The organism is Kitasatospora purpeofusca, assembly GCF_042691725.1.
Taxonomy (GTDB): domain Bacteria; phylum Actinomycetota; class Actinomycetes; order Streptomycetales; family Streptomycetaceae; genus Kitasatospora; species Kitasatospora purpeofusca_B.
Window position 1 is genome coordinate 6,960,045 of the sequence record NZ_CP170483.1, and the last position, 55,888, is coordinate 7,015,932.

The following is a 55,888-nucleotide window of genomic DNA, read 5'->3' on the forward strand; positions in this document are numbered from 1 at the left end:
CCGAGGTCTTCGGCGCCCCGGCGGCGTACGGCGCCATCGGCCAGGCCTACCCGCAGCTCGGCGGCGCCGGCCTCCAGCAGGCGGTCTCCGAGGCCTACCGCACCGGCCGCGCCACCGTCCTCAACGACGTGCGCGTCCCGTCCCTGCGCCCCGACGCCCAGCGCGGCCAGCAGATCTTCAGCTTCACCTGCAGCCCGCTGCGCACCGCCCGCACCGGCCAGGTCAGCGGCGTGCTCACGGTCGGCATGGACGTCACCGCGCAGTCCCGCACCGAGGAGGAGCTCGGTACCCTGGCCGCGCTCCTGGTCGACCGCCTCCAGCAGAGCGGCGGCGCCTCCGTCAACCGTGCCGGCCTCGTCGGTGGCGGTGAGGCCGGGATCGTCCTGCCGGCCTGAGCGCCGGCCGCTCCTTGGCCTGTCCCTTCCCTGTCCTCCCCGTCCCGTTTCTCCCCTTCGATCCTCCTTCTCCGATCCTCCCCGCCCGCCCGCACCGCCGCGTCCGCCACCGCGGCGGGGCGCCTCTCACCCCCGAGGAGAGGCCCCCCGCCCCGGTGCTGTCCGGGCGGATGCCGCGCGAGCGGCCGCCGTGCGAGCCGAGGCAGTGCGAGCCGGGGCCGTCCGGGTGAACGCCGTCCGGGTGAACCGCCGGGCGCCGTCCCGCCGCGCACGCCCGCGCGCCGACCGCCGGTGGTAGGCATGGGCCGCATGCAGTGGTTCGCCGCCCCCGAGTACTGGCTCAGCAGACTGCTCGTGCAACGGCTGCTGGCCGCCCTCTACCTCACCGGCTTCCTCGCCGCGGCCCTCCAGTTCCGCGCCCTGATCGGCAGCCGCGGCATGCTCCCCGTCCCCCGCTTCACCGCCCGGATCCCGTTCCGGCACGCGCCCGGCCTCTTCCACCTCCACTACAGCGACCGCTTCTTCGCCACCGTCTCCTGGAGCGGCGCCGCGCTCTCCGCCGCCCTCGTCGCCGGCCTCGGCGACGCCGTCCCGCTGTGGACGTCGATGCTCTGCTGGACGGCGCTGTGGGCCCTCTACCTGTCGATCGTCAACGTCGGCCAGACCTGGTACTCGTTCGGATGGGAGTCGCTGCTGCTGGAGGCGGGCTTCCTGGCCGTCTTCCTCGGCAACGCCGACACCGCCCCGCCCGTCCCCGTGCTGTGGCTGCTGCGCTGGCTGGTCTTCCGGGTCGAGTTCGGCGCCGGACTGATCAAACTGCGCGGCGACAGCTGCTGGCGCGACCTGACCTGCCTGCGCTTCCACCACGAGACCCAGCCCATGCCCGGACCGCTCAGCTGGTTCTTCCACCACCTGCCCGACCCGCTGCACCGCGTCGAGGCGGCGGCCAACCACGTCACCCAACTCGTCGTCCCGGTCGGCCTCCTCCTCCCGCAGCCCGTCGCCACCTACGCCGCCTGCGTCGTCGTCGCCACCCAGCTCTGGCTGGTCGCCTCCGGCAACTTCGCCTGGCTCAACTGGCTCACCATCGCCCTCGCCCTCGCCGCCGTCGACCCCGCCCGCCTCGGCCTGCCCGTCCACCCGCGCGACTACGGCCCGGCACCCGTCTGGTTCGAGGCACTGGCGCTCGCCCTCACCGCCGCCGTCCTCGTCCTCAGCTACTGGCCGGTCCGCAACATGGTCTCCCGCCGCCAGGTGATGAACCGCTCCTTCAACCGCCTCCACCTGGTCAACACCTACGGGGCGTTCGGCAGCGTCAACCGGATCCGCCAGGAGGTCGTCGTCGAGGGCACCGACGAGGCGGTGCTCACCCGGCACACCGTGTGGAAGGAGTACGGGTTCAAGGGCAAGCCCGGCGACGTGCGCCGCGTCCCGCGCCAGTACGCCCCCTACCACCTGCGGCTCGACTGGCTGATGTGGTTCGCCGGCATCTCGCCCGGCTACGCCCGGCCGTGGTTCCTGCCGTTCGCCGCCCGCCTGCTGGTCAACGACCCGGACACGCTGCGCCTGCTGCGCCACAACCCCTTCCCGGACGGCCCGCCGACCCACGTCCGGGCGACCCTCCACCTCTACCGGTTCACCGATTGGCGGGAACTGCGGCAAACCGGCGCGTGGTGGCACCGCACGGCGCTCTACGAGTACCTCGCGCCGGTCGACCTCGCCACCCTGGCCCGCGCCGGCCACCGCCCGCCGCCCGCGCGGTAGGCGGCAGGCGGGCGGCACCGACCTGCGGACGAGCGACGCGGGCACGGGGACGACCACCCGACCGGCCCTCCCGGGTGGCGCCCGGGCGGGCGGTATGGCACGCCACACCACCCCGAGGGGCGGTGGGTGCGTGCATGGCTCGAACGGGCACCCGTATTCTTGGCCTCCGACCGGCAGCCCGACCGCGCCCCCGGCCCCTCGCTCCGAGGCCCGCCGCGCACCCGGACCGCCGCCCCCTCGCCGCCCGTCCACGCCCCCGCCGCAGCCGCCCAGAACCGGACCTCACATGACAGTGCTTCACTCCCGCAACGCCGACGCGGCCGACGCAGCCGGCTCCGCAGACGTCAAGGACACCACGGACACGAAGGCCGCCACGGACACCGCCGAAACCATGGACGCACCGGAGACGACGGACACAACGGCCGCACCGGAGACGGACGTCGCGGACACCGCGGCCCCGGCCGACACCGACCTCCGCGAGGACCTCGGCCGCTACGCCGAACTCGGCGCGTTCACGCTCACCGCCGACACCCACCCCTGGTACGCGGCCCTCGACACCGTCGCCACCCCCGAGGAGGCCCGCGCCGCGTCCACCGTCCTCGCCGAGCTGCGCGGCCACGACCTCCAGCAGGTCTGGGAGGACGTCACCGCGCTCGCCGCCGACGTCAAGCTCGACGCGCCGGACACCGTCGGCAAGACCGCGGTGCTCGTCGAGATGCTCCAGCTGGTCCGCCGCACCTCGACCGTCCTCGCCCCCACCGCGTACGACGCCGACCTCGAAGGCCTGATCGCCGCCACCGCCGACCGGGCCTGGCGGCGCGAGCGCGGCGTCAAGCTCTCCTGGCTGCGCGGCCGCTCGCTGCGCAAGCAGGCCAATGCCCTCGCCGCCACCACCGGCCGGCCCCGGACGCAGGACCTCCACGAGGCGCTCGCCTCCGCCGAGGTCGAGCGCCGGGCCTGGGCCGCCCTGGCCCCCGCCGGCACCCTGCCCACCGCCCCGTCCGACGCCGCCACGGCCCACCGCACGGCGCAGACCTTCGAGGCCATCAACACCGGCGTGCGCGAACTCGCCCGCCTGCTGCCCGGCCAGGACCTCGACACGCTGTCCTTCCCGGACCTCGTCGACCTGGTCGAGCGCCTCGCCGCGGACGAGGGCACCCTCTACCGCCTCCCCACCCTCCGCAGCCTGCGGGCCACCCTGGACGACGCCGGCCTCGCCGACCTCCTCACCGAACTCGCCGCCGCCCGCGCCGACCGCCGCGCCGCCGAGGCCGCCTACGCCGCCCGCCAGGCCCTGGCGGGCGGGCAGCGCGACGGCCTGGCGCCGGGGGCGGGGGAGAAGGAGAAGGAAGAGGAGAAGGAGGAGGCACCGGAGGCGGCCGCCACCGAGCCGTCTGCCGAGCTGTCCGCCGAGGCGTCGGCCGATGGGGCGGTCGAGACCGAGACCGAGGCGACGGACGCGGAGGCGACGGCCGACGAGCAGCCGCTCACCGTCAGCCTGCCCGCCCCTTCGCCGGCCGCCGACGACCTGGTCGGCGTCACCGCCGCCCCGCCGGCCCAGCCCGTGGCCCCCGAGGCCGAGACCATCGGCTCCGCCGACACCGAGGCGGAGGCGGAGACCGCCGCGCCCGCCGCCGAGGCCGAGCAGACCCCCGAGCCGGCCGTCGCCGTGCTCACCACCTTCGTCGCCGTCGACGACACCGAGTCGGCGGTGGTGGAGGAGACCCTGGCCGAGGAGCCGGCCGTGGAGGCGTCGGTCGAGATCGCGACCGAGCCGACGGCCGCCGTGGCCGACACGGAGCCGGAGCCCGTTGCGGACGCCCCGGTGGAGCCCGAGTCGGTTGCCGCTGAGGTCGTTGAGCCGGTTGCCGAGGTCGAGGTCGGGGCGACGTCCGAGCCGGTTGTGGAGCCGGTGGCGGAGGTTGTGGTCGCGACCGAGGCTGTTGAGGAGGCACTGGCCGAGCCGACCGTCGAGGCGCCGGTTGCGGTTGAGTCGGCCGTTGAGGTTCCGGCCGACGAGGTGGTCGAGCCGGTCGCCGAGGCGCCGGTCGCGGTCGAGGCAGAGCCCGTCGCCGAGCCGGTTGCCGAGGTTGCCGCTGAGGTCGTTGAGCCGGTTGCCGGGGTTGAGGTCGGGGCGACGTCCGAGTCGGCTGTGGAGCCGGTGGCGGAGGTTGCGGTCGAGGCCGAGGCTGTTGAGGAGGCGGTGGCCGAGCCGACCGTCGAGGCCCCGGTGGAGCCCGAGTCGGTTGCCGTCGAGGTCGTTGAGCCGGTTGCCGGGGTTGAGGTCGGGGCGACGTCCGAGTCGGCTGTGGAGCCGGTGGCGGAGGTTGTGGTCGCGACCGAGGCTGTTGAGGAGGCGGTGGCCGAGCCGACCGTCGAGGCCCCGGTGGAGCCCGAGTCGGTTGCCGTCGAGGTCGTTGAGCCGGTTGCCGGGGTTGAGGTTGGGGCGACGTCCGAGCTGGCTGTGGAGCCGGTGGCGGAGGTTGTGGTCGCGACCGAGGTTGTTGAGGAGGTAGCGGCCGAGCCGGTCGCCGAGGCGCCGGTCGCCGTCGAGGCAGAGCCCGTCGCCGAGCCGGTTGCCGAGGTTGCCGTCGAGGTCGTCGAGGAGCCTGCTGTCGAGACCCCGGCCGCCGAGGAGGAGGCCGAGCCGGTGGCGGAGGCCGCGGAGGAGCCCGTCGCCGAGGACGCCCCCGAGGCCGGTGGGCGGCCGGAGAAGCCGGACTTCACGCCGGGGCGGCCGGTGACCGCGTACTCGGCGGAGGAACTGCTCGCGATCGTGCGCTGGATCGACGGCGACGGGGCCGAGCGGAGTGACGAGGAACTGCTGCGGGCGGCGATGAAGGAGCTCGGCTTCGCCCGCCTCGGGCCGCGGATCAAGGAGGCGCTGGGCGCCGCCGTCACCGCCGCGCGCGGCTGACGGATACCGGGAAGGCCCCGGGACACGGTCACCGACCGCGTCCCGGGGCCTTCCCGCGTGTCCACCCACCGAAATCCGATTGCCGGACGGGCGTCGGCTGTTGAGACTCGGCGACGGTCGGACGGACCGATCACCGTCGATCATCGCCAACAGAGCGGAGCCTCACCGTGCCCGACGTCCTGCGCCCGCGTGCCCTCGCCCCGGGCGATCTCGTCGCCGTCGCGGCGCCCGCCGGACCGCTGGAGGCCGACGCCGTGCCGCTGCTGGAGCGGGGTGTCGCCACGCTCACGGCCATGGGCTTCCGGGTGCGCCGCACGCCGCTGGCCGATCCGGGGCGCCGCCGCTGGTGGGCGGCGGCCGGGCCCGAGGCGCAGGCCGAGGAGTTCAACCGGCTGCTGCGCGATCCGGAGGTCCGGGCGGTCGTCGCGCACACCGGCGGGCAGGCCGTCGCCGGGTGGCTGGACCGGCTGGACGTCGACGCCGTCCGCGCCGACCCCAAGCCGGTGCTCGGGTGCAGCGACGTCTCGCTGCTCCTGCTCGCGCTGCACGCCCGCACCGGCCTGGTCGGTCTCCACGGCGACATGGCGACGTACGGACTGGGCGGTTCCTGGCACGCCGCGGCGGACGGCGGCGACCCCGCCACGACGCTCACCGGCCTCTACCGCCGCGCCCTCACCGACCCGGCGGTGCCGCTCGGACCGCTGCCGGGACTGCGCGCCTGCGGCGGCTGGGAGTGCTGGCGGCCCGGCCGGGCCTCCGGCCCGCTGCTCGGCGGCCTGCTCGGGCGGCTGGTCGCGCTCCAGGCGACGCCCTTCGCGCTGGCGGCCGAGCGCTTCGACGGGGCGGTGCTCTTCTGGGAGGAGGTGGAACGGCCGCTGTCCGCCCTCTGGCAGGACCTGCACCTGCTGCGGATGTCCGGCGTGTTCGACCGGATCGCCGGACTGGTCGTCGGGGTGCCGCACCGGGTCACCGCGGCCGGCTGCGCGGACGACGCGCCGGCGCCGTCGCTGCGCGAGGTCGTGCTCGACGTGCTGGGGGACCGGCCGCTGCCGGTGCTCGGCCAGGTGGACCTCGGCCACGCCGGCCCCAACCTGCCCCTGCCGCTCGGCGTCCGCGCCACCGTCGACGCCACCGTCCGCACCCTGAGCCTGGACGAACCGGCCGTCGCCCCGCGCTGAGCGGGGCCGCCGCGTACGCCGCAGCCCGGGCGCCTCGCACCGGCAGCCGTCACGGCCGCGGGCGCCCCGGTCGAGCCGAGGCGGGCGGCTGGACCGTCCGGGCCAGCTGCTTGGCCAGGACGGCCGGGGCCTCCACCAGGGACGGCCCGTACCAGGTGAGGTGGCGGCCGCTCACCAGGGTCGCCGGAACGCCCGGGAAGGCCTCCGGGCCGTCGTCGGAGGTGAAGCGGTAGGGCTCGTCGGGCAGCACGACCAGATCGGGGCGGGCGGCGAGCAGCTCGGGGAGCGGGACGGCGGGGTAGCGCTCGGGCCGGTCCGGGTCCTCGGCGTGCGGGAGGCGCAGGCCGAGGCGGTGCAACAGGTCTCCGGCGAAGGTGTCGTGGCCGAGCACCATCCAGGGGCGGCGCCAGATCGGCACCACCGCCCGGCGGGCCGCTCCGGGCAGCGGGCGGACCCGGGCCCAGGCGGCCTCGGCGGCGTCGAGCCAGGGCGGGCGGGGCAGCCCGCAGCCGACGGTGAGCAGCCGGTCCAGCGAGTGGACCGCCTGGTCGAGGGTGCGGATGTCGGTGACCCAGACGGGCAGGCCGGCCGCCCGCAGGGCGTCCAGGTCGGGGCGGCGGTTCTCCTCGGCGTTGGCGATCACGAGGTCCGGGGCGAGCGCCACGATCCGGGCCACGTCCGGGTTCTTGGTGCCGCCGATCCGGGGAACGGCCAGGTCGGCCGGGTGGCTGCACCAGTCGGTGGCGCCGGCCAGCAGCCCGTCCGCGGTCGCGGCGAGCGCCTCGGTGAGCGAGGGCACCAGCGACACCACCCGTCGCACCGGCGCCGCGCCGAGCGGCACCGCCGACCCGAGGTCGTCGACCACCGGAGCACCGGGAACGGGAAGGGACGTCATCCCGCCACCCTAGCCACCCGGGCCGTCACCCGGGCCGTCTCCGGGGCCCGTTGCCCCGGCCGCCGCCCGGACGGGCAAACTCACGGGAACCGGCCGGGCACAGTGGCCGACTACTGGTCCGGGTTCACAGGACGAACCCGAGCACAACCATTGACCAGGAGAGTTACTGATGCGCCCTCGCGTCTTCTGCGGTATCGCGGCCGCCGTCGCCCTGTTCGCCACGGCATGCTCCGGCGGTGGTGACGGAGGCGGGGACGCCGCGGGGGGCGGTGCGAGTGCCCAGGCGGGGGCCGGCGGGGCGTTCCCGGTCAAGGTGGCCGACTGCGCGGGACGGGAGACCGATGTCAAGCAGGCGCCCAGGCGGATCGTCACCAGCGACGCGGCCGGGCTGGAGATGCTGCTCCAGCTCGGGGCCGGTGACCGGGTCATCGGCACCGGGTTCCCGCCCGGGAAGGGCAGCCTGCCGGCGGCCGTCGCCGACCAGGGCGCGAAGGTGCCGGTGCTGGGCGACACGCTGATCCCCAAGGAGAAGCTGCTCGGCTCCGGCGCCGACCTCTATGTGGACACCTTCGGGCCGATGCCGGGGATGGGGGCGGCGGGCGCCGGGCCGAGCGAGGAGGAGCTGAAGGCGGCCGGCATCCAGCACGTGCTGCTGCTCTCCACGGCCTGCGCCACCGGCCCCAAGGCCGCGCAGGGCCCGCGCACCGACCTCGCCGCGGTCGAGGAGGACGTCCGCCGCCTCGGAGCGGTCACCGGGACGGCCGCCCGGGCCGAGGAACTGGTCGGTGCGATGGAGAAGCAGATCACGGACGTCAAGAACGCCACCGCGGGCGTACCGGAGGCGCAGCGTCCCGGGTACTTCCTCTTCGACTTCGACGCCGGTACAAAGCAACCGATGGCCGTCTGCGGAAAGCAGGTCGCCAACGCCGTGATCACCCTGGCCGGCGCGCGCAACGTGTTCGGCGACTGCGACGCCGACTTCCGGCCCGTCTCCTGGGAGGACGTGGTGGCGAAGAACCCGGACTGGATCCAGCTCGCGGTGCGCAACCGCGGCAGCGAGGAGGCGAACCGCAAGGCCTTCGACGAGGCCGAGGCGTTCCTCAAGGGATTCCCGGCCACCGAGGGCCTGAAGGCCGTCCAGGAGGGGCACTTCCTGCGGATCGGCTCCGAGGTCACCACGATCGCCGGGATCCGCACCGCCGACACCGTGCGGCAGATCGCCGCGACGCTCCACCCGGCGCTCGTGCAGAACGGGCAGTAGGCGATGGCCCGGGCCACCGCCGCCGCTGCCGGGACGTCCCCCGGGACCTCCCCCGAGGTGCCCGCCGAGGCGTCCGGCGCGGACGTCACGGGGGCGGGCGGCGACGCCGGCGCACGGCGCAGGCGCGTCCGGTCGCTGCGCGCCGGACCGCTCGCCGCCGTGCTCACCGCCGCCCTGGTCTTCGCGCTGACCGCCGCCGTCTCGCTCGGCGCGGTGGACATCCCGCCCGGCGAGGTGTGGGAGGTGGTCGGCCGCCGCCTCACCGGGCAGCACCCGGCGCCCGGCACCCGGGACCTCATCGTCTGGCAACTGCGCGTGCCGCGCGCCCTGTTGGCGGCCGTGGTCGGGGCCGGGCTCGGCGTGGTCGGCACCGCCGTACAGGCGCTGGTCCGCAATCCGCTCGCCGACCCGTTCCTGCTCGGCATCTCCTCCGGCGCCTCGCTCGGCGCGGTCGGCGTGATCGTGCTCGGTAGCGGCCTCGGCCTGGAGCTGACCATCGGCGGCATCGCCGGGATCACCGTCTCGGTGGCCGCCTTCCTCGGCGCGCTCGCCGCGTTCTCGCTGGTGTGGGTGCTGGCCCGGCGCGGCGGCGGGTTCTCCCCCTTACGCCTGGTGCTGGCCGGCATCGGCATCGGCCAGTTCCTCACCGGCCTCACCAGCTACCTCGTCCTGCAGACCGGCGACGAGCAGCAGACCAGGGGCGTGCTGTTCTGGCTGATGGGCAGCCTGAGCGGCGCCACCTGGGGCCAACTCGCCGTCCCCGCCGTCGCCGTGGTCCTCGGCATGGTCCTGCTCCAGGGCCGCGCCCGGGGGCTGAACGCGATGCTGATGGGCGACGAGACGGCGGCCGGGCTCGGCGTCGACGTCGTCCGGCTGCGTCGCGAGATCTTCGCCGTCACCAGCGTGCTCACCGGGGTGCTGGTCGCGGTCTCCGGGGCGATCGGCTTCGTCGGGCTGATGGTCCCGCACGTGTGCCGGCTGCTGGTCGGCGGCGACCACCGCCGGCTGCTGCCGCTGTCCGCCCTCACCGGCGCGGTGCTGCTGGTGGTCGTCGACCTGCTCGCCCGCACCGCGCTCGACGGCCAGGAGGTGCCGATCGGCGTGGTGACCGCCCTGCTCGGCGCGCCCACCCTGCTCTACCTGCTGGACCGACGACTGGAGCGGAATTGAGAATCGCCGTCGAAGACGTGAGCGTCACCCTGGCCGGGCGGACCGTGGTGGCCGGCGTCCACCTGGTCGCCAAGGAGGGCGAGATCGCCGGCCTGGTCGGTCCCAACGGCAGCGGCAAGTCCAGCCTGCTGCGCACCGTGTACCGGCACCTGCGGCCGAGCGCGGGGCGGGTGCTGCTGGCCGGGCGGGAGCTGTCCGAGCTGAGCCCGGCGCAGTCCGCCCGGCACATCGGGGCGCTGCCCCAGGAGCGCGGCGGGGACTTCGAGTTGACCGTCCGCGAGGTGGTCGCGATGGGCCGCACCCCGTACAAGCGGGCGTTCGCCAAGGACGACGCCGAGGACCACCGGCTGGTCGCCGAGGCGCTGGCCCGGGTCGGCATGGCGCACGCACCGGACCGCCGGTTCGCCCAGCTCTCCGGCGGGGAGCGGCAACGCGTGCTGCTGGCCAGGGCGTTGGCGCAGCAGCCGGACGTCCTGGTGCTGGACGAGCCGACCAACCACCTGGACGTGCGGCACCAGGTGGAGCTGCTCGCGCTGCTGCGCGAGCAGCGGCGCACCACGCTGGTCGCGCTGCACGACCTGAACGCGGCCGCCTCGGTGTGCGACCGGCTGCACGTGCTGCACCGCGGCACGCTGGTCGCCTCGGGGGAGCCGCGCGAGGTGCTGACCGCCGAGCTGCTCGCCGAGGTGTTCGGCGTGCGGGCGGCGGTGGTCGAACACCCGCTGACGGGTGACCCGTTGATCGCGTTCGACCACCGCACGCCGGCCGGTGCGCCCGGCCCGGGGCTGCCGGGACCGGGCGCACCGGGTTCAGCGGCGGCCCCGGGACGGGACGTTCCGGCCGTGGACGTACCCGGCGGGGAGCCGCCGGGCGTGGACGGACCGGACGTGGACGTCCCGGGTGCGGGCGCGCCGCTGTCCGGGGCGGGGCTCCGGGCGTCCTCCGGACACCCGGTGGCCGCCGCCCCGGCGCCCTTCGGGCGTCAGGAGGTCTCGTAGTGGCTCGGGCGGCCGTTGCGCTCGACCAGCCGGCCGGCCTTGGCGGCCTCCTCGCTGCGCAGCAGCTCCCACTCGCCGTCCTGGCGGTGGAGCACCGAGGAGTGCCACGGCGTCATCCACATGTCCGCGTGCTCCAGCAGCCGGATGCCGAACTTCAGCACGCCGACCTTCTGCGGGTGGATGGAGAGCCGGAACGAGCGGGGGTGCTGCTCGGCGATGAGGTCGCCCCAGGCGCGGCTGCGCTGGATGACGCCGTAGGCGCGCTGGCGGCAGTCCTTCTGGAGGGCGGACTTGGTGCCGGTCCAGCCGAAGGTGTCCTCGGTGAGGAAGCGGGTGATGCCGCGATAGAGCTTGGCGGTCTCCTCGTCGGTCAGCACCTGCTCGCGCAGCTCCTCCTTGGTCGGCGCGTACTGGGCGTGCACCCGGGCGCGCTTCTCGTCGAAGGGCAGGTCGCCGAGGACGGCCCGCAGGTCGAAGGTGTCGAGGTTGCTCAGGCCCTCGCGCTCGATCAGCGCGGACAGCTCGTCGGAGTACTGGTCGATGTGGTCGTCGGGCACATGGATGAGGTCGCCGAAGATGTGGCCGTCGGAGCAGATCAGGATCTTGGCGCCGGGCTCGTAGAGCTTGCCGATCTGCTCGGCGAGCCCGTTGAGGAAGGTGAGCGAGAGCCGCTCGCCCTCGTCGGGCAGGTGGCCGAGCACCTTGGCGAGGTTGGGGGACTTGCAGGGGAACCCGGGCAGGGTGAACAGGATCGGGTCCCCGGCCGTGATGAAGTCCGCCAACTGCTCCAGCTGGAGCGGGAAGTCGGCGGGGACGGCGTCGGCGTCCGGGTCGGAGGCGCGGCGGTGCGGGAGCAGCAGGTCGAGGATCTCCGCGGAGAGCCGCGCCACGGTCTGCTGGTCGGGGGCGGTGTACCCGGTGGTGGTCTGCGCGCTGGTCACGTTGCTCTCGTTGCTGTCGGCCTGGGGGTTGCTGGAGTTGCTGGTGACGGTGCCGGCGGGCGGCATGGTGGTCCTCCATGGAACGGTGAACGGGCTTCGGGCAGGCGGAGCCACGCCCCGGCGGTGGTCGCCGGGACGCTGTGGTGGGTGCAGGGAGAAGCGTGGTGGCCCCTTCTCGGGCGCTCAGATCCGCCGGTCGTAGGCGACCGGGAGCCGGTTCACCCCGCGGGCCAGGACGGCGGGCACCCAGGCGAGCGCGTCGATGCGCTCGTCGTCGGCGACGGACGGGCGGAGCCCGGGCAGCCGGGTGAGCAGGGTGCCGATGGCGATCTGGAGCTCGGCGCGGGCCAGGGCGGCGCCGGGACAGAAGTGGATGCCGTGGCCGAAGGCCAGGTGGGCGTTGGGGGAGCGGTCGAAGTCCAGGACGTCGGTGTCCGTGAACTGCTCCTCGTCGCGGTTGGCGGCGCCGAGCGAGACGATCACCGAGTCGCCGGCCGGGACAGTGGTGCCGTGCAGGTCGCTGTCCGCGGCGAAGAAGCGCCAGGTGGTGAGCTCGAACGCGCCGTCGTAGCGCAGCAGTTCCTCGATCGCCCGGGTGAGCAGGCCGGGTTCGGCGGTGGGCGTTTCGGGGTCGAGGCTGGTGCGCAGCCGGTCGAGCTGCTCCGGGTGGCGCAGCAGGGTGATCAGCATGGTGGTGATCTGGTTGGTGACCGGCTCCTGGCCGGCGACCAGCAGCTGGAACACCATCGAGTCGAGCTCCTCGGGGCTCAACTCACCGGCGTCGCAGGCGGCGACGAGCCGGCCGAGCAGGTCCACGTCGGGCCCGGCGGGGTCGTGGGTGGCGCGCTTGTGCGCGACCACCTCGGCGATGTAGGCCTGCAGGCCGTGCAGGCGGCCCTCGTACGCCGGTCGGCCCGGGTCCTGCGGGCCGACCGGTTGCACCACCTTGCCCCAGTCGCGGTCGAACTTGACGGCCAACTCCTGCGGGAGGCCGATCACTTCGGCCAGCACCCGGAAGGGGTAGTGGGCCGCGAAGCCGGCCACCAGGTCGCTGCCGCCGGCCGGGGCGGTCGGCGGCAGCTCGTCGACCAGGGCGTCGGCGAGCTCCTGGATGCGCGGGCGCAGCGACTCCACCCGGCGCGGTGAGAAGGCGTCCAGGACGAGCTTGCGCATGGTGGTGTGCTTCGGCGGGTCCTGGTGCAGCAGGTGCACCTGGAGCTGCGAGTGCTGCGGCTCGGGCATGATCGAGGCGAGCCGGCGCCACCCGTCGTTGCCGAGCGCGTGGTTCTTGCCGAGCCGGGGGTCGTTGAGCGCCTCGTGCGCGGCCTTGTAGCCGGTGACCAGCCAGGCGCCGACGCCGCTGGGGAAGGTCACCCGGTGGACGGGGCCGGCGGCCCGCATCTGCCGGTAGAGGGGGTAGGGGTCGCTCTTGTACTCCGGGCCGAACAGCGGCACGGGGTCGGGGAGTTCGTCGTAACCGAACGGGCAGCGGGCCCCGTCGGGCGCCTCGCCCGCCGCGGTCGGGTCGTGGGCGGTGTCGGTCATTGCGGATGTTCCTCCGGTATGGATCTGCCGTGTGCAGGACGAGTGGTGACGATCCGTCACGCAGGGCTGCCGATCGTCCGGTCGGTCTCGGTGGTGCTGTCGGTGCTGTCGGTGCTCGTGGTGCTCTCGGTGCGGTCGGTGGGCTTGCGGCCCTTGGTGGTGCGGTGGTGCAGGGTCAGCAGGGCCACGGCGAGGGCCGCGGCGGTCGTGGCGAGGGTGAGGCCGGCCCGCACGCCGGCGATCTCGGTGGTGCCGTACAGGGTGGCGGCGGTGCCCAGCGCGGGGCCGAGCGCGAAGCCGAGGCTGCGGGAGAGCTGGACGGCCGAGCCGGCGGTGGCGAGCTGGTCCGGCGGGGCCGAGGTCATCACCAGGGCCTGGACCGGGCCGCCGTTGAGGCCCATGCCGACGCCGGCGACGGCGAGCCGCCAGGCGATGTCGGGTGAGGACCAGTCGGTGTCCACCGGGATGAGGAGCAGCATGCCGAGGGCGGTCACGGCGGCGCCGGTGATCGCCGTCGGGCGGGCGCCCCAGCGGTCCGCGAGCCGTCCGCCGAAGCGGCCGGCCACCACCATGCCGAGCGGGAACGCCAGCATGGTGAGCGCGGTGGCGGTCGCGCTCTCGCCGTCCTCCCGGCGCAGGTACTGGGCGAGCAGGAAGTGGTTGGCGGCGAAGCCGGCCGCGAGCGCCAGCACCGAGCCGTTCACGGCGGCGGTGCCGGAGGCGCGCAGCACGGTGGCGACCGGGCGCCCGCCGGGGCGGCGCAGCCAGAACAGCACCAGCGGCACGGAGGGCAGCGCGAGCAGCAGCCACAGCGGCGCGTCCGGGGCGAGGGTGAGGCCGAGCAGGACGGCGGCGATCGCCGAGCCGATCAGCGCGGCGTCGCCGAGCGAGCCGCGGTCGGGCAGCCGCAGCCGCCCGCCGCCGCGCGGGGCGTCGCGGCGGGCGATCAGCCAGGCGGCCAGGCAGATCGGCAGCTTGACCAGGAAGATAGCCCGCCAGCCGACGTGGTCCAGCAGCAGGCCGCCGATCACCGGGCCGAGGACGGCGCCGAGCGGGCCCAGGGTGGCGGGCACGCTCATCGCCCGTCCGCGCAGCTCCGGGCGGACGGCGGTGGCGGCGAGGACCGGCATGAGGACGAACAGCACGGCGCCGAACGCGCCTTGGGCGAGGCGGGCGGCGATCAGCCAGCTCGCCCAGGGTGCGGCGGCGGCCAGCGCGCTGCAGAGCGCGAAGCAGGCGACGGAGAGCAGCAGGGCGGCGCGCAGGCCGACCTGGTCCAGCCACCGTCCGGCCGGCAGCAGTAGGGCCACCAGCGGGAGTTGGTAGCCGAGGACGGCCCACTGGGCGGTGGTGGGGGAGACGTCGAAGGCGTTCGCGATGTCCGTGAGCGCGAGGTTGACGACGTTCATGTCGAGCATCGCGACGAAGGAGATCAGGCCGGCGGCGAAGACCAGACTCCACCGGTCCGTCGCCCCGGCCCGGCTGTCACCCGGTGTGCTGGTGGCGGGCGACTGCTGCGTTGCCATGGGTCATCCTCCGTTCCCCCGTGCTGTCCGGACGCCACCTCGGCGGCGGCGTCCGATACAGCAGTCGGAGGCACCCCGGTGCGAGTTCCGAACGGGTGGGGGATTTTTGCGGCTTGGCCGGATCATGGCGACGATGGCCGATCTTGCCCGCCCGCCCGGAGCGCCCGCCGCGCGGCCCGTGGCGCCGCCCGGGGGCTGACAAATGACAGCTGACAGATTTCAGATAACAGATGACAGCTGACAGATTCTGAAATCTGTCAGCTGTCATCTGTCAGTGGGCCGGTGTCGTCCTCGCCGTCGCGGGCCCACGGTCCCTCGGCCCGCCGCCTCCTCAGCCGACGGCCGCCAGTTCGGCCGGCGGGACCGGCGCCGGCTCCCCGGCCTCGGCCGCCCGCAGCCGGGCTATCAGCTCCTCACGTGCCCGGGCCACCCGGGAGCGGACGGTGCCGACCGGGCAGCCGGCCACCTCGGCGGCCTCGGCGTAGCTCAGTCCGACGACCTGGGTGAGCACGAAGGCCTCGCGTCGCTGCGCGGGCACCCGGTCCAGCAGGTCGCCGAGCGCGACGCCGTCCTCGAAACCGGCGGCGGGCGCGGTGCCCTGCCGCTCGGCGGCCTCCTGCCAGTCCGGCAGCGCGGCGCAGCGCGGCCGGGCGGCGGCGGTGCGGTAGCGGTCGATGACGGTCCGCCGGGCGATGGACAGCAGCCAGGTGCGGGCGGAGGAGCGCCCGGCGAACCCGGGCAGGCTGCGCAGGGCCCGCAGGAAGGTCTCCTGGGCGAGGTCGTCGGCGGACTGCACGTCGGTGAGGTGGGCGACGAACCGCCACACGTCCCGCTGGGTGGCCCGGACGAAGGCCTCGACGTCGGCGGACCGGCCCTCGCGGGCGGCCAGGGCGAGCGCGGTCAGCTGCTCGTCATCCACGACGGTCCCCCACCCGGTCGGTCCCACCTCGGAGAAGGTGCGGGACGATAGTCATATGAGATGCGCGCAACTCCGTACCGCTCTGTCCGCCCGCCTCGACGGCGAACCGGCCGGTGTGCCGGACCGTCGGCTGGACAGGCACGTCGCGCGGTGCGCGGCCTGCCGGGAGTGGCTGGAGCGGGCGGAGAAACTGCGCGGCCCGCAACTCGCGGACGCGGCCGGCGAGCCGCCGGCGGACTGGACGGCGAAGCTGCTCGAGCGCCTCGGTGCGGAGGCCCCCGGGGCGGTCGGCCCCGGCGGGGTCGAGGACGAAGGAGCCGAAGAGGGCCGTCCCGGGCAGGGGGACGACCGGCGGACGCGGTAGGACGGTGGCGCCGGGCGAAGCCGGTGCGCCGTCGAAGTCAGGCATGAAGAGGTCCTGAGGAGAAGACGGGGTGCGGTGCCGCTGCGGGCGGCACCGTCGGCGTCGGTGGGCGGCCGCGCGACCCGGCCCCGGCCGGCGGAGCGGCGGGGACGGTCGGCGCGCGCGGCCCGGACCCCGGCGGCGGCAGCGGCCTCCGTCGGTACCGGCGGCTCCCCGGCCCCGGCGAGCCGTCCGGCCGCGGCGGACCACGGCCGTCCCGGCGGGAGGCGCGGGCGGCGGTGGAGCGCGGTCGGTCGGCGGTCGTCCGGGACGGGCGGCGGTACCCGGCGGCGCGGCTGCGACGCGGGGCGACCTGCCCACCGCACGGCGGACACCGGCGGTGTCCGGGAACGGCGGCGGGCGCGTCAGCGGGCGAACGCGGCCGGGGGAGGTCCGCGGCGGACCAGGGCGTGCGAGAGCAGCACCGACCGCGGCAGCCGGGCCCGGTGGCCGACGGGTCTGGGCGCGTCGGGCGGAAGGTAGCCGGCCGCCCGGGCGAACAGGACGAGCAGCGGCGCCAGCAGCGCCCCCGCCAGCACCGAGCCCAGTGCGCCGAGCAGTTCGAACAGCCGCACCAGCGCCGTCTCGCCGCGCCACAGCAGCAGCGCGCAGGCCAGCGCGGCGACCACGTGGGCGGTGATCATTCCGGTCGACATGCCGTGCGCGGCCATGTCGTGGCCGCCCATGCCACCCATACCGCCCATGCCGTTCGACCCGCCCGTGCCGGTCATCCCGCTCATGCCGCCGTGCCCGGTCATCCCGGACGCGGCCGCGGAACCGGCGTCCGGCACCGGCGTGCCGACGGCGGAGGAGAGGTCCGGCGCCGCCGCCGCGCCGTGCGCGTGCGTCGGGAGAGTGGCCGGCAAGCCGGACGGCGGGACGTCCGGGTCCAGCCCGGCCATCAGCGCCAGGTCGTCCGAGGACAGCCCGGTGGGCGTCGCGTCCGGATTGCACAGCAGCAGCGACGCCCAGTCCGTCTGCTGCGTGCGGGCGAGGCCGCCGACCCCGAACAGCGAGCCCGCCTGTTCGAACGTCAGGTGCAGCGCCGTCTGCGCCGCCACCATCCAGCAACTGATCACCGCGAGCCCCCGCCGCCGGCCGGCCAGCAGCCAGGTGACGCCGAGGGTGAGACCGAAGGCGCCCACCAGGACCGGGGCCGAGACCCCGGAACCGGCCATGGCGACGTGCGCCGTGGCGGCCAGCGCCACGCAGAGCGCGGCGAAGACCACGGCGCGCAGCGAGCGGATCCGGTCGGTCATCACGATGACACTCATCGTCGCACCCGCCCCCGCCGACCTGTACCGCACCCTCCGGTATTGGCCGGTTCCGCCCCTGTCCGGGCACATCCCGCCACCTCGGAGGCGGCCCGTGCGGGCAAGCCGCTCGGGCACCGACGCCGCCGGCGGCGGGTCGGGGGCGCCGATACGGGCGGTGACGGTGGGGTGGCCGGATCCCGACGGTGCGCGAGGGGCCGCCGCGCCGGGGCCGGCCGAACGGGTAACGAAGGATGCTCTTCATCCCGTCATATCGGTTTGACACCGTCCGTGCTGATCCGTACTGAATGTGACGCCCTGGATGTGACATCGCACACACGGGCGCCGACGGCGACAGATGGAGACAGGAGACCCGGTATGGACACCACCGCACCCGAGGCCGCCACCGGAGCCGACCCCACGCCTGCCTCCACCACCCCTGCCCCTGCCTCCCCGGCGCCCGCCGCCGACCTCGCCGACCTCGCCGACCCGGCGTTCTGGCGGCTGCCCGAACGGGCCCGCGCCGCCGCCTTCGCCGAGCTGCGCCGCCTGCCCGCCCCGGCCCGCTTCGGCGACGCCCCGGGCTTCCACGCCCTCGTCCGGCACGCCGACGTCGTCGAGGCCAGCCGCACCCCCGACGTCTTCCTCAGCGGACCCGGCGTCACCACCCCCGAACCGGCCCGCTGGGTCCGCCTCCTGTTCGGCGACTCGATGGTGAACCTGGACGACCCCCGGCACGCCCAGCTGCGCCGCATCGTCTCCCGCGCCTTCACCCCGCGCCTGATCGCCCGGGTCGAGGACGACATCCGCCTGGTCGCCACCGAGCTGGTGGACCGGATTGAGCGCGAGCGCCCCGCGGACTTCGTCAACGCGGTGGCCGCCGAGCTCCCCTTCCGGGTGATCTGCAACATGATGGGCATCCCGGAGGAGCCCCGCCGCGCCATCCTCGACCAGGTCGACCACGCCTCCGAGCACACCGGCGTCCAACGCCCGCTGCGCCAGCGGATCCGGATGCCCGGCCGCGGGCTGCGGGCACTGGCCCGGATGCAGGGCATGGTCGCCGACCTCGGCCGCGAACGCCGCCGCCGGCCCACCGACGACCTGATCTCCGCGCTGGTCACCGCCGACGTCGACGGGCGCCGCCTCACCGGCCGCGAACTCGGCGCCTTCTTCTCCCTGCTGCTCGTCGCCGGGGTCGAGACCACCCGCAACGCCCTCGCGCACGGCCTCCACCTGCTCACCGCCCACCCCGAACAGCGGGCCCTGCTCCTCGGCGACCTCGACGGGCACCTCGGCGGCGCGGTCGACGAGATCGTCCGCCACTCCACACCGATCATCCAGTTCCGCCGCACCCTGGCCGTCGACCACCGGCTCGGCGGCCCCGACGGCCCGCTGCTGCGGGCGGGCGAGAAGGTGGTGCTCTACTACGGCTCCGCCAATCGCGACGAGACCGTCTTCACCGACCCCGAGGCCTTCGACATCACCCGCAGCCCCAACCCCCACCTCGGCTTCGGCGGGGGCGGGCCGCACTACTGCCTCGGCGCGCACCTCGCCCGGCAGGAGATGAAGGTGCTCTACCGGGAGCTGTTCACCCGGCTCCCCGAGGCCCGTTCGGCCGGCGAGCCGGAGTTCGTCCCGTCCAGCTTCGACCACCGGATCCGCTCGCTCCGGTTCACCTTCTGAGGGCCCCGGGCCTCACAACGGCCCGGCCGGCTCCCAGACCGCGTGGTCGTGCGCGAACAGCACCCGGCGCGGGCCGAACGCCGCCAGCCGGTCCAGCCAGGCCGGGTACCCGGGCAGCGGTGCGCCGACCACCCCCTCCCGGGCCGCCCGGCGCGCCAGCACCGCCGCGCCGTACGCGGACGCCGTGTCGTGGGCCTGCCCGGCCAGCACCGTGCAGCCCTCCGGCCCGGTGACCACCAGCGACTGGTGCCCGGCCGTGTGACCGGGCGTCGGCACCACCCGCACGCCCGGCCACACCTGGGCCTCGCCGTCCAGCTCCCGGTGGCGGACGCCGGGGAAGTCCACCAGCGCGTCGATCGTGTACCCGCCCGCCCGGGCCTGCGCCAGCTCCACCGCCTGCGTCCACACCGGCACCCCGGCCAGCAGCGGGTTGCCGCCGCAGTGGTCGAAGTGCAGATGGCAGTTGACGACCACGTCGAGGTCGCCCGGTGCCACGCCCGCCGCCGCCAGCGCCGCCGTCAGCGGCCGCCGCACCGGGCGGTAGTGCGCGTCCGCCTCCGGATCGCCCTCGCCGAGGCCGGTGTCGAACAGCAGCAGCCCCTCCGGCCGGCGCACCAGGTACGCCAGCACCGGCTCCACCCGCGGCTGCGGGCCGCCCGCCTCCTGGGCCGGGCGGACGAAGTAGCCGAGGTCGAGCCGCCGGACCGAGGGCGTCCGGCCGGGGCGGGTGCTGGCCATACGGGGTCCTCCCAAGGGTTGTGGTGGCCGACGTCACTGCGTCTACCCACGGCCCGGAGCAGAATGCCGACATGACCGACCGTTCGCTCCCCGCACCGTCCGGCCCCGGCCACCGGCCGACCCCCGCCGCCGGCGGGCCCACCACCGACGGGCCGACCGCCGGCGCCTGGCACGCCCTCGGCGGGCCGTCCGCGCTGCTGGAGCGGGTCTCCTTCCACGGCCCCGACGCGGTGCTGCCCTCCCGGCTGCCCGTGCGGCGCCTCGCCCGGGCCACCGTCGCCGCCTGCTCGCTCGCCGCCGCCGAACTCGCCGCGCTGCGCACCGGCGCCCCCGTGCCGCGGGTGCGGATCGACCAGGGCGCGGTCGCCACCGCCTTCGTCAGCGAGCGCCACCTGCGGATCGACGGCCGCGCCCCGGTCTCCTTCGCGCCGCTCTCCGGCTTCTGGCCGACCGCCGACGGCTGGCTGCGCACCCACGCCAACTACCCCCACCACCGCGACCGGCTGCTCACCGCCCTCGGCCTGCCCGAGGGCACCGGGCCGGACCGGCTCGCCGCCGTGCTGCGCGAGCTGCCGGCCGCGGCCGTCCAGGAGCGCGCCTACGCGGCGGGGGCGCTCGCCGTCGCCGTCGCGCCGGTCCGCGACACCACGCTGCCCCTGGTCGAGGTCCGCGCCGCCGACGGGACCGCGCCCCGGCCGCTGGCCGCCGCCCCCGCCGACCGGCCCGCCGCCGGGATCCGCGTCCTCGACCTCACCCGGGTGATCGCCGGCCCGGTCGCCACCCGCACCCTCGCCCTGCTCGGCGCCGACGTGCTGCGCATCGACCCGCCGCGCCTGCCCGAGGCCGAGGACGCCCACGCCGACACCGGCTTCGGCAAGCGCTCCGCCCGTCTCGACCTCGCCGAGGGCGCGGACCGGGCCGCCTTCGAGGAACTGCTCGCCACCGCCGACGTCGTCGTCAGCGGCTACCGCCCCGGCGCGCTGGACGCGTACGGGCTGGCCCCCGACGCCCTGCTCGCCCGCCGGCCGGGCCTGGTCGTCGTCCAGCTGAACGCCTGGGGCTGGACCGGGCCGTGGGCCGGGCGGCGCGGCTTCGACAGCCTGGTCCAGGCGGGCTGCGGCATCGCCGCCACCGAGGCCGGCGCCGACGGCCGCCCCGGTGCCCTGCCCGCCCAGGCCCTCGACCACGGCACCGGCTACCTCGTCGCGGCCGGCGTGCTGCGCGCCCTCACCGAGCAGCGCACCGCCCGGCCCGGCGGGCGCCACCTGCGCTACTCCCTGGCCGGCACGGCCTCCTGGCTGCTGCACGGCATCGCCCCCACCGCGGACCCGCACGTGCTGCCCAACGACGAGCCCTACGACCCCGCCCGGTGGCTCACCGGGACCGACGCGCCCCACGGCCGGCTCCGGTACGCGCTGCCGCCGGTCGGGTACGCGGGCGCCCCGGCGGACTGGGAGCGCCCGCCGGGGCGCTGGGGCACGGACGCGCCGGTCTGGCGCTGAACGCGTCGGCCGGCGCCGGCCGGTCGCTGCCGGGCCGACCAGTGCCGGGCCGACCGATGCCGGGCCGACCGGCCGACGCCGGGCCGGCCGACGCGTTCAGACACCCGACGGGATCCGTTTCGCGGTGCTCCGCATCTGGAAGGCCGTCACGATCTCGATCAGCCCCAGGATCAGCAGCCAGACGCCGGCCAGGACGGTCAGCGCGGTGATCGAACCGACCGGCCAGACCATCAGCAGCACACCGGCCAGGGTGTTCGCCACGCCCGCGAACGCCTGCCAGCCGCGCGCGGGCATGGTCGCGTCCGAGATGGCGGCGACGAGCTGGGTGATCCCGCGGAACAGCCAGCCGATGCCGATCCAGATCGCGAGCAGCAGCACCGACCGGGCCGCGCTGCGGAAGCACAGCAGGCCCAGCAGCACGCAGATCGCGCCGCTGACGAACGCCAGCACCCGCATCGCGGTGGTGGCGTGCGTGCCGAACGCGGCGACCAGCTGCACGATGCCGATGACCAGCAGATAGAGGCCGAACAGGACGCCGACCACCAGCAGCGTCTCCTCCGGCCAGACGAACACGACGATCCCGAGCCCGAGCGAGACGAGCCCGGCGACCAGCAGGACCTGCCAGGCGGCCTTGGCGAGCAGCCCGAGCGGGCCCTGGACCGGGGAGCCGTCGGGGGTGATGATCGGGGAAACCACGGTGGCGTCCTCCAGGGGAGTGGGCGCCCCGGCGTGCGAGCGGGCATCCTCGGCGCGCGGACGGGCGGGTGCTCCCCACGATCGCCGCGCGCGCCGTCCTCCGCGCGTCGGATACACCCGTTCGGGCGATCGAAGGGGTTTCCCCCGGGATTGCCGGAACGCCACCTCTGCCTCACCCGGCGTCGATAAGATCCGGCGATATGACTTCTGAAGGGTGGGGGACCCCTCCGGTCGAGCCGATCAGCCAGCACTACATCGTCTGCGGCGGCAACGCGCTCGCCCACCGCCTGGCACTCGAACTCGTCGAGCTCTACGACGTACCGGTCGTCGTCCTCGTCCCGGACCGCACCCGCGACCACGCGCCCCGGATCGAACAGCTGGAGGGCGTCGCCGCCGTCGTCGAGTACAGCAGTGTCACCGACGAGGCGCTGCGCGCCGTCCGGGTCGAGACCGCGCGCGGGATCGCCTTCGTCGACGGCGACGACCAGGGCAACATCCACGCCGCCCTGTCCGCCCAGGGACACAACCCCGGCATCCGCATCGTCCTGCGGATGTTCAACCAGCGGCTCGGCTCCAACATCGAACGCCTGCTCAGGAACGGCACCGCGCTCTCCGGCTCCGCCACCGCCGCCCCCGCCTTCGCCGACGCCGCCCTGTCCCGGCCCAACTCCGTCCAGGTCGGCGACCGCTTCCTGCACATCGCCTACGACGACGACATCCACTCCGACCGGCTCTGCATCGTCGCCGACCGGATCGACCCCCAGGACCTCGGCCGGATCCGGCTGCTGCCCGAGCAGGAGGGCGACTCCGCCTCCTACGTCCGGCTCGCCAGGGAGTTCGGCGACGACGGGCCGATCCGCTCCGGCGCCGCGGCCCGCCTCGCCGCCGGCACGGTCGGACCCGACCCGGAACCCGGCGGCACCGCCGCCCTGCAGAGCCTGCCCAGCGAACCCGCCGTGCGGATCGCCTGGTGGCGGCGGCTGCGCTGGCGGCTGCTCGACACCCTGCGGTTCTTCACCAGCGCCCGGCTGCGCCTGGTGCTGATCACCGCCCTGGTCGCGGTGCTGCTCGCCTTCGGCCTGCTCTGGCACCTCAACGGCAACTTCGCCTGGACGTTCTACACCTCCCTGCTCGACCTCGCCGGCGCCGCCCAGCCCGACCAGCCCGGCGGCGGCGACGGGTCCGGCACCGGCGGCACCTGGCAGCGGGTCGCCCAGGTCGTGATCACCTTCTGCGGCATCACCTTCGCCCCGGTCGCCACCGCCATCATGGTCGAGGTGCTCGCCTCCGGCCGCCGCGGCCAGCCCCGCAACCCGGGCGTCGGCACCCGCGACCACGTCGTCGTGGTCGGCCTCGGCAACGTCGGCACCCGGGTGGTCAGCCGACTGCACGGCCTCGGCGTGCCGGTGGTCGGCCTGGAGAGCGACCCGCAGGCCCGCGGCATCTCCGCCGTCCGCGCCCTCGGCGTCCCGGTGGTCGTCGACGACGGCCCGCTCGCCGAACAACTGCGCCGGGCCCGCCTCAAGCACAGCCGCGCGGTGGTCGCCGTCAGCGGCGACGACGCCACCAACCTGGAGGCCGCCCTGGAGGCCCGGGCGGTGCGGCCCGACGTCCGGGTGGTCCTGCGCCTCTTCGACGACAGCTTCGCGAGCCACGTCTACGCCACGCTCGACAACGTCGCCTCCCGCTCCACCTCCTACCTCGCCGCCCCGGCCTTCGCCGCCGCCCTGATGGGCCGCGAAGTGCTCGGCACCCTCTCGGTGTTCCGCCACGTCCTGCTCGTCGCCGAACTGACCGCCGAACTCGGCAGCGGCCTGATCGGCCTCAACCGCCACGACCTGGAGGACCAAGGCGGCCTCCGCGTCCTCGCCGTCCGCCTCGCCCGCAACCCGCAGCTCTACCACTGGCGCTACGCCGACCGCACCCGCGCCCTCGAACCCGGCGACAGTGTCGTGGTGGCCGCCACCCGAAGCGGCCTCGCCCGCCTCAACACCACGCTCACGGCCGACAGTTGACCGCCGTCGCCCGCCGTTCAACCCACCCGCCGCTCCAGCGTCTCCTTCATGACCTCGGCCCCCCGGACGACCCGCGGCCGCACCTGCTCGACCATCGCGTGCGGCAGCACATCGGTGATCCACACCAGCCGGCACCGCCCGGGCCCCTCGGGGAACACCTGGAACGAGGCGTGGTGGTGGGTGAGGGGGATCCGGAACCCTTCCACCGCCGAGTAGGCGAGCCGGCGGAGGCCGTCGTCCACGCTGACGATCAGCTCCCGGACCACCGCGCCACCGGGCACCGTCAGATACCGGGTGTCGCCCTCCATCCGGACGTCGAGGACATACCCGGGAACGAGCCGCCTGTGCACCGCCCCCACATCCCGGACCGCCTCCCACACGTCCTCCGCGGCGGATTCGATCACGATGTCCTGAACGATGGTGGCGATGGCCGTTCCCCTTCCCCCGCACGCCGGACGGTCCCGGCGTCCGTCGTCTCAGCTCGCGGGCCCGAGCCCCTCGGGGAGGGCGGCCACCACGAGGGCGACGGCCTCCTCCGGCGTCTCGGTGCGCGCGATCAACTCGCCATTGTGCCGCACCCCGTACAGCTCCTCGTCGTACGGGCTGATGATGTACCCGACCGGTGTCTTCCAGTACTCCTCGATGCTGGTGGAGAACCAGAGGTCGAAGTGGCTGTTGACCGGCTTCAGCCGCCGGAGTACCGGCTGGGCGTACGCCGCCGCCAGCAGCGCGTGGGCGCGCGGGTGGCGGCTGTACGGCGCGGTGTGGACGCGGTCGAGCTTGACCCGCCAGGTCAGCTCGACGGGGCCGAACGGCTCCCGTTCATGCACCAGGGCCCACGGCCTGAACCGGATGAAGGGCGCACGTGCCCGGGTCTCCTCCAGCCCCGCGCCGCCCGTCCACGCCGCCACCGCCCTGGCTGCCTTGGCCAGGTCCGCCGTCCCCCCGGAGGCCAGCGGCGTGCCGCGCAGCCGGAGGTCCACCCGGAAGCTCCGTCCCTTCCGGTCCGGCGGACACACCGTCACCTGCCGACCGCCCTCCGCGTCGCCGTACTCCGGGAGGCGCGCCCACGTCCCGTCCGCCTCGGGCAGCACCAGCCCCAACTCCTCGGCCACCTGCCCCAGCGCAGCCCCAAGCGCGCCGTCCTCGTCCCACGCACCCACGCCAGCCCCCATCTCCGAGTCCGTCCCCCCAGTCTGCCCGAACCGCTCCCACTCGGGAAAATGTCCATCGCCACAGCCGATGTCGGTGAGGTGACGCAGGTCGGCCGGGAGATCCCCGCCGTGCGAGGGGCGGCTCATGGCCGGGCGTCAGGCCCTCGGGGTCCTGCCCGTGACGATCAGAGTGCCGATGTGGCCCTCGGTCGGGGCGTCGAGCACCGCGGCTTCCACCGACTCGAATCCGCTCCGCCGAAGCAGGCCAGCCCAGATCGGGTGGCCCGTCATCGAACACGTCGTCCTTGATGCCGGCCGCGTACGTGTCCCAGAGTTCGCGCTCGGATGCGATGTCGTGCTGTGCGGGCAACGGACTTCCTCTGAAGAAGAGTTGGCAGGCGGGTGCCCCTGCCCCGAGGTGCGGGGCAGGGGCGAACTCGGGGCAGCGTGTCCAGCCCTCGGCCGCAGTCGGGAGGACGAAGCCGAGGTGCCGGACCCCTCCGCTCCGCGGAGAGGGTCTGACGCACCGCCGAGTTCAGTCTGCAGCAGCCGGCCGGCGGCACCGGAGGTCTGGCCCCAGTGCTGCGGCGGCTCCGACCGGCCCAGCAGCGACTTCGCGATAGGCCTTCCCCAGCTGGTGTGCTCAGCCGGCCTTCAACCGCTCCAGGAGCTCCGGGACGCCGTCGACCTGGCGGTAGGGCTCGAAGGCCGGCGCGAGCTCCCGGACCAGGGCAACGCACCGCGGGGCGCCGATGCGGGTGGCCAGGTCGAGCGACTCGCTGGTGACGGCGAGCGCTTGCTCGACGTCGTTGGCCTGGAGACAGCCCTTGGCCTGGTAGGTCAGGAAGATGCCGCGTGTCTTGTCCCTGGCGCGGGGCAGCAGGGTCATGCCCTCGGCGATCCGGGCATGGGCCTCGTCGGTTCGGCCGAGGTCCAGGAGGCACTGGCCGGAGTCCACGGCGAGGTCGGCCGGGCTCATCCACGCGCACCAGCCGGGTGCGGGGTCGGCGGCCTCGACGGCGAGAGCGGATTCGGCCTCGGACAGGTCGCGGTAGCAGGCGGAGCGGTCGCCAAGCGCGGCGTGGTCCCTGGCCCGGCGGAGGAACAGCAGGGACTGGGCGGCGGGGTGCTCGATGCCGGACAGCGCGTATCCGAGCTGGTCCACGGAGACCTTCGGCTTGCCGAGCCAGTTCGACTGGTAGGCGAAGTCCGAGAGCACCCCGGCGCCGTGGTCGCGGTCGCCGGCGGCGTGCGCGGACTGCAGGGCCGCACCCCACAGCTTCCCGGCCGCCCAGTGCCGGCCCTGGTCGAAGCGGTGCCATCCGCAGGTGGTGGCGAGCGAGGCCGCCAGCAGGTGCAGCCTGCGGCCGGTGTTCTCGCTGTAGCGGCCGTCCTCGATCAGCTCAGTCACCGTGGCCAGGTGGGCGTCCATCAGGCGAGCCGTGTGCTGGCGCTGTTCGGTGGGCAGGGCCGTCAGCTTCGTGCTGGTGTCCTCCAGCCAGCCGACGAGTTCGGCGTCCACCCGCTTGCCCCCGAGGGCCGAGGTGAGGCGTTCGGGTTCGATCGTGGCCCACCGGGCGGCGAGGCCGGCCAGCGAGACAGCGCTGTAGGTCATGAAGCTGCGTCGGTCCATGGAGGCTCTCTGCGCATCGTGGAGGGCTTGAACGGTGTAGGCGGACCCCAGCGGCAGCGGTTCGTCGCGTCCGGGCAGCCAGTAGGGCCAGCCGTACGCCTCCATCTCCGAGATCTTGACGCCGAACGCTTCGGCGATCAGGAGCTGGGAGTCGAGGTTCGGCGTCTTGCGCCAGTTCTCCCACCTGCTGACGGCAGCCTTGTCGGCGCCGGAGAGGAGCCCGTGGCGGCGGGCGGCCCGGTCGAGGCGGGCGACAAGGTCGCCCTGCGACCAGCCGCGCAGTACGCGTGCGTAGGCGAGGGGGTGCCGGATCGGGTCGTCCACGGGCCAATCCCATCATCGACAGTGACCGCGAGCCTACTGCCGGCGAAGGCGGGACAACCCCGGGACTACAGACAATGCCTGTTCGGTGGCGGCGAGTTGGGCTGTACTCGACGCACACCGAAGAACTTCCTTCACGAAGCGGAAGGAGTCTGCCCATGAAGCGACGCGCCGCGGTCATCGGTCTCGGCCACCAGGCGTGTGAGGACCACCTGCCCGGCCTGCTCGGCTCCGGCAGGGCCGAACTGGTCGCGATCTGCGACAGCGACCCCGAGATCCTGCGCGAGCGTCAGAAGTCCCTCCAGGTACCTGCCTTCACCCGGGCCGCCGACCTGCTGGACGCCGTCTGTCCGGACTTCGTGATCGTCGCCGTCCCGCACCATGCAGGCCGGGCCGTGATCGAAGAGTGCTCGGCCCGGGGCGTGCACGTCCTCAAGGAGAAGCCGTTCGCCACCTCGCTCGCCGAGGCCCGCGAACTCACCGCGATCTGCCAGGCCGGGCAGGTGGAGCTGATGGTCACCCTCCAGCGGCGGTTCAACCCGATCTACACCAGCGTGGTGCAGTTCCTCGACCAGATCGGCACCCCGTTCCTCATCGACGGCCGGTACACCTTCCACACCGACGACCCCGGAGCCGGCTGGCGCGGGGACGTCAAACTGGCCGGTGGCGGCTGCATCATCGACATGGGCTACCACCTCATCGACCTGCTGCTGTGGTACTTCGGCCTGCCCAGCCGCGTCATCGCCGACTTCTCGGCCACAGCCCTGCCCGAGGCCGGCTACGACGCGGAGGACACCGCCGTCATCCAGCTCGGCTACGAATCCGACCTCTACGGCTCCGTCCTGCTCTCGCGCTGGGCGGCCCCGAAGACCGAGAAGCTGCACGTCGTCGGCACCCGCGGCTCGGTGCTGCTGACCAAGGGCCACCTCCAGCGGCTCGACCTCAACGGCACCGTCGTGGAGGAGCTCGCCCGGCCGCACGCGCCCGCCAGCGCATCGACCGCCCAGATCGACTACTTCTGCCGGGTCCTGGACGGCGAACGCCCCAACACCTCCGGCCCCGAACAGCACCTCGCCCACGCCGCCTTCATCGCCTCCTGCTACGAGTCCAAGGCAGCCGGGCGCTACATCGACCCGAAGGAGATGCTGTGACCTCAACCCTCGCCCTCCTCGGCGGTCGGCCCGAAGTGACCGCCGCCGGAGCGCACTTCGAGTGGCCGCCGATCTATGACAGCACGCGGGCCAAGGTCGCCGCCCAGCTGGACGCGGCCGTCTCCATCCCCGGCCGGTCCGGCATAGTCGCCGACCTGGAGGACGGCCTGCAGGCGTACTTCGGCGTCCGGCACGCGGTCACGACCAGCTCCGGCACCGCTGCCCTGCACGCCACCTACTGGGCTGCGAGGATCAGGCCCGGCAATGAGGTGATCGTCCCCGCATGGACCTTCCACGCCACCGCCTCCCCGCTGTTCCATCTCCGCGCCGTGCCGGTGCTGTGCGAGACCAGGCCGGACGGCAACATCGACCCGAACCGGGTCGAGGAGCTGATCACCCCGCGCACCCGCGCGATCATGGTCACCCACCTGTGGGGCAAGCCCGCCGACATGACCGACCTCGTGGCCGTGGCGAACGCCCACGACCTGGTGGTGCTGGAGGACGGCTCCCATGCCCACGGAGCCGGCATCGCCGGGCATAAGGTCGGCACGTTCGGCCTCGCCGGAGCGTTCTCGCTCAACGGCCCCAAGCCGCTGTCCGGCGGTGAGGGCGGGTTCGTCCTCACGGACGACGACGACACGTACTACCGGGTCATCACGCTCGCGCACTACAACAAGCGGGCCAGGACCGAGATCCCGGAAGGCCATCCGCTCGCGCGGTACGCGGTCACCGGGGCCGGCCTCAAGCTCCGGATCCACCCCCTCGCCGCCGCGATCGCCCATGACCAGCTCGCTCGCCTGGACGACCACCTCGCCGGCCGGGCGGAGATCGCGCGCTACCTGACCGGACGGCTGGCCCGGATACCGGGCCTGGAGGTCACCGAGATGCCCGAAGGGGTGGTCCCGTCCTGGTACGGATTGACGCTCACCTACAAGCCGGACGAGCTCGGCGGCCTGCCGATCGAGACGTTCCACCAGGCGCTGATCGCCGAGGGCGCCACCGAGTTCGACCGGCCCGGCTCCACCCGTCCGCTGAACCAGCTGCCGCTGTACCAGCACCCGACAATGCTGTTCCCCGGCCACCCGCACTCCCACCGCCGGTACGAGCCGGGCGACTTCCCGGTCGCCGAGCATGCCCATGCCCACATGATCAAGCTCCCGGTCTGGCATCGTGAGCAGGATCTGGAGCTGGCCGAGCAGTACGTTCGCGCGGCCATGAAGATCAGCGACCACCACAAGGAGCTGCTGTGACCGTCACCTCCCCCGAGTTCGTGGCCGGCTTGGCGGCCGAGGCCTCCGCCGCCGGCATCACCGGCTTCGTCGCCGCCGCCGTGATCAACCACGACGGGCGGGTCCTGCTCGTGCGCCGCAACCCCGACGACTACCTGGGCGGCCTGTGGGAGATCCCTTCCGGCACGGTCGAGGCCGGGGAGACCATCCTGGACGCCCTGCACCGCGAGACCGGCGAGGAGACCGGCCTGGCCATCGACCAGGTCATCGGCTACATCGGGCACTTCGACTACGAGAACAGCCGCGGCGGCACCACGCGCCAGTTCAACTTCGCCGTCACCGTGGAGAGGACCGAGCCGATCGTCCTGACCGAGCACGACGCCCACGAGTGGGCCCATCCCGGCAATCTGCCCGAAGTCAGCGACGAGGTCCGCAACCTGATCATCACCTCCTGAGCCGGAGCCGTCAGGCTCTGCCGAGCGGCCCGGTCCTCGAAACGTCGAGGACCGGGCCGCTTCACCTCTGGAGCCGGGGGAGCGGGATCCCGAGCTCCCATCGGGGCCCGCGCGACCAGATGCCCGTCTGGCACACCTACCCGATCGGCGGTGGCCTCACCTCGAACGCAGGACCGGGCGGAGCAGGTCGAGGACGCGGGTCCAGTCGTACTGGTCACGTGCGGCTTTGGACTTGGGCGGGTGGGGTGTCTGGTCGGCGATGAGGACGCCCATGGAGCGGAGCCGCGCGAGGCTCTCCGTGTAGGCCGGGTGGGCGGTGAGGGCGGAGTTGACGAAGGGCTGGGCGGCCATCGGGACGCCCAGCCCGTAGGCCTCGCAGAGGATGCCGAGGGCGAGGGTGTCGGTGATCCCGAGGGCCCACTTGTTGATGGTGTTGAACGTGGCACAGCCGACCGCTATGGCGTCCGCCGGGGGCAGCGGCCGGGGAGTGCCGGGCGTGCGCCAGGCGGAGCGGACCGGGTAGCCGGTCTGCTTCTCTATGGACTCCTGATCGATGAACCCCAGCGCGTTGGGCGTGGCTATCACCCCGACCTCCCAGCCTTCGGCGTGAGCGGCGGTGATCAGTGCGTCGACCCCGCCGGCCACAGCCGAGGCGCAGACGACGGCGTAGAGAAACGGCGTACGGTGCTCGTCCAAGTCGGAACTCCTCGTTGTAGTGACGGACACGCCGTTCACCGGAGCGTGCGGACCATGACGGCGAAGCGGGGCGAGTCCGGAAAGGGCTGCCTGAAGCCGACCGCGCTGTAGCCCCAGGACTCGTACAGCCTCTGGACCTTCGGGTGGCCGGGGTCGACGAGCAGCACGGCGAGGTCCTCGGGCCGGTTGTCGATCAACGCGGACTGGAGCTGTGCCGAGACGCCCTGCCCGCGCCAGGCAGGGCGGATCATCAGCTCGGAGAACCCGAAGGTGGCGCACAGTTCGGGCGGATTGGCGATGTGCTCCCGCCACCACTCCCGGCCGGCGGACAGCGGCGCGCCGTAGGCGAAGCCGACCGGTTCGCCACCGTCGTACGCGACCACGCAGGCGAAGCCCGCCAGGCTCGCCCAGTGGTCGACGAACCACGGGAAGCGCTGCACGAACTCGTCCTCGGCCAACTCGGCGGCGTACGCTTCCGCGTGGACGTCGAGCAGCATCTGCCGGAACCCGTCGGGCAGCGTGCCCTTCTGGTAGTGGCGTAGCTCGATCACACCCGCCTCCGTTTGGAACCGTGGTCGCCGCCAACTCTCGCACGGCCGGACTGCCGGTGCGGGCGGGATCACAGATCACGCCGTTCCCGGCCCGAAGCGGACAGAGGACTTCGGGCCGGCCGGGCCCGTGCGGCGGCGGGCACGCGGTCGTCGTGGCCTACCGTCGGCAGGCCACGATGCCGCCGAGGCAGGTGATCTTGAACGAGCCTTGATCCGCGATGATGCCGGTAGCGATCTGGTGCGCGCGCTCGACGGTCTCCCGGAACGGGACGCCCGACTGCTCGGCCCACGCCTCGTAGGAAGCCAGATGGGCGACCAGCGGGGCCGGGTCGGTGAGTTCGATGACACCAGGCAGTTCCCGGACCTGAACGCGGCCGAAGGCCGCCCCGAGGTAGTCGGGGGCCTTCTCCAGGGAGAAGCGTGAGCTGAGGGAGACCCGTTCCGGCCCGTGAGGGATGCCGAGAATGTCGCCTGCCGCCCGCGCCCAGAGTTGGTCGAGTTCGCGCTTGTCCGTGTCGCTGTTGGTCGATGCGAGAAGAACACCCCCGGGGCGCAGGACACGGGCAAGGTCCTTGATCGCGGCCTCGATGTCACCGACGTGGTACAGCATGTGCAGGGCCAGTACGGCGTCGGCGCTTCCGTCGGCGAACGGCAGCGCCTCGGCGTCGGCGACGAGCACAGGCTTCTCCACCTCGGCGAGGATGCCGGCTGAGATGTCCACCCCCACGACCCGCAGGTCGGCGCGGTCCCGGTTCAGCCGACTGACGAATTTGCCATTGCCGCAGCCGATATCGAGCACCGTGCCGCTGGTGGCGGCCAGTTCGGCGGTGATGAGCCCCGGCAGGTCGTACCGCGGTTGTTGCCAGCGGTAGATCGACTGGCGCGCGAGCAGGTGCCGGTCGTCGGCGTAGGCGCTGTTGACGAGGACTGCGCGGTCGGCGACTGCGGCGCGGCGACGCACGGTGCTACTCGTCATGTTGCCTCCGCTGGCGGACCCGTTCAGGCCGGACGAGGTGCTCTGGCAATGGCAATTCCAGGACCATTCTCACGTGAGACCTCGGGCTCCCAGCACATGCCGGCCATCATGTGCTCGGACTGCCGGCGTGGCAGCATCTCCAAGAGCGTCGAGGATACGCACGGCATACACCTCGGCCCCGACTGCGTAGAGGAACGGCCTGCGCTGCTCGGTCAAGGCCCGACTCCCTTGGAGAAAGCACATCCCGCCTTCTTCGGCGGGTATCGTCCGCACTGGTTGCTATGAACGGAGTACCAGTATGCCCAGGCACATCTCCGAGCACATCGGCGAACGCATCGCCAAGTACCGCAAGCTCCGGCGGCTGACCCAGCGTGAACTCGCCGCCCGCGCCCACATCTCCTACAGCATGCTGGCCAAGGTCGAGCAGGGCGTCAAACCGGCCACGCCCGCCGTGATCGCGGCCATCGCCCGCGCGCTGTTCGTGCAGACCGTCGACCTCACGGGCCAGCCCTACCTGGCCGAGCTGCGACAGGACGAGCTCGACATACTGATCCAGCCGATTCGCGAAGCCCTCGACCTGTACGACCTCGGCGCCGACCCCGATGTCCTGCCCCGCACGGTGGACGAACTGCGCTCCGAGGCAGATCAGTTGTGCGCGTTGATCCGCGAGACCCGCATCAAGGATGCCGCCCGTGCTCTGCCCGGCCTGATCGCCGAGGCCACCACGGCCGCGCACACGGCACCGTCCGACGCCGCGTGGCAGGTGCTGGCGAGCACGTACCGCACGGCTTACGACATCACCACGAAACTGGGCTACAGCGACCTCTGTGTCGTAGCCCTGGACCGGATGGCATGGGCTGCCGAACGCGCGTCCGACCCGGTTCTCGCCGGGGTCCGCCAGTACCTGCGCTCGATCGTCTACCTCCGCTCGGGCCAGTTCGACCTGGGCAGGCGACTCGTCGGGGTCGGTATGGCCACCCTCGAACAGGCGGACGTCGGCCGGGTCCGTGACGTGGCGGTGGGACAACTCCACCTCGGCGCCGCCATGCTGGCCGCACGGTCCGGCGACGGCGACACGTCGGCCGAGCACATCTCGCTGGCCGCGCGAATCTCCGAGGCCACGGGCGAGGCCGTCCGAGTGCACTGGCTCTCCTTCGGCCCGACGAATGTGGCCGTGCACCAGGTGGCGACGCTCGCCGAGCAGTACAAGTACGCAGAAGCCGTCCAAGTCGCCGAGCAGGTCCGGGTTCCGGACGAATGGCCCGCCTCACGGGCGGCCGCCCACATCGCGGAGGTGGCGCGGGCGCAGCTGTGGATCGGGCGGCCCGAAGCATCGTTGACGTCGTTGCAGCGCGCCCGTGAGATCGCTCCCCAGCAGATGCGCTACCACCCGATGATGCGTGAGACGGTCACCGGACTCGTCTCCGCACACCGATCGACGCCGGGCACGCTCACGGGCCTGGCGCACTGGGCAGGAATCGGATAATCACTCATTGGAGCCGGAATTCGCCGAAGAGTGATAGACCGCTCCTTCTCCAGCGGTGACCGCCGAAACGCCCGATCGTCATAGGCCGTCTCCTCACCGCACTGCGGCTGCGCGAGCCTGCCTTCAGTCGGATCTCCAACTCCGCACCGCCGTCACCATCTCCCTTGGCCCTCTTCGCCAGCTTCCCAACACTCGCCGAAGCCCAGTCGGCGAGGGCGGAGAGAAGGCATCGCTATCCCAGGTAGACCTTCTGCCATTCCAGTGAGGTCATCGTGAGCGCCGCCTCGGCGAGTTGCCGGGCCGATTCCGTCTTCAACCGGGCGAGACTGCTGTCGATCCAGGGCTGGACGTTCTGGTATCCCTGTTCCCGGTACTCGACGGCCTGGATCAGGCATTCGAGCTTGTCGGCGTCGTGCGCGACGACCACTTCGAGGCTCTCTCCGTTCTCGTACTCCTCGACGATCGCCCGCACACCCGTCACAACGGCTGGGTGAGCGGCGCTGACCTGGTCGGCGGTGACGCGCTCGTTGTCCGCGGCGGTGACGTACCGCCGCCCGATGTGCGGGATGTCACCGACGCGGGTCTCCTGTGTGTCGTGGAAGAGGCACAGCAGAGCTACCTTCGCCGGATCGGCACCCTCCATCATCGCGAGCACCGCACCGACGACACCGGCGCGGAAGGAGTGCTCGCCGATGGTCTCGGGATCCTTCACACCGGCGATCCACCAGCCCGACCGCTTGGCCCGCTTGAGCATCCCCGCCTCGAACAGGTACCCCGCAGTACCTTTCGCCTGCTCGTTCTCGGTCATGGGTACCCCGTCTCTCTCCGGTGTCAGGTCTGCTGCGGCACACCTACCCGATCGGCGTGGGCCTCACCTCGAACGCAGAACCGGGCGGAGTAGGTCGAGGACGTGGGTCCAGTCGTACTGGTCGCGCGCGGCTTTGGACTTGGGTGGGTGGGGTGTCTGGTCGGCGATGAGGACGCCCATGGAGCGCTCGCCACGTCGAGGATCACCTGATCGTCCGGAGCATGGAGTCGTAACGGGGCGAGTCCGGGAAGGGCTGCATGGTGCCCATCTTGGTGTAGCCCCACCGCTCGTAGAGAGCCCGGACCCTGGGGTGGCCCGCCTCGACGAGGAGGTTCGATCGGTCCTCGATCCGGTGGCTCAGCAGTTCCTCGTGCAGGGTGCGTGCCACTCCGGTTCCGCGCCAGGCCCCGCCGACCATGATCTCGCACAGCGCGAAGGTCCTCGTGTCGGTCTCCTCCAGGACTTCGGCCGGCGCTGGGGTGACCAGGCCGTGCCACCGGTAGCCAGCGGTCCGGGCGAAGCCGTAGGCGTAGCCGACCGCCTCACCGTCGACCTCGCCGAGAGCGCAGCCCCAGCGAGACTGGCGGGCATGGGCATGAAGTCGCTCGGTGAACCGCTCGACGGAGAAGAACGGATCGTTGGCCGCCTCCACGACGTAGATCTCGGCGTACAGGTCGATCAGCTTCCGCTCGATGACCGGCAGGCCTTCGCTGGTGTAGTAGCTGACGGTCAAGGTGGCGGCCACGACGTTCCTTACAAGTGGGAGTTGGTCCGGACGTCGAAGCGTTCCACGAAGCTCCGCGCTGCGGGTAGACCGATGCTGGCCACCTTCTGCCTGAATCCGCCGAGGCGAACCGCCCACCGGAGGCAGTTCACTGACGACAGGAGGTCGAGCGCCTGCCCTGCTGCGGTGACGGCCTCCTCGGTGCGCCCGGCGGCAAGGTAGCACTCGGAAAGGTGGACCAGCGTGGCGAAACGGTTGCGCCTGAATTTGGGGTCGAGGAGGCGCATGCCCTGCTCCTCCTGATGAGCGGCATGATCGGGCTGGCGCAGCTCCATGTGCACCATCGCTGCCGAAGCGAGCAACTCGCCGGGGCCGACGAAGGCAAGCCAGGCCGAGGCGCCGTTGTCCCTGGCGCGGTCGAGTGAGGCTTCGGCGCGAGCAAGGGCGTTCCCACTACGTGCGCCCTCACCGGATGCCGCATAGCCGAGGGCCAAACGGCCATGGAGTAGCGCGCTGAGCCGGTGATCTCGGCTGTTCCGGGTGGCATCCAGGGCGGCGCGGGCGATGGTCACGGTTTCCATGGCGCGACCCAGTTCCCATGACTGTCGGGACATGTAGGCCCAGATACGTGCTTGCAGCATGCGGTCACTGGCCAGCAGCGCTGCCCGCAGGCCAGCATCGAAGTTCCTGCTCGCGCGGACATGGTCACCACTGTCGAAGCAGAACCATCCGCCGCTGGCATGCAGCTCTCCGAGGACCTGATAGAGCGACTTCTCGACAGCCGGCCCATACAAGCACCGGCTCATAGCGGCTTCGATCTGTTGGACGAAGTCCTCGGTGATGTCGGCGAGCTGGGCGCCGCCGTAGGTGTCATCCACGGCATGGAGCTGGTCGATGCTCTCTCGGATGCGGGCGACATCACTCGCCCCGATCCGTCCGGAGGTCGGCAAGGGTGCGAGCGCGAAGGAGAGTAGGTTCCCAGTAGCGGCGATCATGAACTGGCGACGGTGCACGTGATCCTCCTGAGGTTCAGCAGCGGCCTCTGTCAGCAGCGTAGGGCTGGGTTGGAGCAGAGCAAGCTGCCGGGATCTCGTACCCGAAAGAGTGAAGCCGAGCTGGTGGACCTCCACCGCGAAGACGTCCATGAGGGCCACGAGGTTGTGCAGCTGAGGCAGCGCGGTGTCCCCGGACAGCCACCGACGCACCTGGCGATCGGTGGCGTTCCCCGGCCGCCCGAATCGTTGCTGCTCAGCAGTGTTGACGGCCTGCGCGAGCCTGCCGGCGGACAGACCTGCTTCGTTCATAAGTATCTGCAGGGCGACGTTCGGGCGACGGGGTGCCATCTGCGCTCCTCGATCCGTTGCGGAGAAATTACCCGCTGTCACAAGGTCGTCAATCCTGCAGGAATGTCCGGAGGCGTGAACGCGACCGCCGGGGAATGACCTATCCATCGCTGAGTCACGAGCGGTTGACTGTCAGTCAGCGGCCGGTGGTCAGGGCGGGGAACGAGGCGTCCTCCGGAAGTTCCGGTTCGCTGGCCCGCGTCGCCGCGCGTTTGCGCCGGTACGGGCCGCCGCCCCAGCACGGCCCCTTATGGGATCCGCGGTGGCGCGCACGCACGCCGACTGCTGCCGACTGGCAGCTCACCAGGAGGGACACGTCCATGGACGACAACGACCAGCAGGACAGCGGTAACCACCACGAAAGCGACGACGCGAACCACCAGCACGACAGCAACAACCAGCACAGCGACGAGTAGCCCGCTCCCGTGACGCCGAGTCTCCCGGGTTCCAGCATGGGCCCGGGAGGCTCCCGACCCACGAGAGGTAAGAGGTGAACCAGCCCGCCCCGGCACCGCTGCTCCCCGTTAGCTCTCCAGGGGGAGTGGTCACCGATGCGGGCGGTTCGCCCCGCCGCTACGGCATCTTCCAGTACTCGCCGAACGCCGGCGTGGACAGTTGGACAACCAGTTACGGCCCGTCCGGAACGTGGCCCTTGTGCGGCTACGGATCCTCGACCAGATCAGCAAAGGGTGCGGCGGACGCACCGAGCAGAGGTGGCAATAGTGAGCGCGACCAAGGTGCGGCCCTGCCCGCAGGCCCCGATCGACGCGAAGAGGGCCAGCTGGACGGTCGACCGCGCGCCGAGCGCGGTCCCCAGTCTCCGCACGAACGCGGTCGCCGTCCTCCAGACGTGGGGGCTCGACACGGACGGCGACCAGTCGTTCGCCGCGATCCTCGTGCTCACGGAGCTGGTGACCAACGCGGCCCGGTACGGCCGGCCCCGCCTTGGGCTGATCGACGTTGACATGTGGTTGGACTGCGACCGCGTCGTCATCGCGGTCATGGACAGCACCACCGACACCCCGGTGAGACGCGATGCCGGTGTCGATGACGAGTCCGGACGCGGCCTTCGGCTGATCGGCGCCTACGCCGAGGCGAACGGCTACGAGCCCCATCGCACCGGCAAGCGGGTGTGGGCCGCGATCGGTCCGCACCCCGCCCCAGAGGACGGAGTCCTTCTTCTGGACGCCGCAGAGGCTGCGGTTTAGCCCCGCGCCCCCTTCCTGTGCCCATCTCCTTCCTGTAGCCCGCCCTCAAGTCGGATCCTCCCCGGGGCATACCGGACGAGTTGCCGCCAACCCCACCTGCCGACACCTCACCGAGGACGCAACAACCTGTGATCAGCAACGAAGTCGCCGGCCTGCACGCCCAAATCGTCGTGCAGACCTGCACGGTCGTCGGAGGCCTCACGCTGACCACCCTGTTGCCCCCGTCGGTGCTGCGGCTGCTGCCCCGTCGGCGGCCGCTCGCGGACCGGGTCGAGGGCTGCGCGCGGCTCAGTGAACGTACCGATGTCGACGAGTCTGTGCCCGTGCTCACCAGTGGGTCCGAAGACATCGGCAAGACCGCCCTGGTCGCTGGCCTCGTCCACGGCCAGATCGACCCTGGCCCACACTCGTACGCCAACCTCGGCGGTAGCAGCGCGTCCGGCCGCGTTCGGGTTGCCGATGTCCTCCGCGACCACTGGAGCCGGACGTGACTCTTTCGTCGGTCGACCGGAAGAACGACGGCTCCGAGGAGGACAGTTCGCTGCCTGGCGCCGATTCTGTGCGGATCTGGGCTGCATATGGGGTGTCGATGGCGGCAGCTTTCCACCTCGTCGTTGCCGTCGTGGTGCTGATCAACCGCTCCCACTGAACGCCGCCCGCGCTGCCGGACCGGCAGCGCGGGCGGTAGCACCAACTCCGACTGAAAGGAGTGCCGCTGTGACCACATCCGAACCGAAGCGGCCCAGACCGAAGCCCGCGAATCCGCCGACGCCCCGGCCGCCGGACCGGTAGGCGACAGCACAACAGAGGAGGACCCATGAGCTGGGGAACCGACAAGGACAGCAACGGCAAGCACGGGGGCAAGAAGGACCCCGGGACCGCCAAGCCGTCGCCCGACGGGGCGCGGCCGTTGCCCGACCCGAAGCACCGGAAGGACGACGACAAGAAGTGACGGACTCCGTGCATCCACCGGAGCAGGCCGCCGTGCGTGGCCTGCTCCGGGCCGTCGGCGAAGTGCTCGGCGGTCCCGTTCCGCGCGAGTGGCAGGAAGCCCTCAAGGCCATTCCGCGTCATCGCTTCCTGCCGGAGCGGATCTGGTTGGCGGACAGTGACGGCGGTTATGAAGCTGCCGACCTTCAGACGGCTCATGACCGATGGTTCGAGGCTGCCTATGCCGATGTGCCGATCGTGACCCAGGTCAACGATGGTCAGGAGTCAGTCGATATCTGGCCCTCTTCCTCGGCCTCCGCTCCCTCGATCGTCGTCCGGATGCTGTGCGACCTACGTCTCCGGCCCGGGGCGCGGGTGCTGGAGATCGGCACCGGGACCGGGTGGAACGCGGCGTTGCTGTCGCACCGGCTCGGTCCCGAGAACGTCGTCTCGGTCGAGATCGACTCAGACATCGTCCGGCAGGCGCGGGCGTCGCTCTACGCTGCGGGCCTGGATGTCGACGTGATCTGCGGGGACGGCGCCGATGGTTGGACTCACCGCGCGCCGTACGACCGGGTCGTCTCGACCTGCTCGGTCCGCCGGGTCCCGTGGGCGTGGATCGAGCAGACCCGTCCCGGTGGCACCGTCCTCACGCCGTGGGACAACCCGATGATCTGCTGGGGCCTGCTCAGGCTCACCGTCGGACGTCACCAGGCGCAGGGCCGGTTCAGTCCGCACTCGGCGTTCATGCTGATGCGCACCCAACGCCAGGACCTGCGGATCTTCCGCGACGTCGTCCGCGACGAGCACGTGCCGGAGAAGGGCCGAACCTCGCTGGCGCCCCAGCAGGTCACCGGCGAGGCCTGGGAGGCCCGGTTCGCGCTCGGGCTGCGGCTCGGCGACGTGTGGACCGCCTGGGAGGAGGACGCCGCCCGGCTCTGGGCGGCGAGCACCGACGCCCGGTCCTGGGCCGCCGTCGACCTCGATGGCACCGTGTGGCAGTACGGTCCGCGCCGGCTCTGGGACGAGGTGGAGGAGGCCCACCGCTGGTGGGAGCGGCAGGGGAGGCCGGGGCCGTCCCGCTTCGGGCTGACGGTCACCGAGGGGGAGCAGTGGGCCTGGTTGGACGCGCCCACCCGGCCCGTTCGCAGGGAGGAGCGTTGAAGAACGCTGGAAGGCCCCTGCCGAAGGGGCCTTCCAGGGCCGGGCTCAGCGGTGCTTGAACACCGGCGGGCGCTTCTCGGCGAAGGCCGCCATGCCCTCCTTCTGGTCCGCCGTCGCGAAGGCGGCGTGGAAGAGGCGGCGCTCGAAGCGGACGCCCTCGGCGAGGGTGGTCTCGAAGGCGCGGTTGACGCTCTCCTTCATCATGATCGCCGCCGGGGTGGACATCCCGGCGACCTTCTCCGCCGTCGCCAGCGCCTCGGCGAGCAGCTCGTCGGCGGGGACGATCCGGGAGACCAGGCCGGCCCGCTCGGCCTCCTCGGCGCCCATCATCCGGCCGGTCAGGCACAACTCCATCGCCTTCGCCTTGCCGACCGCCCGGGTGAGGCGCTGGGAGCCGCCGATGCCCGGGATGACGCCGAGCTTGATCTCCGGCTGGCCGAACTTCGCGGTGTCGGCCGCGATCAGGATGTCGCAGAGCATCGCCAGCTCGCAGCCGCCGCCCAGCGCGAAGCCGGCCACCGCCGCGACGACCGGCTTGCGCAGCGCGCCCAGGCGGTCCCACGGGCCCAGCCAGTCGTCCAGGTAGACGTCCGGGAACCGGTTGCCCTGCATCTCCTTGATGTCGGCACCCGCCGCGAACGCCTTCGCCGAGCCGGTGATCACCAGACAGCCGATCTCCGGGTCCCGGTCGAACGCGGTGGCCGCGGCCACGACCTCGTTCATCAGCCGGGTGTTGAGCGCGTTGAGCGCCTCCGGCCGGTTGAGGGTGATCAGGCCGACCCGGCCCTTGCGGTCCACCAGGATCGTCTCGTAGGTCTCGGTCTCGGTCTCGGTCATCGCCGTTGACTCCCATTCCGTTGCGCGCTCTGACGGACCCCACGATCTACGAACCGGCCCGCCTCGCGCCAGTCTCGGTCCGCGAGACGGTCGTCACCCGTTCGCAGGTCAGGCGATGGACCAGTCCCCGTCGGCCGGCGGACCGAAGAAGGCGGACACCGTCCGCTCGTCGACCCCGGCGAGCGTCGACGGGGACCAGCGCGGGTTGCGGTCCTTGTCGACCACCTGCGCGCGGATGCCCTCCACCAGGTCGTGGTGGGCCAGGGCCGCGCACGAGACCCGGTACTCCTGCGTCAGGCTCTCCTCCAGCGAGCCGTGCGCCCGGGCCCGCCGCAGGGCGGCCAGCGTGACCTTGAGCATCGTCGGCGACCGCTCGGCCAGTTCCTCGGCGGCCTGCTTGGCCTCCGGGACGCCGCCGGCCGTCAGCCGCGCCACGATCTCCTCCACGGAGTCGGCCGCGTAGCAGGCGTCGATCCACGCCCGCTGCCCGGCGAGCGGCGCGGTGGGCGCCGGTTCCGCGTACCGGGCGAGCACGTCCTCCACCGGTGAGTCGGTGAGGTCGGTCAGCAGGTCCGGCAGGCGGGCCGACGGCACGAAGTGGTCGGCGAAGCCGCACAGCAGCGCGTCCCCGGCCGTCATCGAGCCGGCGGTGAGCGCCAGGTGGGTGCCGAGCTCGCCCGGCGCGCGCGACAGCAGCCAGGTCCCGCCGACGTCCGGCACCAGGCCGATCCGGGTCTCCGGCATGGCCACCACCGAGCGCTCGGTGACGATCCGCACCGACCCGTGGGCGGAGACCCCGACGCCGCCGCCCATGGTGATGCCGTCCATCACCGCGACGTACGGCTTGGGGTAGCGGGCGACCAGCGCGTTCAGCCGGTACTCGTCGCGGAAGAACGCGCGCGTGCCGGCCCCGCCCTCCTTGGCGTCGTCGTGGAACGCCCGGATGTCGCCGCCCGCGCACAGCCCGCGCTCCCCGGCGCCGGTCAGCACGACCACCCGCACCGCGTCGTCCCCGGCCCAGGCCTCCAGCGCCGCGCGGACGTCCAGGACCATGCCGTGCGTCAGCGAGTTGAGCGCCCGCGGCCGGTCGAGCACGATCCGCCCCACCCGGCCGTCCCGCCACGCCCGAACCTCGTCACCCATTGTCCCCACTCCGTCCGTCGTCGACCGGCCCGTGACCTCAAGATCCTCGCCGTCACCGTACCCGTGGGCCCCGGCCCGGCCGCAAGCACGGAGGGCGGCTCCGGTCGGTGACCGGGGCCGCCCTCCGTCCGGCGGGGGAAGGTGGTTCAGGGAGCCGCAGGGGTCCTCAGGGGACGACGCGGCCGGTGACCTCGCCGAAACCGACGACGGTGCCCTCGGGGCCGGGGGCGGTGGCGGTGATGGTCACCTCGTCGTCGTTCTCCAGGAAGCTGCGGGTCGTGCCGTCCGGGAGCTTGAGCGGGTTCTCGCCGTTCCAGGTGAGCTCGATGAGCGCGCCGCGGGTGTCGGGCTCGGGGCCGCTGACGGTGCCGGAGGCGAAGAGGTCGCCGGTGCGCAGCGAGGCGCCGTTGACCGTCAGGTGGGTGAGCTGCTGGGCGGCCGTCCAGTACATCGAGGCGAACGGCGGGCGGGAGATCCGGTGGCCGTTGAGGCGGACCTCCAGGGCGAGGTCCAGGCCCCAGGGCTCGCCGCCGCGGTCGTCGAGGTAGGGGAGCGGCTCGACGTCGCGGGCCGGCGGGGCGACCCGGGCGTGCTCCAGGGCGTCCAGCGGCACGATCCACGGTGAGACGGAGGTGGCGAAGGACTTGCCGAGGAACGGGCCGAGCGGCACGTACTCCCAGCCCTGGATGTCGCGCGCGGACCAGTCGTTGACCAGGCAGACGCCGAAGACGTGCTCGCGGAAGCGGTCCAGGGTGACGGGCTCGCCCATCGTGCTGGGCGCGCCGACGACGAAGCCGACCTCGGCCTCGATGTCCAGCCGGCGGGTCGGGCCGAAGGACGGCACGGCGTCCGCCGGGGCCTTGCGCTGCCCGTGCGGGCGGACCACCGGCGTACCGGAGACCACCACGGTGCCGGAGCGGCCGTGGTAACCGATCGGCAGGTGCTTCCAGTTGGGGGTCAGCGGCTCCGAACCGGGGCGCAGGATCCGGCCCAGGTTGGTGGCGTGGTGCTCGGAGGCGTAGAAGTCGACGTAGTCGGCGACCTCGAACGGCAGGTGCAGTTCCACCTCGGCGAGCGGCAGCAGCAGCGGCGTGAGGGCGTCGCGGTGGGACTCCTCGGTCAGCCAGCGGGTGAGCGCGGCGCGGACCTCGGTCCACACCGGGCGGCCCGCGGCCAGCAGGGGGTTGAGCGAGTCCGCGTCGAGCAGCACGGACGGTTCCCCGGCCGCGCGGGCGGCGGCGCCGGCGTCCAGGACGAAGTCCCCGACGCGCACGCCGATCCGCCGCCGCCCCGGCCGGTCGCCGGCCGTGAAGACGCCGTACGGCAGGTTGTGCACGCCGAACGGCGAGTCGTTCGCGGGGGCGAGCCAGCTGCGGGGGGTGGTCAACGGTCCTCCTGGGGCTTCGGGTCGGGCGACAGCAGGCCGAGGGCGGCCAGGTCGTCCAGGGGCTCGGCGATGCTACAGGTGCCGAACGCGGTGAACGAGTTTCTGATCACCGTGACCTGACGGTCGCTCAGTGTGCGGACGGCCTCGGCGAGCGCCTCGCCGGAGCGCTCGGCGAGCACCTCGGCGGCCGCGGCCGGGTCGGTCTCCCGGGCGGCCAGCAGTACGTTCAGGAAGCCGTGGTGCTCGAAGCCGGTCACCGGGTCGGTGTGCCGGACGGCGTGGTGCAGTCCGGCGGTGCACTTGTACGGCAGGCCGCGCTGCGCGCACCCGGTGAGGAAGCCGGCCAGCTCCCGCTCGTCCGGGAAGGCGCCGGCGACGATCCCTCCGGTGCGGAACTTGGCCCGGTACGGGCTGTCGAGCAGGACGTCCAGCACCTCGTCCAGGCCGTCGCCGCGCAGCAGTTCGCGCGGCAGCTCGACGGCGGCGGGCACGTCGGCCGGCAGCAGCAGGTCGAGCGCGGCGACCGCCTCGCGGGCGTCCCGGGTGGTGAGTTCGACGCCGGCCACCTCGAAGGGCGCGGCGGCGGCGAGGGCCGGGCCGAGCTCCGCGCTGCCCCCCGGCAGCACCAGCCCGACCCGGAGGACGGGCCCGGGGCCCTGCGCCGCGGCCGCCAACTCGTCCAGCCGGCCCGCCCCGCAGAGGAGCGGGCCGACGGCGTCGGCGTAGCGGGCGGCGCGGTGCGCGCGGTGCGCGGGCACCGCGTCGGCGACCGGCAGGTTCCCGGGCGGGAACACCGCCGCGTCGTCGAACAGCCCCTGGAACAGCGGGGGGATCACGGGGGCGGTGCTCACTGCTGCGGCCCCCGACCCGACCACGTCCAGGCGTAGCCGGCGTCCTCCGAGGCGCGGCCGCCCTCGCCCAGCTCCAGCGGGCGGAAGGTGTCGACCATCACCGCGAGCTCGTCGAAGAACTCCACGCCGATGGAGCGCTCGTACGCGCCCGGCTGCGGGCCGTGGGTGTGGCCGCCGGGGTGCAGCGAGATGGAGCCCTGGGCGATGCCCGAGCCCTTGCGCGCCGCGTAGTCGCCGCCGCAGTAGAACATGACCTCGTCGCTGTCCACGTTGGCGTGGTAGTACGGCACCGGGATCGACAGCGGGTGGTAGTCCACCTTGCGGGGAACGAAGTTGCAGATCACGAACCCGTTGCCCTCGAACACCTGGTGGGCCGGCGGCGGCTGGTGGATCCGCCCGGTGATCGGCTCGAAGTCCCGGATGTTGAACGCGTACGGGTACAGGCAGCCGTCCCAGCCGACCACGTCGAACGGGTGGTGCGGCACGGTGTACCGGGTGCCCGAGATCCCGTTCGGGCCGCGGTGCTTGACCAGCACGTCGACGTCCGCGCCCTCGACCAGCAGCGGTCCGGACGGGGCGCGCAGGTCCCGCTCGCAGTACGGCGCGTGCTCCAGGAGCTGCCCGTACTTGGAGAGGTAGCGCTTGACCGGGGTGATGTGGCTGTTCGCCTCGATGCAGTAGGCGCGCAGCGGCTCGTCGCCGGCCGGCACCCAGCGGTGGGTGGTCGCCCGGGGGATGACCACGTAGTCGCCCTGGCCGACCTCCAGCGCGCCGAAGACCGTCTCCAGGGTGCCGGAGCCGGACTCCACGTACACGCACTCGTCGCCGAGCCCGTTGCGGTAGAGCTCGCTCGGCGCCCCGGCGGCGACGTAGGAGATCCGCACGTCGCCGTTGCCGAGCACGAGCCGGCGCCCGGCGACGACGTCCGCGGACTTCCACTCCTGGCCCGCGAACAGCTCGTGCAGCTTGAGGTGGCGGGGGAGCAGGGGATGGTTGGGCACCGTCGACTGGTCGGGCAGCTCCCACGGCACGGCGTTCACGACGGCCGAGGGGATGCCCCGGTGGTAGAGCAGGGAGGAGTCCGAGGAGAACCCCTCCTCGCCCATCAACTCCTCGTAGTACAGCCCGCCTTCGGGTGTGCGGTGCTGCGTGTGCCGCTTGGGCGGGATGCTGCCCAGCTGCCGGTAGTACGCCATCGTCCCTGCTCCTCCCGGACCTTCCTGTGGCCCAGAGCTTCCTACGGCTTCAGCGGTGGCTGCGCGCCCCGGAGGTCGCCGGCCCCGGCGGCCGGCGGCCTTCCGGGGCGGTGGGCCTCAGAGGTTGCCGCGGCGCTCCTGCTCGCGCTCGATGGCCTCGAAGAGCGCCTTGAAGTTGCCCTTCCCGAAACCGAGCGAGCCATGCCGCTCGATGAACTCGTAGAAGACGGTCGGGCGGTCGCCGATCGGCTTGGTGAAGATCTGCAGCAGGTAGCCGTCCTCGTCGCGGTCGACCAGGATGCCGCGGCTCTTCAGCTCCTCGATCGGCACCCGGACCTTGCCGATCCGCTCGCGCAGCTCGGGGTCGTCGTAGTACGAGTCGGGGGTGTTCAGGAACTCGACGCCGCGCGAGCGCAGGACGTCGACGGTGGTGAGGATGTCGTTGGTGGCCAGCGCCATGTGCTGGCAGCCCGCGCCGGTGTAGAACTCCAGGTACTCGTCGATCTGCGACTTCTTCTTGGCGACGGCCGGCTCGTTGAGCGGGAACTTCACCCGGTGGTTGCCGCTGGCGACGACCTTGGACATCAGCGCGGAGTAGTCGGTGGCGATGTCGTCGCCCACGAACTCGGCCATGTTCACGAAGCCCATGACCTTGTTGTAGAAGGTGACCCACTCGTCCATCTTGCCGAGCTCGACGTTGCCGACCGCGTGGTCCAGCGCCTGGAACAGGCGGCGCGGCGAGCCCTCCGGGTGCCGCACCTTGCTCTGGGCGGCGATGTAGCCGGGCAGGTACGGGCCGGTGTAGCGGGAGCGGTCGACCAGGGTGTGGCGGGTCTCGCCGTAGGTGGCGATCGCGGCGCGGCGCACGGTGCCGTTCTCGTCGGAGACGTCGTTCGGCTCCTCCAGGACGGTGGCGCCCTGGGCGCGGGCGTGCGCGATGCACTTGTCGACGTCCGGGACCTCCAGGGCCAGGTCGACGACGCCGTCGCCGTGGCGGCGGTGGTGGTCCAGCAGCGGGCTGTCGGGGGAGACGCCGCCCTTGATCACGAAGCGGCAGGAGCCGGAGCGCAGCACGAAGGCCTTGCGGTCGCGGCGGCCGGTCTCCGGACCGGAGTAGGCGACCAGCTCCATGCCGAAGACGGCCTGGTAGAACTGGGCCGTCTGAGTGGCGTTGCCGACCACGAACACGACGGCGTCCTGCGCGGTGACCGGGAACGGGTCGGTGGCGGGGTCGTGCTCGACGAGGCCGACGAGGCGGCGCAGCTGCTCGGCGTCGAGACCGGCCTCGCGCTCCTCGGGGGTCAGCTCAAGGGCGTGGGACTGCGGGGTCATCGGTCGTTCCTCCACATTGAGGCCTCGGCATTGAGGCATCCGCTTGAGGCGGCCGCTCCGCGGGGGTGGGGCGAGGGGGATGCGGGCGGCTGAGCGCAGAGCTTGCTCCAGTCGGGCGGGTTGGGCAACAGATCGGGTTTTCACTGTTCAATGTGTACAAGGTGATCAGGAAATCGCTGGTCGGGCTGTGCAGAATGCTCGGCGGATCCGGGGGGTTTCACGAGTCCTGCGTATCGGTCCCGATCGGGCGTGTGCGCTGGTCAGGGCAGGGGTCGGGGCATGGGTCGGGGTGGGGGCTGGGCCTGGTGGCGGTCCTCAGGCCGGGGGCTCGCAGGCGACGAGGTGGCGGCCGAACCACGCGCGCGCCAGCTCGGCGACCCGGTCCAGCGTGCCGGGCTCCTCGAACAGGTGACCGGCGTGCGGGACCACCGCCAGCTCACTCTCGCAGCGCAGCCGCTCGCGCGCCCGCCGGTTCAGGTCGATCACCAACCCGTCCCGGCCGCCGACGATCAGCAGCGTCGGCGCGAGCACGGCGCCCAGCGCGTCCGGCCCGGCGAGGTCCGGCCGCCCGCCCCGGGAGACCACCGCGCCCACGCCGTCACCGAGCCGGGCGGCCGTCCACAGCGCGGCCGCGGCCCCGGTGCTCGCGCCGAACAGGCCGAGCGGCAGGAACGGTCCGCCGTCCGGGCGCGCCTGCTCGGCGGGCAGCGCGCGGGCCACGTCGGTCAGCCGGGCGCCCAGCAGGCCGACGTCGAAGACGTTCCGCCGGTCCGCCTCCTCGTCCTCGGTGAGCAGGTCGAACAGGAAGGTGGCCAGCCCGCCGCGGTTCAGGTGGGCGGCCACGTGGCGGTTGCGCGGGCTGTGCCGGCTGCTGCCGCTGCCGTGCGCGAACACCACGATGCCGCGGGCGCCGGCGGGGACCGTCAGCCGGCCGGTCAGCCGGACGCCGGCGGCCGGCAGCGTCAGCTCGCGGTCGGACGCGGCCACTCCGATGCCGTCGGAGGCCGCCTGCCCGCCGTCGGGGGCCGCCTGCCCGCCGTCGGCGCGGGCGCGGGTGCGGGCCGCGGCGAGGTGGCGCAGCACCTCGGCGTCCTCGGTCTGCGAGAAGTCCGCGTAGAACTCGCCGATCGCGAAGAACGGCGACGGGGTGCCGACGCAGACCAGTTCGTCGGCGACACCGCTCAGCCGCTGCGTCCAGTCCGGCGGCGCCACCGGTACGGCGAGCACCACCCGCGCCGCCCCGCGCGCCCGCACGATCAGGCAGGCGGCCCGCGCCGTCGAACCGGTCGCGATGCCGTCGTCGACCACGACCACCGTCCGCCCGCGCACGTCGACCGGCGGACGGCCGCCCCGGTAGCGGTGCGCCCGGCGCTCCAACTCGACCCGCTCGCGCGCCTCCACGGCGGCCAGCTGCTCCGGGCTGACCCCGGCGGGCCGCAGCACCTGGTCGTTGATCACCCGCACCCCGTCCTCGCCGATCGCCCCCATGCCCAGCTCCGGCTGGTACGGGACGCCCAGCTTGCGGATCACGCAGATGTCCAGCGGCGCGCCCAGCGCGTCGGCCACCTCGGCGGCCACCGGGACGCCGCCGCGCGGCAGGGCCACCACCACGGTGCCGGGGCCGCGCAGGTGGTCCAGCAGGGCGGCGAGCCGACGGCCCGCGGCGGTGCGGTCGGTGAAGTGGGTACCGGTGGCGTGCATGGTGTCGGCCTCCCGTTCCACCGTACGTCGCCGGGGCGGTGCGCGGGTGTGCCCGGGGCGCGGGCGGGCCGAGGTGGGGGCCGGGGCGCGGGCGGCGGGCCGGGGCACCGGCGGGGCGGGCCGTCCCGGGCGGGGCCGGGACGCGGATGGGGCCGGCCGCCCGTGCATCCGGGACGGCGGGCGGTCCAGCGTGGTGAACACCGGCCCGGTGGGCCCTCCCTCACCCACCGGGCCGTCCGCCCGCCGCCCCGCCGAAGGAGCCGACCTGTGTCCCTCACCCACCCGCAGCGCCGTCCGGCCGTCCCGGGCGCCCCCGCCGCCCCTGACGCGCCCGCCGCCCCTGACGCGCCCGCCGCGCACGTCCACGGCCTGCACGCCACCGGCGACCCGGCGAACGGCGCCCCCGCCACCGGCTGGACGGTCGCCACCGCCCTGCCCGTCAGCTACCGGGTCCGCTTCACCCCCGGTGTGCTGGACCCGCGCAACCCCGCGCTCGCCCGGGCCGGCGGCCCGCCCGGGCGCCGGCTCGTCGTCGTCGACGCCCGCGTCCACGAACTGCACGGCCACCGCCTGCGGCGCTACCTGGCCGCCCAGGGCGTCGAGTACGAGACGCACGTCCTGCTCGCCCACGAACAGGTCAAGACCATGGACGCGGTGTTCCAGGTCGCCGACCGGATGGACGCCTTCGGGATCTCCCGCCGCGGCGAGCCGGTGATCGCGGTCGGCGGCGGCGTGCTCACCGACGTCGTCGGCCTCGCCTGCAGCCTCTACCGCCGCTCCACGCCCTTCGTACGGGTCCCGACCACGCTGATCGGCCTCGTCGACGCGGGCGTCGGCGCCAAGACCGGCGTCAACCACGGCCGCCACAAGAACCGTTTGGGTACCTACCACCCCGCCGTCGACACCCTGCTCGACCCGGCCTTCCTCGCCACCCTGGACCGGCGCCACATCGGCAACGGGCTCGCCGAGATCCTCAAGGTCGCGCTGATCAAGGACGAGAACCTCTTCGGCCTGCTCGAACGGCACGGCCACGACCTGCTCGACACCCGCTTCCAGTCCCCGGGCACCGGCGCCGCCGTGCTCGGCCGCGCCGTCCACGGCATGCTCCAGGAACTCCAGCCCAACCTCTGGGAGCACCGCCTGGAACGCCTCATGGACTACGGCCACTCGTTCAGCCCGACGGTCGAGATGCGCGCGCTGCCCGAACTGCTGCACGGCGAGGCGGTCTGCGTCGACATGGCGCTCACCACCGTCGTCGCCCTGCGCCGCGGCCTGCTCGACACCGGGCAGGCCGAACGCGTCCTGCGGCTGATGCGGCGGCTCGAACTGCCCGTCTGGCACCCGCTGATGGAGCCCGTCACGCTCGCCGAGGCGCTCGCCGACACCGTCCGCCACCGCGACGGGCGGCAACGGCTGCCACTGCCCCGCGGAATCGGCGCGGGCCTCTTCGTCGACGACCTCGACGGGGCCGAACTCGCCGACGCGGCGGGCCGGCTGCGCACCTGGGCGGCCACCGGGGGCGCGGACGCGGTGCGGGGGAGTGGGACGCGTGCGTAGCGCCGTCGTGATCGCCGACACCACCGCCCCGGCCGACGTCCACGGAGTGCACGGCGCGGCCGGAATCACCCAGTGGACCTGCCTCGCCCGCCGCGCGGGCCTCGCCGGGGACTGGGAAGCCGTCGAATGGGCGCGCATCCCGGCGGGCGGGATCAGCGGCGAGCACCTCCACACCCGCACCCGCGAGGTGTACGTGCTGCTCACCGGGGAGGGCGAGGTCACCCTCGACGGCCGCCCCCACGCCGTCCGCGCGGGCGACGCCGTCCTGACGGCCGTCGGTACCCGGCACGGACTGCGCAACACCGGGGACGGGCCGCTGGAGTGGCTGGTGATCGAACTGCCCGCCGAACCGCCGACCGAACCGCCCGCCGACCGTACGGTTCCCGGCCCGTTCGGCAGCACCGTGGTCCGTGACCTGCGGCGCACCGGCCCGCTCGACCCGTCCGCCGTCATCGGCGGACCGCTGCGCCTGCTGCGGCACGTCGAACTGACCACCGGTGAACGCGAGTTCCTGATCGCCGACGGCGTCGAGCACACCGCCTTCGTCCTCGGCGGCCACGGCCGGGCGGGGGCGGGGAACGTCCGGATGCCACTGCGCCCCGGGACGGCGCTCACCCTGCCGCTCGGAACCGCGGCCGACCTCGCGGCCGGCCCCGGCGGCCTCGCCTACCTGCACGCCGAACTCGTGCCGCAGGGCGGGGGGTTGCGGGGCCGGGGGCGGCAGGGCGGTGGGCCGCGATGATCGTCACCCGGACGGCCGCGCCCCGTCTGCTCCTCGGCCCCGGCGCCCAACGGATCCGCACCCGCTGCCTCGCCCGCCGGGGCATGCTGCACAGCGAGTGCGAGGCCTTCGAACACGTCAGCCTCGGCCCGGGCGCCTGCTACGACCTCACCGGGCGCGACTCCACCGAGGCGGCCTGGTACGTGCTGCGCGGCCCCGTCGTCCTGCTCGACTGCCCGGACCACCCGCTGCGCCCGCTCGACCGGGGCACCCTCCTGCTCGCCCCGCGCGGCGAGTCCGTCCACCTGCACGGCGGACCGCTCGGCGCGGAACTCCTCTGCCTGACCGTCCTGCCGGACGAGGTGAGCGCCGCGCTGCCGGAACGCCGCCCCGAGGTCGCGCGGAGCGAGCCGCCGCCCGGGGGACCGCCGGGGTAGTGGGCCCGGCGCCGAGCGCGCTCGGCGGTCGGCCGGGCGGGCCGTCCCGGGGTCGTCCCGACCGTGACGGGACCGCCCCGGGACGCGGCGGCCACCGTCCGGAACCCCTGGGACCGCGCCCCGGCCCGTCCCGGGCGTCGGCGCGGGGCGCGGTGAGGGCCCGGGGCTCAGGCGGGCGGGGCGGCGGGCGGCGCAGCGTGGAGGCCGTAGACCGAAGTCCGGAGCCCGAAGTCCGGAGCCCGGACTTCGCAGCCCGGACTTCGCAGCCCGGACGGGAGGAGGCCGCCATGCGTCGCAGCGTCCGGCTCGACCGGCGGATCCAGGCCGGTGCCGCACACGTCTCCCTCGCGGTGCGCAGCGGCGAGCCGTCGTGGTCCGAACTCGGGGCGTGGCTCGACGGCCTCGGGGCCGACCGGTTCCTCGTCGTCACCGACGGCACGGCGCCCGAGGACGCGCTGGCCGGCGTCCGCGCGCTCGCCGCCGACCGGGCGCCCACCACCGTGCACGACCTGCGCGACGGGCCGCTCCCGGCCGGCGCCCGGGCCGGCGCGGCGGTCCTCGCCGTCGGCGGAGAGCGCGCCTGCGGGATCCCGGCCGACGTCCGGGTGCCCACGGACCTGGCCGCCGCGTGCGGTCCCGCGCTGGCCCTGCACCGCCCCGTCACGGCGGCGCTGGTCTGGGTCCGGGCCGACCTGCTCGCCGCCCGCCCCGCCGCGTGGACCCGCGCCGGGACGGTCGCGGTCGTCCGCCACGTGCTCGCCGTCTGCCCCGCCCACTACCCGACGCTCGCCGCCCTGCTCCACCCCGGGGCCCGGTACGACGAGCCGATGCTCACCGCCCTGCTCGCCCTGTGCGCCGACGCGCGGGCCGCCCTGGTCTGCTTCGACCCCGACGAGACCGGCCCGGCGCTGGCCCTCGGCTACGGCCGGAGCCTCGCCGACGCCGTGCGGGCCGTCGCCGGTCCCGACCTCGCTCCCGGCGACGCCGAGGCGCTGGGCCTGCTGATCGCCGCCCGGGTGGCGGCCCGGCTCGGCCTGGCGGCCGGGGCCACCGGCTGGGCGCACCGGGAACTGCTGGCCCGCAACGGCTCGGCGACCGCCCTGCCCGGCGGCGTCGACGTGGACCGGCTCACCGCCGCGCTCGCCGCCGCCGCCGGTCCCGGACTGCTGCTGCTCGCCGAGCTCGGCCGCCCGTACTGCGCCGACGGCAGGCTGCTGACCCCGGTGGACGGCGCGGTGCTGAGGGCCGCGGTGGAGGGCCTGGCCGACCCGGTGGGGACGGTCGTCCCGCACAGCCGGGCCGCGCGTTACGAACCCGCCGGTTCCGAGCCCGCCGGTTCCGAACCCGTCGGTTCCCGGTGAGCGCGCGGGGACGCGGGCCCGGGCGGGGCTCGGGATCAGGTCGGGAGCGGGCCGGGAGCGGGTCGGGAACAGGACAGGACCGGGTTCCCGTGCGACCGGGACGGCAGGCGCCACACCGTGGAGAACAGAGACGGCCCAGTACGGACCGCAGGACACCAGAAGGAGTTGTCGTCATGTCGGGCACCGTCATCACCGACCTCCGCCGGCGCGGAGCCGTCGACCCCAGCCAGGTGCTGACCGGGCCGCTGCGCGCCGTCGGACTCCAATGGCTCGACCCGGGCCGCAGCGTCGAGATCACCGCCGAGGGCGTCGAACGCGCCCTGTACATCACGGCGGGCTCGGGCACCGCCACGGCGCCGGGGGCCGAGGCGGGAGACGACGCGTCGACGGCCGACGACTCCGGAATCCCGCTGGTCGAGGGGACAGCCGTGACGCTGCCGCTCGGCGCGCACACCGTGTTCACGGCCGGCACCGCCGGTCTGGAGTACTTCCACGCGGTGCTCGCCGTCGCCGGCCACCCCGGCCGGGCCATGGCCCACCCGGCGGCGGACCGGCCGACCGCCGAGCCGCCCACCGTCGAGCGGCCCGCCGAACGGCCGACCGTCGAACGCGCGAAGACCGAGCGCGCGAAGACCGAGCGCCCGGACTCCGACCACCCCGACCACCCCGACACCCCTCCGAGTCCGAAGGGAGGCGAGCCAAGGTGATCGTCACCACCGCGACGGCCTCGGCCGCCGTCATCCTCGGCCCGAACGGCGAGCGCGTACGGCTGCGCTGCCTGGCGCGCCGCTCCATGCTCGCCAGCGCCTGCGAGAGCTTCGACCACCTGCGGCTCAGCCCCGGCGCCCGCCACACACTGGCGGGGCGGCCCGAGGTCGAGACCGTCCTGTTCGTGGCGCGCGGCTCCCTGCTCGTCGGCCGGAACCTCGACGAGCCGGACCACCTGGCCGTCGACGGCGACCTGCTGCTGGCGACCCGGGGCCGCACGCTGCTCCTGGAGGCCGGCCCGCTCGGGGCCGAGGTGCTCTGCCTCGCCCTGGCCGCGCCCCGCCGCACCACCGCGACCAGGCGCTCCCTGGCCCGGCGGCGCGCCGAACGACGGAGCCGGCCGTGACCGGCTCCACCGGTCCCGCCGTCGCCCCCGCCATCGCGGCGGGGGCCCGCGCCACCATGGCGGCGCTGCGGTTCGAGGCGCCGCACCGGGTCGTCCTCGCCCGGGTGCCCCGCCCGGCGCCGCCCGGACCGGACGAGGTCACCGTGCGCACCTCCCTGGTCGGCCTCTGCGGCACCGACCTCGAACTCCTCCACGGCACCGCCTCCTACCTGCGCGACGGGCGGGCCCGCTTCCCGCTCGTCCCGGGACACGAATGGTGCGGCACGGTCGCCGAAGTCGGCCGAGACGTCACCGAGTTCGCGCCCGGCGACCGGGTGGTGGGGCACACCATGGTGCACTGCGGCCTCTGCCGGATGTGCCGGCGCGGCCACCGCCCGCTCTGCGAACGCCTCACCGAGGTCGGCCTCTACGGGCGCCCGGGCGCCGCCGCCGAGTACGTGGTGCTGCCGGAGCGTTCGCTGTCCCGGATTCCCGGCCGACTGCCGGACCGGGAAGCCGTGTTGACCGAACCGGCGGTCACCGTGGTGGCCGGCCTCGAACGGGCCCGCTGCCGACTGGGCGACCGGGTGGTCGTCCTCGGCACCGGAACGATCGGCCTGCTCGCCGTCCAACTCGCCGCCCGCCTCGGCGAGTCGGTGGAAGCGGTGGGCATCGACCCGGCCGGGCGGCGGCTCGCGCTGCGCTGCGGCGCGCGCCGCGCCCTGAGCCCCGAGCAGGCGTGCGCCGCCGGCCTCGCCCGCTACTCGCTCGCCGTCGAGGCGGCGGGCGCGGCGGAGGCCTTCGCACTCGCCCTCGACCTGCTCGAACCGGGCGGCCGACTCGCCGTGATCGGCGTGGCCGGCAGCCCGTGCCCGGCCTTCGACCCGGGCCAACTCGCCCTGCGCGGACTGGAGGTGATCGGCGTCCGGCACGGACTGGACCACTACGACGGCACCCTGCGGCTGTTCCGGGACGGCGTTCTGGCGGCCGAGCCGCTGATCGCCGCCGTGCTGCCGCCGTCCGCCGGGCCGGAGGCGTTGCGGATGCTGGCGGGAGGCCGCAGCGGCCCGCCCAAGGTGCTCCTCGACTTCGGCCGCGCCGACGACCCGCCGCCCACCCCCGCACCCACGCCCCCCGGGGGGCCTGCCGCCCCCGTCACCGAAGGAGATCCCCCGTGATCCTCGTACCCGCCGCCGTCCCCCGCACGGCCCCCGCGTTCCGGCGGCTGATCGACCCGCAGCACCTGCCGTCCGCGCACGGCGGGCTGACCGTCGAGACCCTGCCGCCCGGCGTCCGCGTCGAGCACCACCCCTCCCGGGTGGGCGAATCCGTGACGCTGGTGCTCTCCGGCGGGATCCGCTCGGGCGGGCGCGTGCTCGGCCCGGGCGAGGGCCTCTACCACCCGCCCGGCAGCGCCTGCGGACTCACCGCGCTGCCCGGCGCGCCCGCCGCCGTGCTGACCGTCCGGCCCCTCGCGGTGCACGGCGACCGGCCCGCGCCGCGCCCCTGGCCGGTTCCGCTCGCCCCGCCGAGGCCCGCTCCCCGGTCCCGCGGCGACGCCCCCGACCCGCCCGCCCCGACGGTGCCCGCCGCGCGCGGCGGTGACCCCGACGGCGTCGGCGGTCCCACCGGTGACCGCACCCCGATCGCCGGCTCGGCCGGCATGGCGGTGCACTGGCTCGCCACCGACGGGACGGTCGGCGCCCGCCGGCTCGCCGTCGCCACCTCGGTGTTCGCCGTCGGCGGCAGCCACGACCTGCACCGGCACCCGCACGCCGACGAGTTCTTCCTCGTCCTCTCCGGCGGCGGCACCCACCTCACGGCCGTCACCGAGGTCCCGGTCCGCGCCGGTGACCTGGTGTTCGTCCCGGCCGGCGAGTGGCACGGCTTTTGGACCGGCCGGGCCGGCCCGACCGCCGCCCTCTACGGCTACCTGGGCGCGCCGAGCCTCGCCCGGGCCGGCTACCAGGTCCGCCCCGCCACCGTGCCGGGGGCGACCCGATGAGCATCCCCGGACCGCACCACCGGCACCCCGAGGGCGGCCCGGCCGCGCCGCCCTCGGTGGCGGTCGTCACCGGAGCCAGCTCCGGCATCGGCCGCGCCGTCGCGATCGCCCTGGCCCGGGCCGGGCACACGGTGGCGATCGGCTACCGCACCGACCGCGCCGCCGCCCGCCACACGGCCGCCCAGGCCGCACCGGCGGGCGGGCGGACCATACTGCTGCCGCTCGACCTCGCCGACCCCGAGGGCGCGGCGCGGGCCGTGCACGGGGCCGCCGAACAGCTCGGCGGAATCGACATCCTGGTCAACTCCGCCGGGATCAACCACCGTTCACCCGTCCTGGAGGAGAGCCTGGAGGACTGGCGGCGGATCCTCGCGGTGGACCTCACCGGCCCGTTCGCCTGCGCCCGGGCGGCCGCCCGCCGGATGGTCGCCCAGGGGCGCGGCGGGCGGATCGTCAACGTCACCTCCGTCCACGAGTTCACCCCGATCCCGGGCGGCGCCGCCTACTGCGCGGCCAAGGGCGCGCTGGGCGCCCTCACCAGGGTGATGGCCCTGGAGCTGGCGCCGTACGGGATCACCGTGAACGCGGTCAGCCCCGGCGAGACCGCCACCCGGATGAACGGCGTCCTCGACGACCGCG

52 protein-coding genes and 1 pseudogene (2 of these 53 only partly in view) are annotated in these 55,888 nt (G+C 73.8%); 29 read left to right on the plus strand and 24 right to left on the minus strand.

The annotated features are described in order from the left end of the window. From ACFCLZ_RS29950 to ACFCLZ_RS29965, 4 genes are all read left to right on the plus strand, one after another. Window positions 1-395, plus strand: partial view of a GAF domain-containing protein gene (locus tag ACFCLZ_RS29950; protein ID WP_380281013.1) — the 3' portion only. The gene continues 673 nt to the left of window position 1, outside the view; only the last 395 of its 1,068 coding nucleotides appear in the window; the start codon falls outside the window, past its left edge; its stop codon occupies window positions 393-395. Between the two features lie 309 nt (window positions 396-704). Further along, entirely contained in the window at window positions 705-2,159 is a 1,455-nt protein-coding gene (locus ACFCLZ_RS29955; protein WP_380286323.1) for a lipase maturation factor family protein, read from the plus strand. Between the two features lie 286 nt (window positions 2,160-2,445). Continuing rightward, on the plus strand, window positions 2,446-5,076 hold the full coding sequence (locus tag ACFCLZ_RS29960; RefSeq protein ID WP_380281014.1) for a hypothetical protein: 2,631 nt from the start codon (window positions 2,446-2,448) through the stop codon (window positions 5,074-5,076). 167 nt (window positions 5,077-5,243) lie between these two features. After that, window positions 5,244-6,254, plus strand: a complete 1,011-nt coding sequence (locus ACFCLZ_RS29965) for an LD-carboxypeptidase (RefSeq protein ID WP_380281015.1) — start codon at window positions 5,244-5,246, stop codon at window positions 6,252-6,254. Window positions 6,255-6,303: 49 nt separating this feature from the next. Here the strand turns inward: ACFCLZ_RS29965 and ACFCLZ_RS29970 are convergent, their stop codons facing one another. Further along, window positions 6,304-7,149: a helical backbone metal receptor gene (locus tag ACFCLZ_RS29970; protein WP_380281016.1), complete on the minus strand. Its 846-nt coding sequence runs from the start codon at window positions 7,147-7,149 to the stop codon at window positions 6,304-6,306. 169 nt (window positions 7,150-7,318) lie between these two features. On the opposite strand from ACFCLZ_RS29970, the gene ACFCLZ_RS29975 reads away from it, so the two are divergent. The 3 genes and pseudogenes from ACFCLZ_RS29975 to ACFCLZ_RS29985 all read left to right on the plus strand — a co-directional run. Beyond that, window positions 7,319-8,410, plus strand: coding sequence for an ABC transporter substrate-binding protein (locus ACFCLZ_RS29975; protein ID WP_380281017.1), 1,092 nt, complete (start codon window positions 7,319-7,321; stop codon window positions 8,408-8,410). 3 nt (window positions 8,411-8,413) lie between these two features. Then, complete coding sequence (locus ACFCLZ_RS29980) at window positions 8,414-9,580, plus strand: FecCD family ABC transporter permease (protein ID WP_380281018.1); 1,167 nt, start codon at window positions 8,414-8,416, stop codon at window positions 9,578-9,580. Beyond that, window positions 9,577-10,353: pseudogene (locus tag ACFCLZ_RS29985) on the plus strand (ABC transporter ATP-binding protein); the annotation flags it as partial. The gene ACFCLZ_RS29980 and the pseudogene ACFCLZ_RS29985, both read left to right, overlap by 4 nt. Window positions 10,354-10,562: 209 nt before the next feature. Here ACFCLZ_RS29985 and ACFCLZ_RS29990 read toward each other — a convergent pair. The 4 genes from ACFCLZ_RS29990 to ACFCLZ_RS30005 form a co-directional block, all read right to left on the minus strand. Next, entirely contained in the window at window positions 10,563-11,585 is a 1,023-nt protein-coding gene (locus tag ACFCLZ_RS29990) for an L-tyrosine/L-tryptophan isonitrile synthase family protein (RefSeq protein WP_380281019.1), read from the minus strand. Between the two features lie 117 nt (window positions 11,586-11,702). Further along, window positions 11,703-13,064, minus strand: a complete 1,362-nt coding sequence (locus tag ACFCLZ_RS29995; protein WP_380281020.1) for a cytochrome P450 — start codon at window positions 13,062-13,064, stop codon at window positions 11,703-11,705. Between the two features lie 56 nt (window positions 13,065-13,120). Further along, window positions 13,121-14,590 carry an MFS transporter gene (locus ACFCLZ_RS30000; RefSeq protein ID WP_380281021.1) on the minus strand — a complete coding sequence of 490 codons (1,470 nt, stop codon included), beginning with the start codon at window positions 14,588-14,590 and terminating at the stop codon, window positions 13,121-13,123. A gap of 331 nt (window positions 14,591-14,921) precedes the next feature. Further along, window positions 14,922-15,509: a sigma-70 family RNA polymerase sigma factor gene (locus tag ACFCLZ_RS30005; protein WP_380281022.1), complete on the minus strand. Its 588-nt coding sequence runs from the start codon at window positions 15,507-15,509 to the stop codon at window positions 14,922-14,924. 55 nt (window positions 15,510-15,564) lie between these two features. Here ACFCLZ_RS30005 and ACFCLZ_RS30010 point away from each other — a divergent pair, with 55 nt between their 5' ends. Beyond that, window positions 15,565-15,873 (plus strand): zf-HC2 domain-containing protein, encoded by a 309-nt coding sequence (locus ACFCLZ_RS30010; RefSeq protein WP_380281023.1) that lies wholly within the window; start codon window positions 15,565-15,567, stop codon window positions 15,871-15,873. A gap of 404 nt (window positions 15,874-16,277) precedes the next feature. Here the strand turns inward: ACFCLZ_RS30010 and ACFCLZ_RS30015 are convergent, their stop codons facing one another. Continuing rightward, entirely contained in the window at window positions 16,278-17,186 is a 909-nt protein-coding gene (locus ACFCLZ_RS30015; protein WP_380281024.1) for a hypothetical protein, read from the minus strand. A 357-nt stretch (window positions 17,187-17,543) separates the two neighbouring features. Here ACFCLZ_RS30015 and ACFCLZ_RS30020 point away from each other — a divergent pair, with 357 nt between their 5' ends. Further along, complete coding sequence (locus ACFCLZ_RS30020) at window positions 17,544-18,848, plus strand: cytochrome P450 (protein ID WP_380281025.1); 1,305 nt, start codon at window positions 17,544-17,546, stop codon at window positions 18,846-18,848. A gap of 12 nt (window positions 18,849-18,860) precedes the next feature. Here the strand turns inward: ACFCLZ_RS30020 and ACFCLZ_RS30025 are convergent, their stop codons facing one another. Then, complete coding sequence (locus ACFCLZ_RS30025; RefSeq protein ID WP_380281026.1) at window positions 18,861-19,586, minus strand: MBL fold metallo-hydrolase; 726 nt, start codon at window positions 19,584-19,586, stop codon at window positions 18,861-18,863. Between the two features lie 71 nt (window positions 19,587-19,657). Between ACFCLZ_RS30025 and ACFCLZ_RS30030 the strand changes: the two genes are divergently transcribed. Then, window positions 19,658-21,088 (plus strand): CoA transferase, encoded by a 1,431-nt coding sequence (locus ACFCLZ_RS30030; protein WP_380281027.1) that lies wholly within the window; start codon window positions 19,658-19,660, stop codon window positions 21,086-21,088. Between the two features lie 96 nt (window positions 21,089-21,184). On the opposite strand, the gene ACFCLZ_RS30035 is transcribed toward ACFCLZ_RS30030, so the two are convergent. Continuing rightward, the gene (locus tag ACFCLZ_RS30035; protein WP_380281028.1) at window positions 21,185-21,784 is read right to left on the minus strand and encodes an HdeD family acid-resistance protein; all 600 of its coding nucleotides are present in this window, start codon (window positions 21,782-21,784) and stop codon (window positions 21,185-21,187) included. A 200-nt stretch (window positions 21,785-21,984) separates the two neighbouring features. Here ACFCLZ_RS30035 and ACFCLZ_RS30040 point away from each other — a divergent pair, with 200 nt between their 5' ends. Further along, window positions 21,985-23,799: an NAD-binding protein gene (locus ACFCLZ_RS30040; RefSeq protein WP_380281029.1), complete on the plus strand. Its 1,815-nt coding sequence runs from the start codon at window positions 21,985-21,987 to the stop codon at window positions 23,797-23,799. A 17-nt stretch (window positions 23,800-23,816) separates the two neighbouring features. On the opposite strand, the gene ACFCLZ_RS30045 is transcribed toward ACFCLZ_RS30040, so the two are convergent. From ACFCLZ_RS30045 to ACFCLZ_RS30055, 3 genes are all read right to left on the minus strand, one after another. Then, a complete protein-coding gene (locus ACFCLZ_RS30045) occupies window positions 23,817-24,227 on the minus strand; it encodes an SRPBCC family protein (RefSeq protein WP_380286324.1) in 411 nt (136 codons plus the stop codon). Window positions 24,228-24,275: 48 nt separating this feature from the next. Next, window positions 24,276-24,974 carry a DUF6193 family natural product biosynthesis protein gene (locus ACFCLZ_RS30050; RefSeq protein WP_380281030.1) on the minus strand — a complete coding sequence of 233 codons (699 nt, stop codon included), beginning with the start codon at window positions 24,972-24,974 and terminating at the stop codon, window positions 24,276-24,278. Window positions 24,975-25,596: 622 nt separating this feature from the next. After that, window positions 25,597-26,910, minus strand: coding sequence for a helix-turn-helix transcriptional regulator (locus tag ACFCLZ_RS30055; RefSeq protein ID WP_380281031.1), 1,314 nt, complete (start codon window positions 26,908-26,910; stop codon window positions 25,597-25,599). Window positions 26,911-27,065: 155 nt separating this feature from the next. Between ACFCLZ_RS30055 and ACFCLZ_RS30060 the strand changes: the two genes are divergently transcribed. Genes ACFCLZ_RS30060 through ACFCLZ_RS30070 form a run of 3 tightly spaced genes read left to right on the plus strand, consistent with a single transcriptional unit; the run spans window position 27,066 to window position 29,742 of the window. After that, a complete protein-coding gene (locus ACFCLZ_RS30060) occupies window positions 27,066-28,058 on the plus strand; it encodes a Gfo/Idh/MocA family protein (protein WP_380281032.1) in 993 nt (330 codons plus the stop codon). After that, on the plus strand, window positions 28,055-29,308 hold the full coding sequence (locus ACFCLZ_RS30065) for a DegT/DnrJ/EryC1/StrS family aminotransferase (protein WP_380281033.1): 1,254 nt from the start codon (window positions 28,055-28,057) through the stop codon (window positions 29,306-29,308). Before ACFCLZ_RS30060 ends, ACFCLZ_RS30065 begins: the two co-directional genes overlap by 4 nt. Further along, window positions 29,305-29,742, plus strand: a complete 438-nt coding sequence (locus ACFCLZ_RS30070) for an NUDIX domain-containing protein (protein WP_380281034.1) — start codon at window positions 29,305-29,307, stop codon at window positions 29,740-29,742. Before ACFCLZ_RS30065 ends, ACFCLZ_RS30070 begins: the two co-directional genes overlap by 4 nt. Window positions 29,743-29,898: 156 nt before the next feature. On the opposite strand, the gene ACFCLZ_RS30075 is transcribed toward ACFCLZ_RS30070, so the two are convergent. From ACFCLZ_RS30075 to ACFCLZ_RS30085, 3 genes are all read right to left on the minus strand, one after another. Continuing rightward, window positions 29,899-30,438 (minus strand): flavoprotein, encoded by a 540-nt coding sequence (locus ACFCLZ_RS30075; RefSeq protein WP_380281035.1) that lies wholly within the window; start codon window positions 30,436-30,438, stop codon window positions 29,899-29,901. 35 nt (window positions 30,439-30,473) lie between these two features. Next, entirely contained in the window at window positions 30,474-30,935 is a 462-nt protein-coding gene (locus tag ACFCLZ_RS30080) for a GNAT family N-acetyltransferase (protein WP_380286325.1), read from the minus strand. A 211-nt stretch (window positions 30,936-31,146) separates the two neighbouring features. Next, the gene (locus tag ACFCLZ_RS30085) at window positions 31,147-31,965 is read right to left on the minus strand and encodes a class I SAM-dependent methyltransferase (RefSeq protein WP_380281036.1); all 819 of its coding nucleotides are present in this window, start codon (window positions 31,963-31,965) and stop codon (window positions 31,147-31,149) included. Between the two features lie 298 nt (window positions 31,966-32,263). Here ACFCLZ_RS30085 and ACFCLZ_RS30090 point away from each other — a divergent pair, with 298 nt between their 5' ends. Continuing rightward, window positions 32,264-33,451, plus strand: a complete 1,188-nt coding sequence (locus ACFCLZ_RS30090; protein WP_380281037.1) for a helix-turn-helix domain-containing protein — start codon at window positions 32,264-32,266, stop codon at window positions 33,449-33,451. A gap of 232 nt (window positions 33,452-33,683) precedes the next feature. Here the strand turns inward: ACFCLZ_RS30090 and ACFCLZ_RS30095 are convergent, their stop codons facing one another. From ACFCLZ_RS30095 to ACFCLZ_RS30105, 3 genes are all read right to left on the minus strand, one after another. Then, complete coding sequence (locus ACFCLZ_RS30095; RefSeq protein ID WP_380281038.1) at window positions 33,684-34,259, minus strand: HD family hydrolase; 576 nt, start codon at window positions 34,257-34,259, stop codon at window positions 33,684-33,686. Between the two features lie 202 nt (window positions 34,260-34,461). Continuing rightward, window positions 34,462-35,004 carry a GNAT family N-acetyltransferase gene (locus tag ACFCLZ_RS30100; RefSeq protein WP_380281039.1) on the minus strand — a complete coding sequence of 181 codons (543 nt, stop codon included), beginning with the start codon at window positions 35,002-35,004 and terminating at the stop codon, window positions 34,462-34,464. An 8-nt stretch (window positions 35,005-35,012) separates the two neighbouring features. After that, window positions 35,013-36,326, minus strand: a complete 1,314-nt coding sequence (locus tag ACFCLZ_RS30105) for a hypothetical protein (RefSeq protein ID WP_380281040.1) — start codon at window positions 36,324-36,326, stop codon at window positions 35,013-35,015. Window positions 36,327-37,048: 722 nt separating this feature from the next. Here ACFCLZ_RS30105 and ACFCLZ_RS30110 point away from each other — a divergent pair. From ACFCLZ_RS30110 to ACFCLZ_RS30130, 5 genes are all read left to right on the plus strand, one after another. Continuing rightward, window positions 37,049-37,534, plus strand: a complete 486-nt coding sequence (locus ACFCLZ_RS30110) for an ATP-binding protein (RefSeq protein WP_380281041.1) — start codon at window positions 37,049-37,051, stop codon at window positions 37,532-37,534. 128 nt (window positions 37,535-37,662) lie between these two features. Further along, complete coding sequence (locus ACFCLZ_RS30115; protein WP_380281042.1) at window positions 37,663-38,025, plus strand: hypothetical protein; 363 nt, start codon at window positions 37,663-37,665, stop codon at window positions 38,023-38,025. Continuing rightward, on the plus strand, window positions 38,022-38,183 hold the full coding sequence (locus tag ACFCLZ_RS30120) for a hypothetical protein (protein WP_380281043.1): 162 nt from the start codon (window positions 38,022-38,024) through the stop codon (window positions 38,181-38,183). Before ACFCLZ_RS30115 ends, ACFCLZ_RS30120 begins: the two co-directional genes overlap by 4 nt. Before the next feature lie 168 nt (window positions 38,184-38,351). Continuing rightward, complete coding sequence (locus ACFCLZ_RS30125; RefSeq protein ID WP_380281044.1) at window positions 38,352-38,486, plus strand: hypothetical protein; 135 nt, start codon at window positions 38,352-38,354, stop codon at window positions 38,484-38,486. Further along, complete coding sequence (locus ACFCLZ_RS30130) at window positions 38,483-39,628, plus strand: methyltransferase domain-containing protein (RefSeq protein WP_380281045.1); 1,146 nt, start codon at window positions 38,483-38,485, stop codon at window positions 39,626-39,628. Before ACFCLZ_RS30125 ends, ACFCLZ_RS30130 begins: the two co-directional genes overlap by 4 nt. A gap of 45 nt (window positions 39,629-39,673) precedes the next feature. On the opposite strand, the gene ACFCLZ_RS30135 is transcribed toward ACFCLZ_RS30130, so the two are convergent. The 7 genes from ACFCLZ_RS30135 to ACFCLZ_RS30165 form a co-directional block, all read right to left on the minus strand. After that, window positions 39,674-40,465: an enoyl-CoA hydratase gene (locus ACFCLZ_RS30135; RefSeq protein WP_380281046.1), complete on the minus strand. Its 792-nt coding sequence runs from the start codon at window positions 40,463-40,465 to the stop codon at window positions 39,674-39,676. A gap of 108 nt (window positions 40,466-40,573) precedes the next feature. Then, the gene (locus ACFCLZ_RS30140; RefSeq protein ID WP_380281047.1) at window positions 40,574-41,608 is read right to left on the minus strand and encodes an enoyl-CoA hydratase/isomerase family protein; all 1,035 of its coding nucleotides are present in this window, start codon (window positions 41,606-41,608) and stop codon (window positions 40,574-40,576) included. Between the two features lie 166 nt (window positions 41,609-41,774). Next, window positions 41,775-42,995 carry a fumarylacetoacetase gene (gene fahA, locus ACFCLZ_RS30145; protein WP_380281048.1) on the minus strand — a complete coding sequence of 407 codons (1,221 nt, stop codon included), beginning with the start codon at window positions 42,993-42,995 and terminating at the stop codon, window positions 41,775-41,777. Continuing rightward, on the minus strand, window positions 42,992-43,846 hold the full coding sequence (locus tag ACFCLZ_RS30150; RefSeq protein ID WP_380281049.1) for a hypothetical protein: 855 nt from the start codon (window positions 43,844-43,846) through the stop codon (window positions 42,992-42,994). The genes fahA and ACFCLZ_RS30150 overlap by 4 nt, the downstream gene beginning before the upstream one ends. After that, window positions 43,843-45,042, minus strand: a complete 1,200-nt coding sequence (locus ACFCLZ_RS30155) for a homogentisate 1,2-dioxygenase (protein ID WP_380281050.1) — start codon at window positions 45,040-45,042, stop codon at window positions 43,843-43,845. The genes ACFCLZ_RS30150 and ACFCLZ_RS30155 overlap by 4 nt, the downstream gene beginning before the upstream one ends. Before the next feature lie 117 nt (window positions 45,043-45,159). After that, the gene (hppD, locus tag ACFCLZ_RS30160; protein WP_380281051.1) at window positions 45,160-46,374 is read right to left on the minus strand and encodes a 4-hydroxyphenylpyruvate dioxygenase; all 1,215 of its coding nucleotides are present in this window, start codon (window positions 46,372-46,374) and stop codon (window positions 45,160-45,162) included. Window positions 46,375-46,689: 315 nt separating this feature from the next. Then, on the minus strand, window positions 46,690-48,075 hold the full coding sequence (locus ACFCLZ_RS30165) for a phosphoribosyltransferase family protein (RefSeq protein ID WP_380281052.1): 1,386 nt from the start codon (window positions 48,073-48,075) through the stop codon (window positions 46,690-46,692). A gap of 267 nt (window positions 48,076-48,342) precedes the next feature. Here ACFCLZ_RS30165 and ACFCLZ_RS30170 point away from each other — a divergent pair, with 267 nt between their 5' ends. The 9 genes from ACFCLZ_RS30170 to ACFCLZ_RS30210 all read left to right on the plus strand — a co-directional run. Beyond that, on the plus strand, window positions 48,343-49,632 hold the full coding sequence (locus tag ACFCLZ_RS30170) for a sedoheptulose 7-phosphate cyclase (protein WP_380281053.1): 1,290 nt from the start codon (window positions 48,343-48,345) through the stop codon (window positions 49,630-49,632). Then, the gene (locus ACFCLZ_RS30175; protein ID WP_380281054.1) at window positions 49,625-50,374 is read left to right on the plus strand and encodes a cupin domain-containing protein; all 750 of its coding nucleotides are present in this window, start codon (window positions 49,625-49,627) and stop codon (window positions 50,372-50,374) included. Before ACFCLZ_RS30170 ends, ACFCLZ_RS30175 begins: the two co-directional genes overlap by 8 nt. Continuing rightward, window positions 50,371-50,790, plus strand: a complete 420-nt coding sequence (locus ACFCLZ_RS30180) for a hypothetical protein (RefSeq protein WP_380281055.1) — start codon at window positions 50,371-50,373, stop codon at window positions 50,788-50,790. Before ACFCLZ_RS30175 ends, ACFCLZ_RS30180 begins: the two co-directional genes overlap by 4 nt. Before the next feature lie 287 nt (window positions 50,791-51,077). Continuing rightward, window positions 51,078-52,151 (plus strand): hypothetical protein, encoded by a 1,074-nt coding sequence (locus ACFCLZ_RS30185; protein ID WP_380281056.1) that lies wholly within the window; start codon window positions 51,078-51,080, stop codon window positions 52,149-52,151. 173 nt (window positions 52,152-52,324) lie between these two features. Further along, window positions 52,325-52,858: a hypothetical protein gene (locus ACFCLZ_RS30190; RefSeq protein WP_380281057.1), complete on the plus strand. Its 534-nt coding sequence runs from the start codon at window positions 52,325-52,327 to the stop codon at window positions 52,856-52,858. Then, window positions 52,855-53,265, plus strand: a complete 411-nt coding sequence (locus tag ACFCLZ_RS30195) for a hypothetical protein (RefSeq protein ID WP_380281058.1) — start codon at window positions 52,855-52,857, stop codon at window positions 53,263-53,265. The genes ACFCLZ_RS30190 and ACFCLZ_RS30195 overlap by 4 nt, the downstream gene beginning before the upstream one ends. After that, window positions 53,262-54,422: a zinc-binding dehydrogenase gene (locus tag ACFCLZ_RS30200; protein ID WP_380281059.1), complete on the plus strand. Its 1,161-nt coding sequence runs from the start codon at window positions 53,262-53,264 to the stop codon at window positions 54,420-54,422. The genes ACFCLZ_RS30195 and ACFCLZ_RS30200 overlap by 4 nt, the downstream gene beginning before the upstream one ends. After that, complete coding sequence (locus ACFCLZ_RS30205; protein ID WP_380281060.1) at window positions 54,419-55,249, plus strand: cupin domain-containing protein; 831 nt, start codon at window positions 54,419-54,421, stop codon at window positions 55,247-55,249. Before ACFCLZ_RS30200 ends, ACFCLZ_RS30205 begins: the two co-directional genes overlap by 4 nt. Continuing rightward, on the plus strand, window positions 55,246-55,888 hold the 5' portion of the coding sequence (locus tag ACFCLZ_RS30210) for an SDR family oxidoreductase (RefSeq protein ID WP_380281061.1). Its footprint extends 227 nt past the window's final position; only the first 643 of its 870 coding nucleotides appear in the window; it begins with the start codon at window positions 55,246-55,248; its stop codon lies off the right edge, out of view. Before ACFCLZ_RS30205 ends, ACFCLZ_RS30210 begins: the two co-directional genes overlap by 4 nt.

What these genes read in the sequence shown, in the direction of transcription:
- ACFCLZ_RS29955 (WP_380286323.1), top strand. Translation starts at nt 705, where the DNA reads ATGCAGTGGTTCGCCGCCCCCGAGTACTGGCTCAGCAGACTGCTCGTG.
- ACFCLZ_RS29960 (WP_380281014.1), top strand. Translation starts at nt 2,446, where the DNA reads ATGACAGTGCTTCACTCCCGCAACGCCGACGCGGCCGACGCAGCCGGC.
- ACFCLZ_RS29970 (WP_380281016.1), bottom strand. Translation starts at nt 7,149, where the DNA reads ATGACGTCCCTTCCCGTTCCCGGTGCTCCGGTGGTCGACGACCTCGGG.
- ACFCLZ_RS29975 (WP_380281017.1), top strand. Translation starts at nt 7,319, where the DNA reads ATGCGCCCTCGCGTCTTCTGCGGTATCGCGGCCGCCGTCGCCCTGTTC.
- ACFCLZ_RS29980 (WP_380281018.1), top strand. Translation starts at nt 8,414, where the DNA reads ATGGCCCGGGCCACCGCCGCCGCTGCCGGGACGTCCCCCGGGACCTCC.
- ACFCLZ_RS29990 (WP_380281019.1), bottom strand. Translation starts at nt 11,585, where the DNA reads ATGCCGCCCGCCGGCACCGTCACCAGCAACTCCAGCAACCCCCAGGCC.
- ACFCLZ_RS29995 (WP_380281020.1), bottom strand. Translation starts at nt 13,064, where the DNA reads ATGACCGACACCGCCCACGACCCGACCGCGGCGGGCGAGGCGCCCGAC.
- ACFCLZ_RS30000 (WP_380281021.1), bottom strand. Translation starts at nt 14,590, where the DNA reads ATGGCAACGCAGCAGTCGCCCGCCACCAGCACACCGGGTGACAGCCGG.
- ACFCLZ_RS30010 (WP_380281023.1), top strand. Translation starts at nt 15,565, where the DNA reads ATGAGATGCGCGCAACTCCGTACCGCTCTGTCCGCCCGCCTCGACGGC.
- ACFCLZ_RS30015 (WP_380281024.1), bottom strand. Translation starts at nt 17,186, where the DNA reads ATGAGTGTCATCGTGATGACCGACCGGATCCGCTCGCTGCGCGCCGTG.
- ACFCLZ_RS30020 (WP_380281025.1), top strand. Translation starts at nt 17,544, where the DNA reads ATGGACACCACCGCACCCGAGGCCGCCACCGGAGCCGACCCCACGCCT.
- ACFCLZ_RS30025 (WP_380281026.1), bottom strand. Translation starts at nt 19,586, where the DNA reads ATGGCCAGCACCCGCCCCGGCCGGACGCCCTCGGTCCGGCGGCTCGAC.
- ACFCLZ_RS30030 (WP_380281027.1), top strand. Translation starts at nt 19,658, where the DNA reads ATGACCGACCGTTCGCTCCCCGCACCGTCCGGCCCCGGCCACCGGCCG.
- ACFCLZ_RS30040 (WP_380281029.1), top strand. Translation starts at nt 21,985, where the DNA reads ATGACTTCTGAAGGGTGGGGGACCCCTCCGGTCGAGCCGATCAGCCAG.
- ACFCLZ_RS30050 (WP_380281030.1), bottom strand. Translation starts at nt 24,974, where the DNA reads ATGGGGGCTGGCGTGGGTGCGTGGGACGAGGACGGCGCGCTTGGGGCT.
- ACFCLZ_RS30060 (WP_380281032.1), top strand. Translation starts at nt 27,066, where the DNA reads ATGAAGCGACGCGCCGCGGTCATCGGTCTCGGCCACCAGGCGTGTGAG.
- ACFCLZ_RS30080 (WP_380286325.1), bottom strand. Translation starts at nt 30,935, where the DNA reads ATGCTGCTCGACGTCCACGCGGAAGCGTACGCCGCCGAGTTGGCCGAG.
- ACFCLZ_RS30085 (WP_380281036.1), bottom strand. Translation starts at nt 31,965, where the DNA reads ATGACGAGTAGCACCGTGCGTCGCCGCGCCGCAGTCGCCGACCGCGCA.
- ACFCLZ_RS30090 (WP_380281037.1), top strand. Translation starts at nt 32,264, where the DNA reads ATGCCCAGGCACATCTCCGAGCACATCGGCGAACGCATCGCCAAGTAC.
- ACFCLZ_RS30095 (WP_380281038.1), bottom strand. Translation starts at nt 34,259, where the DNA reads ATGACCGAGAACGAGCAGGCGAAAGGTACTGCGGGGTACCTGTTCGAG.
- ACFCLZ_RS30105 (WP_380281040.1), bottom strand. Translation starts at nt 36,326, where the DNA reads ATGGCACCCCGTCGCCCGAACGTCGCCCTGCAGATACTTATGAACGAA.
- ACFCLZ_RS30125 (WP_380281044.1), top strand. Translation starts at nt 38,352, where the DNA reads ATGAGCTGGGGAACCGACAAGGACAGCAACGGCAAGCACGGGGGCAAG.
- ACFCLZ_RS30135 (WP_380281046.1), bottom strand. Translation starts at nt 40,465, where the DNA reads ATGACCGAGACCGAGACCGAGACCTACGAGACGATCCTGGTGGACCGC.
- ACFCLZ_RS30140 (WP_380281047.1), bottom strand. Translation starts at nt 41,608, where the DNA reads ATGGGTGACGAGGTTCGGGCGTGGCGGGACGGCCGGGTGGGGCGGATC.
- ACFCLZ_RS30155 (WP_380281050.1), bottom strand. Translation starts at nt 45,042, where the DNA reads ATGGCGTACTACCGGCAGCTGGGCAGCATCCCGCCCAAGCGGCACACG.
- hppD (WP_380281051.1), bottom strand. Translation starts at nt 46,374, where the DNA reads ATGACCCCGCAGTCCCACGCCCTTGAGCTGACCCCCGAGGAGCGCGAG.
- ACFCLZ_RS30165 (WP_380281052.1), bottom strand. Translation starts at nt 48,075, where the DNA reads ATGCACGCCACCGGTACCCACTTCACCGACCGCACCGCCGCGGGCCGT.
- ACFCLZ_RS30180 (WP_380281055.1), top strand. Translation starts at nt 50,371, where the DNA reads ATGATCGTCACCCGGACGGCCGCGCCCCGTCTGCTCCTCGGCCCCGGC.
- ACFCLZ_RS30185 (WP_380281056.1), top strand. Translation starts at nt 51,078, where the DNA reads ATGCGTCGCAGCGTCCGGCTCGACCGGCGGATCCAGGCCGGTGCCGCA.
- ACFCLZ_RS30190 (WP_380281057.1), top strand. Translation starts at nt 52,325, where the DNA reads ATGTCGGGCACCGTCATCACCGACCTCCGCCGGCGCGGAGCCGTCGAC.